At 74.4% G+C, this 55,881-nt stretch carries 51 protein-coding genes (2 of these 51 cut by a window edge); 19 read left to right on the forward strand and 32 right to left on the reverse strand.

Features of this window, described 5'->3' with window-relative positions:
* The 3 genes from ABD361_RS14200 to ABD361_RS14210 all read right to left on the reverse strand — a co-directional run.
* Positions 1-633 carry the 5' portion of a hypothetical protein gene (locus ABD361_RS14200; protein ID WP_344435506.1) on the reverse strand. 66 nt of this gene lie to the left of the window's left edge, so 633 of the gene's 699 nt are visible here — the first part of the coding sequence; the start codon lies at positions 631-633; its stop codon lies off the left edge, out of view.
* 294 nt (positions 634-927) lie between these two features.
* A complete protein-coding gene (locus ABD361_RS14205) occupies positions 928-2,139 on the reverse strand; it encodes a cytochrome P450 (RefSeq protein ID WP_344435508.1) in 1,212 nt (403 codons plus the stop codon).
* 209 nt (positions 2,140-2,348) lie between these two features.
* Entirely contained in the window at positions 2,349-3,233 is an 885-nt protein-coding gene (locus ABD361_RS14210) for an NAD(P)-dependent oxidoreductase (RefSeq protein WP_344435509.1), read from the reverse strand.
* Between the two features lie 274 nt (positions 3,234-3,507).
* Between ABD361_RS14210 and ABD361_RS14215 the strand changes: the two genes are divergently transcribed.
* Positions 3,508-4,422 carry a CPBP family glutamic-type intramembrane protease gene (locus tag ABD361_RS14215; protein ID WP_344435510.1) on the forward strand — a complete coding sequence of 305 codons (915 nt, stop codon included), beginning with the start codon at positions 3,508-3,510 and terminating at the stop codon, positions 4,420-4,422.
* Positions 4,423-4,424: 2 nt separating this feature from the next.
* On the opposite strand, the gene ABD361_RS14220 is transcribed toward ABD361_RS14215, so the two are convergent.
* Positions 4,425-5,282, reverse strand: a complete 858-nt coding sequence (locus ABD361_RS14220; RefSeq protein ID WP_344435513.1) for a class I SAM-dependent methyltransferase — start codon at positions 5,280-5,282, stop codon at positions 4,425-4,427.
* A 162-nt stretch (positions 5,283-5,444) separates the two neighbouring features.
* Between ABD361_RS14220 and ABD361_RS14225 the strand changes: the two genes are divergently transcribed.
* Positions 5,445-6,314 (forward strand): MerR family transcriptional regulator, encoded by an 870-nt coding sequence (locus ABD361_RS14225; protein WP_344435514.1) that lies wholly within the window; start codon positions 5,445-5,447, stop codon positions 6,312-6,314.
* A 49-nt stretch (positions 6,315-6,363) separates the two neighbouring features.
* A complete protein-coding gene (locus tag ABD361_RS14230; protein ID WP_344435515.1) occupies positions 6,364-7,626 on the forward strand; it encodes a glycosyltransferase in 1,263 nt (420 codons plus the stop codon).
* On the opposite strand, the gene ABD361_RS14235 is transcribed toward ABD361_RS14230, so the two are convergent.
* Positions 7,592-8,134 carry a hypothetical protein gene (locus tag ABD361_RS14235; protein ID WP_344435516.1) on the reverse strand — a complete coding sequence of 181 codons (543 nt, stop codon included), beginning with the start codon at positions 8,132-8,134 and terminating at the stop codon, positions 7,592-7,594. The two genes, ABD361_RS14230 and ABD361_RS14235, sit on opposite strands and share 35 nt — an antisense overlap.
* Before the next feature lie 286 nt (positions 8,135-8,420).
* On the opposite strand from ABD361_RS14235, the gene ABD361_RS14240 reads away from it, so the two are divergent.
* Positions 8,421-9,263 (forward strand): arylamine N-acetyltransferase family protein, encoded by an 843-nt coding sequence (locus ABD361_RS14240; RefSeq protein ID WP_344435518.1) that lies wholly within the window; start codon positions 8,421-8,423, stop codon positions 9,261-9,263.
* A 6-nt stretch (positions 9,264-9,269) separates the two neighbouring features.
* Here the strand turns inward: ABD361_RS14240 and ABD361_RS14245 are convergent, their stop codons facing one another.
* From ABD361_RS14245 to ABD361_RS14255, 3 genes are read right to left on the reverse strand one after another with little or no spacing between them, the layout of a single operon-like run.
* Complete coding sequence (locus tag ABD361_RS14245; protein ID WP_344435519.1) at positions 9,270-9,848, reverse strand: hypothetical protein; 579 nt, start codon at positions 9,846-9,848, stop codon at positions 9,270-9,272.
* A 47-nt stretch (positions 9,849-9,895) separates the two neighbouring features.
* Positions 9,896-12,823, reverse strand: coding sequence for a hypothetical protein (locus ABD361_RS14250; RefSeq protein ID WP_344435520.1), 2,928 nt, complete (start codon positions 12,821-12,823; stop codon positions 9,896-9,898).
* Positions 12,824-12,827: 4 nt separating this feature from the next.
* Positions 12,828-13,139: a trypco2 family protein gene (locus ABD361_RS14255; protein ID WP_344435521.1), complete on the reverse strand. Its 312-nt coding sequence runs from the start codon at positions 13,137-13,139 to the stop codon at positions 12,828-12,830.
* A 148-nt stretch (positions 13,140-13,287) separates the two neighbouring features.
* Here ABD361_RS14255 and ABD361_RS14260 point away from each other — a divergent pair, with 148 nt between their 5' ends.
* From ABD361_RS14260 to ABD361_RS14270, 3 genes are all read left to right on the forward strand, one after another.
* Positions 13,288-13,866 carry a PadR family transcriptional regulator gene (locus ABD361_RS14260; RefSeq protein ID WP_344435523.1) on the forward strand — a complete coding sequence of 193 codons (579 nt, stop codon included), beginning with the start codon at positions 13,288-13,290 and terminating at the stop codon, positions 13,864-13,866.
* Positions 13,867-13,952: 86 nt separating this feature from the next.
* Positions 13,953-15,674, forward strand: a complete 1,722-nt coding sequence (locus tag ABD361_RS14265; RefSeq protein ID WP_344435524.1) for an acyl-CoA dehydrogenase family protein — start codon at positions 13,953-13,955, stop codon at positions 15,672-15,674.
* Positions 15,675-15,929: 255 nt separating this feature from the next.
* Positions 15,930-16,925: a PP2C family protein-serine/threonine phosphatase gene (locus ABD361_RS14270; RefSeq protein WP_344435680.1), complete on the forward strand. Its 996-nt coding sequence runs from the start codon at positions 15,930-15,932 to the stop codon at positions 16,923-16,925.
* Between the two features lie 13 nt (positions 16,926-16,938).
* Here the strand turns inward: ABD361_RS14270 and ABD361_RS14275 are convergent, their stop codons facing one another.
* Complete coding sequence (locus ABD361_RS14275) at positions 16,939-18,498, reverse strand: serine/threonine-protein kinase (protein ID WP_344435526.1); 1,560 nt, start codon at positions 18,496-18,498, stop codon at positions 16,939-16,941.
* The gene (locus tag ABD361_RS14280) at positions 18,495-20,087 is read right to left on the reverse strand and encodes a serine/threonine-protein kinase (RefSeq protein WP_344435527.1); all 1,593 of its coding nucleotides are present in this window, start codon (positions 20,085-20,087) and stop codon (positions 18,495-18,497) included. The genes ABD361_RS14275 and ABD361_RS14280 overlap by 4 nt, the downstream gene beginning before the upstream one ends.
* Before the next feature lie 218 nt (positions 20,088-20,305).
* Between ABD361_RS14280 and ABD361_RS14285 the strand changes: the two genes are divergently transcribed.
* Both ABD361_RS14285 and ABD361_RS14290 read left to right on the forward strand, forming a co-directional pair.
* The gene (locus ABD361_RS14285) at positions 20,306-21,613 is read left to right on the forward strand and encodes a phosphatase PAP2 family protein (protein ID WP_344435528.1); all 1,308 of its coding nucleotides are present in this window, start codon (positions 20,306-20,308) and stop codon (positions 21,611-21,613) included.
* A gap of 13 nt (positions 21,614-21,626) precedes the next feature.
* Positions 21,627-21,848, forward strand: a complete 222-nt coding sequence (locus ABD361_RS14290; RefSeq protein WP_344435529.1) for a hypothetical protein — start codon at positions 21,627-21,629, stop codon at positions 21,846-21,848.
* Between the two features lie 197 nt (positions 21,849-22,045).
* Here the strand turns inward: ABD361_RS14290 and ABD361_RS14295 are convergent, their stop codons facing one another.
* The 11 genes from ABD361_RS14295 to ABD361_RS14345 form a co-directional block, all read right to left on the reverse strand.
* Complete coding sequence (locus ABD361_RS14295; RefSeq protein ID WP_344435530.1) at positions 22,046-23,677, reverse strand: carboxylesterase/lipase family protein; 1,632 nt, start codon at positions 23,675-23,677, stop codon at positions 22,046-22,048.
* 83 nt (positions 23,678-23,760) lie between these two features.
* The gene (locus ABD361_RS14300; RefSeq protein WP_344435531.1) at positions 23,761-25,797 is read right to left on the reverse strand and encodes a GAF domain-containing sensor histidine kinase; all 2,037 of its coding nucleotides are present in this window, start codon (positions 25,795-25,797) and stop codon (positions 23,761-23,763) included.
* Between the two features lie 12 nt (positions 25,798-25,809).
* Complete coding sequence (locus ABD361_RS14305; protein WP_344435681.1) at positions 25,810-26,457, reverse strand: response regulator; 648 nt, start codon at positions 26,455-26,457, stop codon at positions 25,810-25,812.
* A 95-nt stretch (positions 26,458-26,552) separates the two neighbouring features.
* Positions 26,553-27,479: a VOC family protein gene (locus ABD361_RS14310; protein ID WP_344435532.1), complete on the reverse strand. Its 927-nt coding sequence runs from the start codon at positions 27,477-27,479 to the stop codon at positions 26,553-26,555.
* 49 nt (positions 27,480-27,528) lie between these two features.
* Positions 27,529-29,085, reverse strand: a complete 1,557-nt coding sequence (locus ABD361_RS14315; protein ID WP_344435534.1) for an FAD-dependent oxidoreductase — start codon at positions 29,083-29,085, stop codon at positions 27,529-27,531.
* On the reverse strand, positions 29,082-29,678 hold the full coding sequence (locus ABD361_RS14320) for a VOC family protein (protein ID WP_344435535.1): 597 nt from the start codon (positions 29,676-29,678) through the stop codon (positions 29,082-29,084). Before ABD361_RS14320 ends, ABD361_RS14315 begins: the two co-directional genes overlap by 4 nt.
* Positions 29,675-30,079 carry a hypothetical protein gene (locus ABD361_RS14325; RefSeq protein ID WP_344435536.1) on the reverse strand — a complete coding sequence of 135 codons (405 nt, stop codon included), beginning with the start codon at positions 30,077-30,079 and terminating at the stop codon, positions 29,675-29,677. The genes ABD361_RS14320 and ABD361_RS14325 overlap by 4 nt, the downstream gene beginning before the upstream one ends.
* Positions 30,076-30,792: a cupin domain-containing protein gene (locus ABD361_RS14330; protein WP_344435537.1), complete on the reverse strand. Its 717-nt coding sequence runs from the start codon at positions 30,790-30,792 to the stop codon at positions 30,076-30,078. Before ABD361_RS14330 ends, ABD361_RS14325 begins: the two co-directional genes overlap by 4 nt.
* The gene (locus tag ABD361_RS14335; protein ID WP_344435538.1) at positions 30,785-31,987 is read right to left on the reverse strand and encodes a sedoheptulose 7-phosphate cyclase; all 1,203 of its coding nucleotides are present in this window, start codon (positions 31,985-31,987) and stop codon (positions 30,785-30,787) included. Before ABD361_RS14335 ends, ABD361_RS14330 begins: the two co-directional genes overlap by 8 nt.
* A 40-nt stretch (positions 31,988-32,027) precedes the next feature.
* Positions 32,028-33,137, reverse strand: coding sequence for a 3-dehydroquinate synthase family protein (locus ABD361_RS14340; RefSeq protein WP_344435539.1), 1,110 nt, complete (start codon positions 33,135-33,137; stop codon positions 32,028-32,030).
* Between the two features lie 290 nt (positions 33,138-33,427).
* Positions 33,428-33,700 (reverse strand): hypothetical protein, encoded by a 273-nt coding sequence (locus ABD361_RS14345; protein WP_344435540.1) that lies wholly within the window; start codon positions 33,698-33,700, stop codon positions 33,428-33,430.
* A gap of 310 nt (positions 33,701-34,010) precedes the next feature.
* Between ABD361_RS14345 and ABD361_RS14350 the strand changes: the two genes are divergently transcribed.
* Positions 34,011-35,879: a lectin-like domain-containing protein gene (locus ABD361_RS14350; RefSeq protein WP_344435542.1), complete on the forward strand. Its 1,869-nt coding sequence runs from the start codon at positions 34,011-34,013 to the stop codon at positions 35,877-35,879.
* A gap of 58 nt (positions 35,880-35,937) precedes the next feature.
* Here the strand turns inward: ABD361_RS14350 and ABD361_RS14355 are convergent, their stop codons facing one another.
* Both ABD361_RS14355 and ABD361_RS14360 read right to left on the reverse strand, forming a co-directional pair.
* A complete protein-coding gene (locus ABD361_RS14355) occupies positions 35,938-37,077 on the reverse strand; it encodes an alpha/beta hydrolase (protein WP_344435543.1) in 1,140 nt (379 codons plus the stop codon).
* A 111-nt stretch (positions 37,078-37,188) separates the two neighbouring features.
* Positions 37,189-37,881 (reverse strand): HD domain-containing protein, encoded by a 693-nt coding sequence (locus ABD361_RS14360; RefSeq protein ID WP_344435544.1) that lies wholly within the window; start codon positions 37,879-37,881, stop codon positions 37,189-37,191.
* A gap of 101 nt (positions 37,882-37,982) precedes the next feature.
* On the opposite strand from ABD361_RS14360, the gene ABD361_RS14365 reads away from it, so the two are divergent.
* Positions 37,983-38,930, forward strand: a complete 948-nt coding sequence (locus tag ABD361_RS14365) for a GlxA family transcriptional regulator (protein WP_344435545.1) — start codon at positions 37,983-37,985, stop codon at positions 38,928-38,930.
* Positions 38,931-38,949: 19 nt separating this feature from the next.
* Here the strand turns inward: ABD361_RS14365 and ABD361_RS14370 are convergent, their stop codons facing one another.
* The 5 genes from ABD361_RS14370 to ABD361_RS14390 all read right to left on the reverse strand — a co-directional run bounded on the left by ABD361_RS14370 (position 38,950) and on the right by ABD361_RS14390 (position 44,376).
* Complete coding sequence (locus ABD361_RS14370; protein WP_344435546.1) at positions 38,950-39,357, reverse strand: DUF7144 family membrane protein; 408 nt, start codon at positions 39,355-39,357, stop codon at positions 38,950-38,952.
* Positions 39,358-39,407: 50 nt separating this feature from the next.
* Positions 39,408-39,824: an SHOCT domain-containing protein gene (locus tag ABD361_RS14375; RefSeq protein WP_344435547.1), complete on the reverse strand. Its 417-nt coding sequence runs from the start codon at positions 39,822-39,824 to the stop codon at positions 39,408-39,410.
* 84 nt (positions 39,825-39,908) lie between these two features.
* Positions 39,909-41,270, reverse strand: a complete 1,362-nt coding sequence (locus tag ABD361_RS14380; protein ID WP_344435548.1) for a hypothetical protein — start codon at positions 41,268-41,270, stop codon at positions 39,909-39,911.
* A gap of 94 nt (positions 41,271-41,364) precedes the next feature.
* A complete protein-coding gene (locus ABD361_RS14385) occupies positions 41,365-41,565 on the reverse strand; it encodes a hypothetical protein (RefSeq protein ID WP_344435549.1) in 201 nt (66 codons plus the stop codon).
* A gap of 111 nt (positions 41,566-41,676) precedes the next feature.
* Entirely contained in the window at positions 41,677-44,376 is a 2,700-nt protein-coding gene (locus ABD361_RS14390) for a winged helix-turn-helix domain-containing protein (RefSeq protein WP_344435550.1), read from the reverse strand.
* Between the two features lie 249 nt (positions 44,377-44,625).
* Between ABD361_RS14390 and ABD361_RS14395 the strand changes: the two genes are divergently transcribed.
* The 3 genes from ABD361_RS14395 to ABD361_RS14405 all read left to right on the forward strand — a co-directional run bounded on the left by ABD361_RS14395 (position 44,626) and on the right by ABD361_RS14405 (position 47,721).
* On the forward strand, positions 44,626-46,233 hold the full coding sequence (locus tag ABD361_RS14395) for an MFS transporter (protein ID WP_344435551.1): 1,608 nt from the start codon (positions 44,626-44,628) through the stop codon (positions 46,231-46,233).
* On the forward strand, positions 46,230-46,721 hold the full coding sequence (locus tag ABD361_RS14400) for a potassium channel family protein (protein ID WP_344435552.1): 492 nt from the start codon (positions 46,230-46,232) through the stop codon (positions 46,719-46,721). The genes ABD361_RS14395 and ABD361_RS14400 overlap by 4 nt, the downstream gene beginning before the upstream one ends.
* A 73-nt stretch (positions 46,722-46,794) precedes the next feature.
* Positions 46,795-47,721, forward strand: coding sequence for a hypothetical protein (locus ABD361_RS14405; protein ID WP_344435554.1), 927 nt, complete (start codon positions 46,795-46,797; stop codon positions 47,719-47,721).
* A gap of 63 nt (positions 47,722-47,784) precedes the next feature.
* Here ABD361_RS14405 and ABD361_RS14410 read toward each other — a convergent pair whose 3' ends face one another.
* The gene (locus ABD361_RS14410; protein ID WP_344435556.1) at positions 47,785-48,339 is read right to left on the reverse strand and encodes a GlcG/HbpS family heme-binding protein; all 555 of its coding nucleotides are present in this window, start codon (positions 48,337-48,339) and stop codon (positions 47,785-47,787) included.
* Positions 48,340-48,496: 157 nt separating this feature from the next.
* Between ABD361_RS14410 and ABD361_RS14415 the strand changes: the two genes are divergently transcribed.
* From ABD361_RS14415 to ABD361_RS14435, 5 genes are all read left to right on the forward strand, one after another.
* The gene (locus ABD361_RS14415) at positions 48,497-49,771 is read left to right on the forward strand and encodes a sensor histidine kinase (protein WP_344435557.1); all 1,275 of its coding nucleotides are present in this window, start codon (positions 48,497-48,499) and stop codon (positions 49,769-49,771) included.
* Positions 49,768-50,397 (forward strand): response regulator, encoded by a 630-nt coding sequence (locus tag ABD361_RS14420; protein WP_344435558.1) that lies wholly within the window; start codon positions 49,768-49,770, stop codon positions 50,395-50,397. The genes ABD361_RS14415 and ABD361_RS14420 overlap by 4 nt, the downstream gene beginning before the upstream one ends.
* A gap of 75 nt (positions 50,398-50,472) precedes the next feature.
* Positions 50,473-50,997 (forward strand): DUF2231 domain-containing protein, encoded by a 525-nt coding sequence (locus tag ABD361_RS14425; RefSeq protein WP_344435559.1) that lies wholly within the window; start codon positions 50,473-50,475, stop codon positions 50,995-50,997.
* Between the two features lie 8 nt (positions 50,998-51,005).
* Complete coding sequence (locus ABD361_RS14430; RefSeq protein ID WP_344435560.1) at positions 51,006-52,100, forward strand: baeRF2 domain-containing protein; 1,095 nt, start codon at positions 51,006-51,008, stop codon at positions 52,098-52,100.
* Between the two features lie 124 nt (positions 52,101-52,224).
* Complete coding sequence (locus ABD361_RS14435) at positions 52,225-53,298, forward strand: NAD-dependent epimerase/dehydratase family protein (RefSeq protein ID WP_344435561.1); 1,074 nt, start codon at positions 52,225-52,227, stop codon at positions 53,296-53,298.
* Positions 53,299-53,346: 48 nt separating this feature from the next.
* Here ABD361_RS14435 and ABD361_RS14440 read toward each other — a convergent pair whose 3' ends face one another.
* The 3 genes in view from ABD361_RS14440 to ABD361_RS14450 are tightly spaced (at most 43 nt apart) and all read right to left on the reverse strand, a layout consistent with a single transcriptional unit that may run on beyond the window.
* On the reverse strand, positions 53,347-54,678 hold the full coding sequence (locus ABD361_RS14440; protein WP_344435562.1) for a cytochrome P450: 1,332 nt from the start codon (positions 54,676-54,678) through the stop codon (positions 53,347-53,349).
* A gap of 26 nt (positions 54,679-54,704) precedes the next feature.
* Positions 54,705-55,517, reverse strand: coding sequence for an alpha/beta fold hydrolase (locus tag ABD361_RS14445; RefSeq protein ID WP_344435563.1), 813 nt, complete (start codon positions 55,515-55,517; stop codon positions 54,705-54,707).
* Positions 55,518-55,560: 43 nt separating this feature from the next.
* Positions 55,561-55,881, reverse strand: partial view of an FAD-binding oxidoreductase gene (locus ABD361_RS14450; protein WP_344435564.1) — the 3' end only. The gene runs 1,230 nt beyond the window's last position; 321 of the gene's 1,551 nt are visible here — the last part of the coding sequence; the start codon falls outside the window, past its right edge — the gene reads right to left on this strand; the stop codon is at positions 55,561-55,563.

Genomic DNA, 55,881 nt, shown 5'->3' on the forward strand with positions numbered 1-55,881 from the left:
GATGACGCCCTTGGGGAGCTGCGGGATCTTGACGCTGAAGTCTACTCCCGCACGGACGGCCTGGACCTTGTCGACGCGGCAGGTCCTGAAGATCCACCAGCCGCTGCACTTCACGTGCAGCACGTCGGTGAAGTAGTTCCAGGTGTCCGGGTACCCGGCGAACCTCTGCTTCCCCGCGGCTCCCGGGCGCGGGTACTTCGTGGTGGCCTCGACGGCCTTCATGGTGAGGTTGTGTTTCTGTTCTATCTTGGCCAGTCCGAAGCCCCTGTCCCTGGCGGGGTCGTAGTACCCCCGCCGCATGTAGACGGTCCAGCCGTCACGGTCCTTCCACTGCCCCACCAGATCGTCGGGGCCGCTCAGCGTCGTGCTCTCCTTCCCGGCGGCAGCGGGGGCCTTCCCGGCGCCGAGCTGCTTCACCGCGGAATCCGCTATCCCGTGCCGGCCGAGGTCGGCCAGCCGGAACGAGGAGTTTCTCGGGATTCCGGATCCGTTGTCGAAGACGGAGAACTCCACGTCCCCGGACGTGCCCTGCGCGGAGGGCGCCGCTGCCGTCGCGGACGCCGGCACCGCTGCGAACAGCCCGGCCGCGAGGCCGAGGGCCGCCGAGGCGACGGCGTACCGGCGTGCATTCACCTTACGCATGGTCCCCCTTGAGGTGGCTGCCGTGCGTTTCCGTTGCCGGACCCTCACGATGCGATCCGGCCACCAGCACGCTAGGGAGACCACGCGTGACGCGTCGACCTCGGTGGGGTCGAATCGGCCAGCCTTGATTGCCGCCGACAGCAATCACCATTTGCATCAAGGGGTTTGTGCGTCGCACAGCTCACGCGCGCGGGGCCGCGGGACGGGGAAGGGTTCCGTTTTCAGTAGGCCGGCGCCCGCAATGTGACCGAAAGGTTTCGGACACGGTCAGGTGGTGGCAGCGATTCACCAGGTGACGGGCAGCCGGTGCACGCCATGGATGTTCGAGGTGGTGCGCAGCGGGACGTCCTCGGGTGCGACGGCCAGTCGCAGGTGCGGGAAGCGGGCCAGCAGGGCGGGGAAGGCCACGCGCATCTCGACGCGGGCGAGTTGCTGGCCGAGGCACTGGTGGGGGCCGTGGCCGAAGCCGAGGTGGCCGGTGGCGCGGCGGTGGATGTCGAGGGTGTCGGGGTCGGGGAAGCGGGCCGGGTCGCGGTTGGCGGCCTGGAGGGAGAGGGTCACGCACTCGCCCGCCCTGACGAGGTGGCCGTCGACCTCCACGTCCTCCAGGGCCGCGCGGACCCCGGTGTCCGTGATGGTCAGGTAGCGCATCAGCTCCTCGACCGCCCGGTCGGCGAGGCCGGGGTCGTCGCGGAGGGCGGCGAGCTGCTCCGGGTTGCTCAGCAGGGCGAAGGTGCCCAGGGCCAGCATGTTGGCCGTGGTGTCCAGGCCGGCGCTCAGCAGGAACGTACCGACGCCGGCCAGCTCCTCGTCGGTCAGGTCGCTGCCGTGCGCGAGGTCGCCGAGCAGATCGTCGGTGGGCGCCGCCCGCTTGGCCAGGACGAGCGCGTGGAGGGTGTCCTGCAGGGCGGTGTAGGCGGCGTCCCGTTCCTCCGGTGAGCTGCTCATGTCGGTCAGTGTGGTCGTGTGGTGCTGGAAGACGTCGCGGCCGTCGGCGGGCACGCCGAGGAGCTCGCAGATCACCAGGGCGGGGACGGGCTGGGCGAACGCCGTCACCAGGTCCGCCGGAGGGCCCTGACGCTCCATGGCGTCCAGGCAGGCCGTGGTGAACTGCTCCACGCGCTCGGTGAGCGCGCGCATCCGCCGGACCGTGAACTTGCCCATGAGCAGTCGCCGGTAGCGAGTGTGGCCGGGTGCGTCGATGCCGCTCATGTCGCCGGGCGGGGCCGGCGGCAGCGGGCCCTCGAAGCCGCCGGCGACCGGCAGGTGCAGCAGCTCGTAGCGGGAGCTGAACCGGGGATCGGCCAGGATCGCGCGGACCGCGGCGTGCCCGGTGGCCAGCCAGCCCAGGTGACCGTCGGGGTAGCGCATCCGGCGCAGGGGCTGCTCCTCGCGCAGGCGCGCCAGCTCGGCGGGCGGGTCGAAGGGACAGCCCGAGGGGCGGGTCACCGGCAGGGCGGCAACGACGTCGGGCTGTAAGGACGAGTGCGGGGTCATGCGGTCCTCCGCGTGGTGTGTCGTACGGGACGAGGGCGGTCGGCCGCGGCAGCCGGCCCTGTGGGCGAGGGCACGGGTGAACTCCCGGTGCAGGGAGCCGACATGGGGCGCTGCGACCGTGATGCTATCACGGCGCCATTATGGTGCCATGCGCAAGCCTGTGTGGCGCATCGGTGGTGTCATTGACGGGTGTTCGCGAACGCAGCCGGTCAGGGGTCGCGCAGGTAGCCGATCAGTCGCGCGAAGCTGTCGCTCCCATGGCCCTCCATGACGGCCCGGTGCACCAGCGCCCGGTGAGCCCGGGGGAGTTGCGGGTCGATGCCGCGGAGCTCGCAGGCGTGCACGAGGACGTCCATCGTCATCAGATGCAGGTCGAGCGGGAACTGCCCGCCCGGCGTGTGCCCGGCATCGACCTGCCGGGCGCCGTCGCGCATGAACGTCTCCACGGTCTTCATCCAGCGCGCCGCGACGTCCGTGAAGGCGGTCGCCGGCACGCCGCCGCCCGGCCCGTCGGCGCCGATGAGCGCGCTGCCGAGGAGCCAGCCGGTCAGGGTGGACCACATCAGCCCCAGCAGCGCCGTGTCGTACACGGACGGGAGCCCGTGGTCCTCGCCGACGTGCAGCGCGTCGCCCAGCGCCGCGAGCGTCGGCTCGTGCGCGCGGAAGAGGGCCGCGGGGCCGGCGTAGAGCTGGAGGGCGCCGGGGGTGCCGACGCGGTCCGGTGTCGTCATCAGCACCCCGTCGAGGTACCCGGCGCCGCACCGCTCGGCCCACTGCGCCATCCGCTGCCCGTCCACGGGCGGCCCCGAGGTCAGGTTGACGACGGTACGGCCGGCGACGGCGCCCGGCAGCGGCTCCAGGACCTCGCGGACCGCGTCGTACGTGGACAGGCACACCACGGTCAGCGGGCTCGCCGTCAGGGCCTGCGCGGCCGAACCCGCCACCACGGCGCCGCGCAGGGCCGGGGCCGCCGCCCTGCCCGGGGTGCGGTTCCACACCGTCGTACGGTGGCCGGCGGCCAGGAAGCCGGCCGCCAGGGCGGAGCCCATGGCTCCCAGCCCGAGCACGCTCACCCCGTCCGGGCTGGTATCCATTGACGCTCCTCGTTCACCAGGGTGTCCGTGCCTGCACCCAGGCGTACCGCCAGGGGCGCCGGGCGCGGTAGTGCTCATCGGGCGCGCGGCAGCCGTGCGCCGGTGCGCCGGCAGGGCGCACGGCGGCCGGGGTGCGTGCGCGTCGCCGAGCCGGTGGCCGCGGCACGGTTGCGCAGCCGTCGCACCGGTCGCCCCGGTGGTGGGGCAGTCCCCCGTGTCCCCGGTCGGGTTGGCCGCATTCCTCGGTGGCACGGCGTCGCCGTAGCGTCCCGGCATGACCATTGCAAAGGGCTCCGCGGCGTCACCGCCGTCCCTCGCCGGGTGGCGTCGGCGCGGTCCCCTTCTCTACTTCGCCCTGGCCTGCGCCGGCATGTGGCTGGCCATGACACCGCTGCTGGCCGGTGGTTTCCAGCGCGCCGACGCGCGGGACCAGCCGGGCTTGCTGGAGAACGCCTGCATCTCCGCCGCCATGTTCGCCCCCGCGCTCGCCGCGCTCGTCGTCCTGCGCCATGTCGAGCGCATCGGCCGGCTGCGTGACGCCCTCGCCCTGCGGTGGCCGCGGCCCCGGGGGCGTGCCGTGCGCTCGTGCCTGCTGGCCGTGGCCGTTCCCGCAGGTCTGACGGGCGCCGCCCTCGCGCTGGGGACGCTCGCGGGCCGCTACCCCTTCGACGGGATGCACGGCAGCGGGCTCGGCACCTGGGCCGCCGAGGGCCTGGCCGGCATGCTCCTCTCGCTTCCGCTGTTCTTCGGCGAGGAACTGGGCTGGCAGGGCTACCTCTTCCCGCGCCTGCTGCGGGACGGCAGCCGCGCCGCCCTGGTACGGGCGTATCTGCTCACCGGCACGGCCTTCGCCCTGTGGCACCTGCCGACGCTGCTGATGGGCGGCCAGTACCCGGGCCGGCCCTGGTACGTCTCCGTCCCCGCCATGGTGATCAGCTGCCTCCTCGTGCTGCCGGTTTTCAGCTGGCTGCGGCTGCGCTCCGGCTCGGTCGTGCCGGCGGTCCTCGGGCACGCCTTCGTGAGCACCATGAGCGTGGGCATGGTCCGGCACTTCGCCGATCCCGACGCCCCTCTCGACCCCCTGCACATGGGCATCGCCGGCTGGCCCGGCTGGCTCGTCCTGGGTGCGTTCGTCGCCTTCCTGGCCCTGACGGGCCGCCTGCGGCCGGGCACCACCCGGCAGGCATGAGGTCAGGGCTTGACGGCGACGCTGATGGTGTAGCGCCAGGTCTCCTGGTGCCGGTACATCTCCACCCCGCTCATCGCGTTGACCAGGCTGTCCCCGCGTCCCACCGCGCGGGCGAGCGCGTAGGGCAGGCGGCCGAGCACCGAGAACGCGTACAGCATGGGCAGGATGTGCGCCGTCACGTCGTCGACCGACTCGACCGTGAACCCCGTCCGCCGCAGCAGCCGCTCCAGCTCGCCGTGCGTCATCGCGAGCATCCCCGCCATGCCGGACAGCTCGCACACCCGCACCAGCGCCGATCTGGCCTTGGGCGTGAGCCGGTCCTGCGGGGTGCTCGCGTACTCGAACATCACCAGCCTGCCGCCGGGCCGCAGGACGCGGAAGAACTCGGCGAGCCCCTGCGCCGGCTCGGGCGAGTGGACGAAGGACTCCATGGTGTAGACGCCGTCGAACGAGGCGTCGGCGAACGGGAGCGCGTGGTAGTCGGCCCGCAGGAAGCGCGTGCGCCCGCCCGGCCCGCCCGCCCTGGCCGAGCGCTGCCGGGCGAGGGCAAGGTCCGGCTCGATCCCGTCGATCCCCGTGACGTACGCCCCGCTCGCCCGGGCCACCGTACGGGCCGTGTCACCCACCCCGCACCCCGCGTCGAGCACCGACGACGTCGCCGGCAGGGCCAGCTTGCGGGCGGTCACCAGCTCCATGCGGCGCATGGCGGCGGTGAACCGCCAGGGCGAGTCACCGGGCTCGTACCAGCCGAAGTGCCGCGTCCTGCCGAGCAGGGCCGCATAGCCGAAGCGCGAGCCGAACGCCCGGTAGTACGGCAGCACGTTCTGACGGTAGTGGGCCTCCGTCGAGCAGGTCGCCACGCCGATCCCCTTCGCCGGTGGTCGCCCGCATCCTTCCCCCGGATCCTCCGCCGATGCGCCCCGCGCCCCGCTTCAGCCCTGCGGGTGACCGCGGCGGGACGGGCCGGTTGACCCTTCCCCTACGTCAGGCTGCACGCTGTACGCCGACGAAAGGGCAGGTGCATGAGCTATTCCGTGGGACAGGTGTCGGCCTTCGCCGGGGTGACGGTGCGGACGCTGCACCACTACGACCGGGCGGGGCTGCTCACGCCGCGCGGCCGCAGCCACGCCGGCTACCGCCTCTACAGCGACGCCGACCTGGCCCGCCTGCAGCAGATCCTCTTCTACCGGGAACTCGGCTTCTGCCTGGAGGAGATCGCCACCATCCTGCAGGACCCGCAGGCCAACGCCCTGGACCACCTCAGGGCCCGGCAGCGGCAACTGCGCGAGGAGGCCGCCCGGCTGCAACGGCTCGCCGAGGTCGCCGAGCGGGCCATCGAGGTCCAGCAGACCGGGGTGTCCCTGAGCCCGCAGGAGCGCTTCGAGGTCTTCGGCGAGATCGCCTTCGACCTCAGCTACGCCACCGAGGCCCAGCTGAAATGGGCCGGCTCCGAAGGCCACCGCGAGTCGATGGCACGGGCCGCGGCCCACAGCAAGGAGGACTGGCGGCAGCTGATGAGCGAGGCCACCGCCTGGCGCGCCGAACTGCTCGCCGCCTTCGACGAGCGCGAGCCCGCCGACGGCGAGCGGGTCATGGACCTCGCCGAGGAGCACCGCCTGCACATCTCGCGCTGGTTCACCTCGTGCCCGCCCGCCATGCACCGGCGCATCGCCGACGACTTCGCCGCCGACCCGCGCGCCTTCGCCCTCGTCGTCCCGCCCTCGCAGCAGCGGCCGGGCCTCGCCGCCTACCTGCGCAAGGCCGTGCACGCCAACGCCGCCCGCCGCGAGGCACACCGCACCGGCCGGCCCGAAGGGCCGGGAGATCAACAGCCGGGGCGCCCGGGGGAGCCGGACGGGCACTCCTTCGAGGCCGCTCAGGGCCAGCACTGACACGCCGCACCCGGCCCTTGCGGGCCGCCCGAGAACGTACGGAGCACCCATGAACATCCTGATCGCCGCGGCCGGCTCGCGCGGTGACATCGCCCCCTATACCGGCCTGGGCGCCGCCCTGCGCCGGGCCGGCCACGACGTCGCCCTCGCCGCCCCGGAGCCCTTCGCGGACCTGGTGGCACGGGCCGGACTGGACTTCCGCCCCCTGCCCGGCCGCCCCGAGGCCCACGGCGACGTCGGCGACCGGCGCGCCCTGATGCGCAGCGCCGCCGCGTTCGTCACCGAGCTCGGGCAGGGCTTCGCCGACGCCGTCACCGACGACACCGATCTGCTGTTGCTGTCGGCCACCACGGCCCCGCTCGGCTGGCACCTCACCGAGGCCACGGGCACCGCGAGCCTCGGCGTCTACCTCCAGCCCACCGCACCGACCGGCGACTTCCCGCCCGTCGTCACCGGCGCCCGCTCCCTGGGCCGCCTCGGCAACCGCGCGGCCGGGCGCTTCGCGCTGCGCATGGCCGACCGCGTCTTCGCACCGGCCACCGCCGCCCTGCGCCGCCGTCTCGGCCTTCCCCCGCTCACCCCCTCGGCGGCCCGGCGCCGGCAGGAAGCGGCGAACTGGCCCGTCCTGCACGGCTTCAGCACGGCCGTCGTGCCGCGCCCGTCCGACTGGCGCGACGGCCTCCAGGTCGTGGGCACCTGGTGGCCGCACGTCGACGAGAGCGAACAGCTGCCCGCGGACCTGGAGGACTTCCTCGCCGCCGGCCCACCGCCCGTGGTCGTCGGCTTCGGCTCCATGGCCGGCAGCGAGGGGGAGCGGCTGAGCGAGCTCGCCGTGGCCGCCCTGCGCCGGGCCGGGCTGCGCGGCATCCTGCAGAACGGCAGCGCGGGGCTCGCGGCCACGGGCGACGATCTGCTGACGGTCGGCGACCTGCCGCACGCGCTGCTGTTCCCGCGCGTCGCCGCGGTGGTGCACCACGCCGGCGCGGGCACCTCGGCGGCCGCACTGCGCGCCGGCGTCCCGGCGGTGCCCGTCCCGGTGGCCGCGGACCAGCCCTTCTGGGCCGGCCGGCTCGCCGCCCTCGGCGCGGCCACCGCACCCATCCCCTTCAAGGAACTGACCGCGCAACGCCTCGGCGACGCCCTCCGCGACGCCGTACGGGACGGGACGTACGCCCGCGCCGCCGCCACCGCGGCCCGTCACATGGCGGGCGAGGACGCCGCGGCCCGCACGCTGCAGGCCGTCGAGCGGCTGGCGCAGCGGCCCTCCGGAGCGTCCGTCACCGGCAACGGCGCCGCCAGTAACCGTAGGTGAGCGCCAGCACCAGCGGACCCCACGTCACGAACAGGCCGCTGACCGTCATGGCCAGAACGCGCCACCACACATTGCCGTACGGGCCGTCCGCCCAGCCCCCGATGCGGAGGGTGGCCAGCCACCAGTCGACGAGCAGGTACACAAGGCCCAGGCCGGCGACCGTGGCGGGGACGATCACGGCCATCGGCGGGATGCGCCGTCCGCCCAGCCGCGGCACCCACGCAGGCACGGTCTCGCCCCACCAGCTCACCAGTGCGCGGCACGCCAGGGCGAACGCCTCGGAGAGCAGACTGAGCGTGCCGACGTAGAGGACGCCCACCCACACCGGCCCCGGCATGGGGCCGAGGTCGAGCCCCATCGTGTACCCGAAGCCGATGGGCAGCCGCCACAGGCACACGGGCAGCGCGAGCCATGGCAGGAGGCGGGCGATCCGCGTCGCCCACGCAGGCACGGGCCGCTCGGTGGTCCTGGCCGGGACCGTCGTGGTCGGTGGGGGCGCTGCATGCATCGAGGTCGTCCTTGGGCCGGGCGCCGGGGCGGTCCCGGGCGCTGACTCGAAGATCGCAAAAGGTCCTCGCCGGCGGCGTCGGCCGGGCGAAGGAGGCCGCTCCGCCGCACGGCGGAACGGCGGAACAGCGGAACGGCCCTCCTTGCGACCGTGCGGCCTACGACCAAGGTCCCGGGCGGGACGGGACCGCACGCAGAGGCAGCGGGCGGCCCCGGGCCCGTAGGGTCGGCAGGGCGGCGTTCGGGAACGGGAAGAACGCGGCGCACAGAACGTGAGAGAGCACACGATGACTTCGCACCTCCCCACCGGCGCGGGCACCTGGCACGGCGACGAGCTCGACGTGGACGCCTATCTCGGCCGCATCGGCTTCACCGGCGAGCGCACCGCGACGCTCGCCACGCTGCGCCGCCTGGTGCGCGCCCACACCACGTCGATCCCCTTCGAGAACGTCCACGCGGTCCTGGGCCGGCCGCTGCCCCTGGACCTCGCCTCCCTGCAGGACAGGATTGTCCGCAGGCGCCGGGGCGGGTACTGCTTCGAGCACGTGCTGCTCCTCGCGGCCGCGCTGGAGCGCCTCGGGTTCGAGGTCACCGGGATCTCGGGGCGCGTGACGCTCGGCAGCAGCCGGCTGACCCCGGCGACCCACGCCATGCTGGTCGTGCGCAGCACCGACGACGAGCGGCACTGGCTGTGCGACGTGGGCTTCGGCGGCGGCCCCACCGAGCCGGTCGAGCTCGCCGACGGAGCGGAAGTGGACGCCGACGGCTGGCGGTTCCGGCTCGAACGGCGGCCCGGCACCTTCGTCGACGCCTGGTGGCTCCACCAGCACGGCCCGGACGGCTGGACGGACCGGCACACCTTCTCCCTCGCGCCGCGTTATCCCGTCGACTACGTGATGGGCAGCCACTACGTGGGCACGCACCCGCGTTCGCCGTTCGTCAAGCGGATCTTCGCCCAGCGCTTCACCGGGCCCGAGCACCACCAGCTGGACGCCACCACGTGGACGACGATCCGCCCGGACGGCTCCCGCACCTCCCGGGAGATCGCCCCCTCCGAGCTCGGACAGGTGCTGCGGGAGACGTTCGACATCGCGCTGGAGCCGGACGAGCTCGCACACCTCACCGCCTGAAGACGGTCAGTGGCCGCCGCGGGGCGGCTCGCAGCCGGTGCCGTCGGGGTAGCCGCCGAAGGCCTCCGCCCGGATCGAGACGGAGCTCATCGTGCCTTCCAGGCACAGGGAGGCGGCGTCGACGAGGAAGCCGACACCGGTGGTGCCGTTCTGGTACGAGCGCACCTTCTCGGCGGGATAGCCGAGGGCGACGAGCGCGCGGCGGGTGTCCTCCGGGGCGAAGTCGCCGCGCCCGCGCAGGGGTTCCAGGGCGCCCTTGACGTGCCCGGCGGCCGCCAGCCCCTCGCACCGCTTCTGCCCGTGCAGGGGGAGGGGCACCTTGAAGCCGTGGTTCTCGGCGTAGTGGTCGGGGGGCGCCCCCTGCGGGGCGGAGGAGCCCGACGTCGACCGTGGGGCCGGCAGGGGACTCTCGCCGGGGCAGGGGAAGTCCGCCGCTGCGCCCGGCACCGCCGCCGCGCTCGGCGAGGCCCCGGCACCGGCGGCGTCGCTGCCCGCCCGTTCCGTCCCGCACCCGGCCGCCAGCACGGCCAGCACTGCCACCGGCAGCACCCCGGGCCGCGCCCTCGTCGCCTTGGTCTTCGTCATGTCCCGACCCTCCCCGGGGTCACGGTGGTTGTCATGAGTACGCGCACTCATGCGCGCTCGCGCTCGCGCAGCCACGCCAGCAGGTCCTCGTGCCGGAACTGGTAGACCGTACCGGCCGAGCGCAGCAGGCCCGCGCGGTGGCACCAGCGCAGGAAGCCCACGACGTTCCAGGGGAGCCGGCCGCGGGTGGCCAGGACCACTCCGGCGTACTGGCGGGTGACGTCGGCGACGAAGCCGGGGCCGGCCGCCAGGCCGCAGGCGAGGGAGGTGGGCACGGCCAGCGGCCAGCCGACGCGGAGCCAGGGCACGGTCAGCGTGGCGTACAGCGCGATGCCGGTGACGAGGGTGCCGGCGACCAGGCCGGCCGCCGCGTCGCCCCGCAAGGGGGCGAGCGGGGTGGGGGCGCCGGGCGGGTCCGGGTCGGGGGCGCCGCCGTCGGCGCGGCGGGCGGCCCACAGGCCCAGGGGGACGCCCACGGCGAGGGCCAGCGCCCCGCCGCCGCAGCCCGCGATCACCCCGATGAAGTCCCCGAGGGGGCCTGCGAGGCGGCCGGCGGCGACCGTCAGGCCGAGGGCGACGGGCAGAGCGCCGGCCACCAGGAACCGGCGGTCGATGTCCGCCCGGACCGACAGGGCCAGCCCGAAGCCGAAGACGAGCGCGAAGGCGGTGGCCGCCGCGCCCGCGTACCCCGCGCCGAACAGCGGGACGAGCGGCGGCATCAGCACACAACCGAGCAGGGCCCCGAGACCGATCCGCTGCCAGCCCAGGGCGCTGCGCAGGCGCTGGTGGAGGACGCGCCGGGGCTGGATGGCACGGGCCCGCGCGCCCCACGCGGCCACGAGCGGGGCGGGGACGAGCAGGAGCAGCAGCAGAGTACCGGGGAAGGGGAAGCCCCCGCGCTGCCGCAGGCACAGCGCGAGCAGGACGAACGCCGGCAGCCAGCAGGCCAGGGTGATCGCGGCGGCGGCGTACCGGGCCGCCCGCGGGCCCGCCACCGGCCACAGGCGGTGGACGGCCAGGTCCCGGCCGGCCGGACCGCCGTGCAGGTGGGCGGCGAGCAGGCGCAACCAGCGCGTGACAGCCTCCGCGTCGGGGTAGGGCTGGGGGCCGTGCCCGGGGTCCGGCCGGCACAGGGTCGGCACGAGCCGGCCGAGCAGCACGTCGCGCAGCCGGCGCACGTGCGCCGCGGAGGCCGGTACGCCGATGAAGGACCGCAGGACGCGGGCCCCCTCGTCGGACTGGGAGGTGATCGACGCCAGGGTGAGCATCCAGGGCGAGCCGAGCAGGGCGCCGAGCGCGGTGTCCGGTTCGGACAGCTCGGCCTCCAGACCGGCGAGCCGGGACCGGTCGTGGGCCCGCCGGTCGAGGTAGAGCCGGCGGTCCGGCGCGCCGACCGCGTCGATGCGCACCGTGGCGCAGTCGAGCAGCCGCGCGCCGTCCCGGCCGAGGGTGGCGTAGTCCTCCTCCCGGCAGGTGAGGACGAGCGGCCCCGTGAACTCGTTGAGCTGCGCGAGCGCGGCCGCGGCGTGGCGCCGGCCGGTGCCGGCCTCGTCCATCTCGTCCAGCCCGTCGAGCACGGGCAGGATCCGACCGAAGGCGAGCAGGTCACGGGCCGCCGTCTCGGAGCCGCCCAGGTACTCGCGGGCCAGGAGGGCACCGAACCAGTCGGCGAACGGCGTGGCGGTGTCCCACCCGGCCAGGCCGGCCGGTACGGGCACGGGGCCCTCGGAGCGCTCCTGCGCCAGCAGCCGGTGGACGAGCTCGTTGGCGAGCAGCGTCTTGCCCGCACCGGGCCCACCGGTGACGACGAGCCGCTGCGGCCGCAGGGCGGCGAAGTAGCGCGCGATGCCCTCGAAGTCGCCCGCGGGCGGGGCGGAGCGGGGCCCGCGGCCGGCGTCCGGCAGCGTGGTGAAGGTGACGTTGATGGCCACCGTGTCCCGGCCCAGCAGGTGCCGGCGCCGCTCGCCCGCCGCCTGCCGGACGGTCTCGGCGAGGGCCTGCCGGGCGGCCGCCCTGGCCGCGCCGGGCCACCGGGGCCGCCGCGCCCGTACGACGGCCCACGCCGCCAGGGCGCCGGCGGCCGCCGCGGCGGGCAGCCGGACGGCGTCCGGCTGGCGGGCGAGGAGGACGAGGAGGACGACGAGTGCCGCGAGGACGGCCGCGGCACCGGCCCCCGCGGCCGTCCGCGTCCGGTGGGCCCGCGAGACGGGGGCCATCGCGAGGGGCGAGTACGCGGGCTCGGCATCCTCTTCGCCGCTCAGCGGCATGGGCACGGGCGCGGGGACGTCCTCGGCGAAGCAGTGGACGCCCTCCTCCTCCAGGACCCGGCGGAAGCCCGGTGAGGCGAGGAGCGTGGTGACGGGGACGGCGTCCAGGACGTTCGCGGTGTCCGCGATCTTCCTGTCCGTGGCCAGGACGGCCACCAGCAGCGGACCGCAGAAGACGGCGGTGCCCGAGGCGCCGCTCCAGTGGGAGCCGCCACCGGCCGCGCGCCGCGGGACGATGCCCGTGTCCACGTGCACGGTGACCATGCCGGACTTGAGCGCGTGCAACGGATCCACGTGGCCGCGCACCGCCAGGGTGTCGCGCCGCCTCGGCCTCGCGCGGTCCGTGGCGGCGTCGGGGAAGCCCAGCCCCAGGCACGGCACGCGGGCCTCGCCGGCGATCCGGCCGAACCGTACGGGCTCCACGCGCGGGGGCCGCCACGCGGGATCGACGATCCGCAGCAGCGCGCCGTCCTGCTCGGGGTGCGCGACGAGGTCGACGGGGCCGGCGGGCCAGACCCGCTCGGCCGCCATCCAGGTCGTACCGCCTGCGGGGTCCAGGAGCCGGACCCCGACCTGCTCCGGGGCCGGGGTGTCCGCCACCGCGTGGTGGGCGGTGAGCACCAGGCGGGAGGAGATCAGGTAACCGGTGCCGACGCGGTGGCGGTCCCCGGACGGCGCCCAGACCTCCACGACCCGTGCCCGGTCCACCGGTCTACTCCGGCAGCCCGTCCACGGTGCCGGATATCCTCGCGTCCTCGTCGTCGGCGTCGACGGGCTGGAGCGTGAAGGTGATCCGGTGGGTGCGCTCCGCGGTCCGTCTGCCGTCGGCCTCGCCGGTCCAGGGCAGGACGAACACCTTCGTCCGCGCCCCGGCCTCCTTCTTCACGGCCACGGTCATCTCCAGCTCCACCGGGCCCACCTTGAACTTCAGCGGCTCGTCCCGGCCCTCCTGCATGGCCTGCTGCAACTGGGCGCGGATCGCGCCCACGGTTTCCCCCAACTCCGCCCAAGGTTCCTGCGACATGCCCCGCCCCACCCCGCTCGGTCCGGTCCGCTGATCCGATCGGCGTCGAAGATAGCCGATGCCGGCGCATTCGGTCCGTGCGTGAGCCGCGTCTCACCGCGCCGGGGCCCTCTTGCCTATGAAACGAGTTGCATAGAGGATCCGGCGTATGGCGCTCGAGCACGCGATCCTCGTCTCCCTGCTGGAGAAGCCGGGTTCCGGATATGAGCTGGCCCGGCGGTTCGACCGCTCCATCGGCTACTTCTGGACCGCGACCCACCAGCAGATCTACCGCGTCCTCAAGCGGATGGAGGGCGACGGCTGGGTCGAGGCGCGCGAGGTGGCGCAGCAGGGCAGGCCGGACAAGAAGCACTACGCGGTGGCCGGCCCCGGGCGGGACGCGCTCGCCGCATGGCTGCACGAGCCGATCGAGCCCGAGAGCGTCCGGCACGACCTCGCCGTGAAGATCCGCGGCGCCGCCTTCGACGACCCGTCCGCCCTGATGCGCCAGGTCGAGCGCTACCACCAGCTGCACTCCGAACGCCTGGCGCACTACCTCGCAGGGGAGTCGCGCGACTTCACCGGGCCCGACGCCCCCGCGCACCTGGACGACATGCAGGAGCTGCAGCACGTCGTGCTGCGCGGCGGCATCGCCTACGAGCGGATGACGCTCGCCTGGCTGGAGGACGTGCTCGCCACCCTCCGCCGCATCCAGGCGGCACGGGCCGCCGAGCGCCCGGGCCCCTGAGGCACGGGCCCCGCCGACGCCCCCACCGACAGCGCCACCCGACCACCGTCCACCACCCCCGACCCCAGCCGGAAAGGCGACCAGTCATGGCCGACCAGCTCCTGTTCAACCCGCGCACCTACGACCCGGCGCACTTCGACCCCGAGACCCGCCGCCTGCTGCGCGCCACCGTCGACTGGTTCGAGACGCGCGGCAAGCGCAAGCTGATCGAGGACTACCGCTCCCGCGCCTGGCTGTCCGACTTCCTCGCCTTCTCCGCCAAGGAGGGCCTGTTCGCGACCTTCCTCACCCCCGCCGCGGCCGCCGGCGACCACGCGGACAAGCGCTGGGACACCGCCCGCATCGCCGCCCTCAACGAGATATTCGGCTTCTACGGGCTCGACTACTGGTACGCCTGGCAGGTCACCATCCTCGGCCTGGGCCCGGTCTGGCAGAGCGACAACGCCGCCGCCCGCACCCGCGCCGCCGAACTGCTCGATCAGGGCGAGGTGTTCGCCTTCGGCCTGTCGGAGAAGACCCACGGCGCCGACATCTACTCCACCGACATGCTGCTGGAGCCCGACGGCAAGGGCGGCTTCCGCGCCACCGGCTCCAAGTACTACATCGGCAACGGCAACGCCGCAGGTCTGGTCTCCGTCTTCGGCCGCCGCACCGACGTCGAGGGCCCCGACGGCTACGTCTTCTTCGCCGCCGACAGCCGCCACGCGGCGTACCACCTGGTCAAGAACGTCGTCGACTCCTCGAAGTACGTCAGCGAGTTCCGCCTGGAGGACTACCCCGTCGCCGCCGAGGACGTCCTGCACACCGGTCAGGCCGCCTTCGACGCCGCCCTGAACACCGTCAACGTCGGCAAGTTCAACCTGTGCACCGCCTCCATCGGCATCTGCGAGCACGCGATGTACGAGGCCGTCACCCACGCCCACAACCGCATCCTCTACGGCCGCCCCGTCACCGCCTTCCCGCACGTGCGCCGCGAGCTGACCGACGCGTACGTCCGCCTCGTCGGCATGAAGCTCTTCAGCGACCGCGCCGTCGACTACTTCCGCACCGCCGGCCCCGACGACCGCCGCTACCTGCTCTTCAACCCCATGACGAAGATGAAGGTGACGACCGAGGGCGAGAAGGTCATCGACCTGATGTGGGACGTGATCGCCGCCAAGGGCTTCGAGAAGGACACCTACTTCGCCCAGGCCGCGAGCGAGATCCGCGGCCTGCCGAAGCTGGAGGGCACGGTCCACGTCAACCTCGCCCTGATCCTCAAGTTCATGGGCAACCACCTGCTGAACCCGGCGCAGTACGCGCCCGTCCCCACCCGCCTCGACGCGGCCGACGACGCCTTCCTCTTCCGCCAGGGACCGGCCCGCGGCCTGGGCGCGGTGCGCTTCCACGACTGGCGCACCGCCTACGACGGCTACGCGCACCTGCCGAACGTCGCCCGCTTCCGCGAGCAGGCCGACGCCCTGTGCGCCTTCGTCACCACCGCCGCCCCCGACAAGGAGCAGAGCCGCGACCTGGACCTGCTGCTCGCCGTCGGCCAGCTCTTCGCCCTGGTCGTGCACGGCCAGCTGATCCTGGAGCAGGCCGCCCTGACGGGCGCCGAGGAGGACGTGCTCGACGAGCTGTTCGCCGTCCTCGTCCGTGACTTCTCCGCCTACGCCGTCGAGCTGCACGGCAAGGACTCCGCCACCGAGCAGCAGCAGACCTGGGCCCTGGGCGCGGTGCGCCGCCCCGTGGTCGACGCGGCCCGCTCGGCACGGGTCTGGGAGCGCGTCGAGGCGCTGGCGGGCGCCTACGAGATGGCGCCGTAAGCACGCCGGAACGGACGCATGCCGGGGGAAGCACGGCTTCCCCCGGCATTCGTTCGGTCACCCGTTCGCACTGCATGTCCACCGACCGCTGGCATCAGGGCGCTATGTTCACTGTGTGTAGATATGCTATGAATCGTGATCAAGTCAGGAGGGTCGCGGTCCCGTCGACGCCCCGGCCGCAGGCGGCTCACGCTGCTGTCTCCCATCGTCCTGACCGTCGTCATCGCCGGCCTGGCCTACGCCACCCCGCCGAGCATGGCCTTCAGCCGCCTGCTCCCCGCCGCCCCCGCCTTCGCCGCCGCCATGTGGCCCGTGCTCCCCACCGTCCTGCTGGGCACGGTCTGCCTCTTCCTCATGATCGGCCTCGGCTTCGTCTTCCCGGGCCTGAACACGTGGTGGACCTCCGCCGGAATCGTCGCCGTCACCGTGGCGGCCGCCTACGGAAGCCACGTGCGGCTCCGGCGGGAACGCACCCTCTTCCAGGTCCGGCTCGTCGCCGACGCGGCCCAGCAGGTCGTCCTCAGCCCCATGCCGCGCCGCTGCGCCGGCATCGACATCGAATCCCTCTACCTCGCGGCCGCCGCCGAGGCCCGCATCGGAGGCGACTTCTACGAGGTCGTCGAGTCCCGGCACGGCGTCCGGCTGCTCATCGGCGACGTGCGGGGCAAGGGACTGCCGGCGGTGGGCTCGGCCGCGGCGATCGTCAACTCCTTCCGGGAGGCCGCCTACGACGAGGCCGACCTGGCCGCCATCGCGCGCCGCCTGGAGGCCAGCAGCACCCGCTACAGCGCCGCATTCCCGCCCGACGACATGATGGAGCGCTTCGCCACCGTCCTCCTCGTCGAGATCCCCCACGAGGGCACCAGCGTCCGCGTCCTCAACTGCGGGCACCCCCCGCCCCTGCTGCTGAAGCGCAAGGAACTGCTCGTCCTCGAACCCAGCGCACCCTCGCCGCTGGTCGACCTCGCCGACCTCATCGGCGACCACTACAGCGTCGACACCTTCGACGTCACCCCCGGCGACCTGCTGCTGCTGTACACCGACGGCGTCACCGAGGCCCGCAACGGCACCGGCGACTTCTTCCCCCTGGCCGCCTGGATGAGCCGGCAGTCCCCCGACCACCCCCGGCAGCTGCTCGACGCCCTGCACCGCGACCTCCTGCGCTACAGCGGCGGAGCCCTCGACGACGACATCGCCGCGCTCGGCGTGCGCCTGCCGGGACCGCTGGAGGAGCCGGACGGCGCGCGGTGACGACGTCCTGCGCTCAGCCCGCCCGCGGCGGCATGGCCGCCAGGGCGGCCTGCGCGACGCCCCGGGCGTCGGCCTCGCAGGAGGGGTGCCGGGTGTCGTCCAGGAAGACCCGCACCACGAGGTTGCCGTCGCGCACGTTGAGCTGGCAGCCCTTCTCGTAGCTCTTCTCGTGGACCGTCCAGTACGCCGCGTCACCGAAGCCGAGGCCGGTCGCCGGGCGACCGCTCCTCGCGCTGTCGTCGAAGTCCTGCCGCTGCTTTTGCGTGCCGTTCCTCCGTTGGTCCGAGCGCTGCAGTTCCCACGTGACGGCGGCGCTGGGGGAGTAGTTCCAGCCGTCCGCCTGGGGCTGGTCCTTGTCGAACCAGTAACACTGGGTCGTCGAGCTTTCCGTGTTCTCGCGCTCCTGGTCCTTGTCCTTCCGCCGCTCCCCCCGCAGCGGAAGCCTGGTCACCGCCTGCGAGCACACCGGCATCGTCACGTACTTGTCCGGCGGGCCGGTGCTCCCGTCGTCGTCGCGCTGCAGCAGGTACGCCCCCACGCCGAGGCCCGCCGCGAGCACCGCCCCCGCCGCCGTCCACGTCACGGCGCGCCGGTGGCGTGCCGGCGGCGCGGGGGAGTGGTGCGCGGTGAGCACCGCGGTCGGCGGGGCGCCGGTGCCGTGCAGGAGGGCCGTGCGCTCGGGGTCGCCCACCAGCAGGCCCTCGGCGCGGGCCCGCTGCTCGTCGACCATGCGGTGCACGGCCGGCGGCCACGGCCGGGCCGCCGGCGCCACCGGGCCCAGCAGGGCCAGCAGTTCGGCCGGGGTGGGCCGGGCGGCCGGGTCCTTGGCCAGGCAGCGGGCGACGATCCCGTGCAGGGGGTGCGGTACACCGCTCAGGTCGGGTTCGGTGTGGACGACGTTGTAGAGCGTCTGGAGGGCGGACGGGCCGGCGAACGGGCTGCGCCCGGTCGCCGCCAGCACGAGCACCGCCCCCAGGGAGAACACGTCGCTCGCCCCGGTCAGTTCCCGGCTCTGCGCCTGCTCGGGCGACATGTACGGGGGCGAGCCGACCACCCAGCCGGTGCCGGTGAGCTCGGTGCCGCCGCCCGCCTCGGCCGCACGCGCGATGCCGAAGTCGATGACCCGGGCGCCGTCCTCGGCGAGCAGGACGTTCTCGGGCTTGAGGTCGCGGTGGACCAGACCGGCCCGGTGGATCTCGCCCAAGGCCGTCGCCAGCCCCACCGCCAGGCGGTGCAGGGCGTCGGGCGGCAGCGCGCCCGCGCGCTCGACGGCCGCACCCAGCGAGGGTCCGGCCACGAACACCGAGGCCAGCCACGGCTGCTCGGCGTCCGCGTCGGCGTCGAGGACGGCGGCCGTGTAGGCGCCGGACACCTTCCGCGAGGCCTCCACCTCGCGCCGGAAGCGGGAGCGGAAGCCGTCGTCGGCCGCGTGCCGGGCGTGCACCAGCTTCACCGCCGCCGGCCGGCCGTCCGGTGCGAGGCCGAGCAGGACACGGCCCATGCCGCCCCGGCCGAGCTCGGTCAGCAGGAGGTACGGTCCGGCCTTCTCCGGCAGCGGCTGCGAGGCGCTCACAGGGCCGCCACCGCCGCCACGCCCTGGCGGGCCATGTCCTTGGTGAGGTCCTCGCACGCGCCCTTCGGGTAGTGGATGCCCTTGACCGCGACGAAGAGGGTCAGGTTGCCGTCCCGGGCGTAGAGCACGCAGTTGTTCTCGTCGGAGCTCTTCAGCCACATGCCTTCCTCCACGACACCGATGCCCGGGTCGCGCGGCGTCGAGGTCCGCATGTACCAGCCCTCGTAGTGCTTCTTCGCCTGCTCGGCGCCGGTGGGGCCGCCCGGGCGGGAGAGGTAGAGGTTCCAGGAGAGGTAGATCTGGTCACCCGAGTGGGTGGTCCACACGCAGGCCGTCGAGGGGTGCGTGTGTCCGTCGCCGTCGGACTGCTGCCACACCTTGTCGGGGGAGTTGCCCGAGGGCTCGCCGAAACCTGCCGGGGCCTTGATGCTGCGGCGGTTCTGCACACAGGTCGGGACCGTCTTCGTGTACTTGTCCGGCACCTGGGCGAGCGGCGTCGAACCCGGGGTCGGCACGGGTTCGGGGAAGGCCTGGTAGTACAGGTCGGCCGGGCCGAGCGCCAGCACGATGCCCGCCACCGTCGCGAGCACCGCACCCGCCGCGATCGCGGGAGTCCGCCACCGGGGGCGGCGGCGCGGCGCCGGCGTGGCGGGTGCGGTCGCGGTGGGCACGGTCGTCGTGGGCGTGGCCGGGGGACCGGCCGTGGCCGCGAGCCGGTCCGCCCAGGCCCGGCGGTCGGCGATCCGCTCGTACACCGCCGCAGGCCACGGGCGCGCGGCGGGGACGAGCGGGCCGATCAGGTCCAGAAGCTGTGCGGGGGTCGGCCGGGCGGCGGGGTCCTTGGCCAGGCACGGCTCGACGATCCGGCGCAGCCGCGGTGATACGGAGCCCAGGTCGGGCACGTCGTGGGCGACGGCGTGCATGAGGGCGAGCGGCGAGTCGCCGGCGAAGGGGCTGCCACCGGTGGCGGCCGAAACCAGCGTGACGCCGAGGGAGAAGACGTCGCTCGCCGGGCCGGGGTGCTCGCCCCCGACCTGCTCGGGCGACATGAACGCGGGCGAGCCGATCAGCGCGCCCGTGCGGGTCAGCTTCGTGTCGTGGTCGGCCGCACGCGCGATGCCGAAGTCGACGACCCGGACGCCGTCCTCCGTCAGGAGCACGTTCGAAGGCTTGAGGTCGCGGTGCACGAGCCCCGCCCGGTGGATGTCGTCCAGGGCCAGGGCGAGCCCGGCGGCGATCAGCAGGACCGTTTCCTCCGGCAGTGCCCCGCCGGCGTCCAGCACCGCCTCGCCCAGCGTGGGTCCCGCAAGGAAGCGGGAAGCGAGCCAGGGGGTCGGCGCGTCCGGGTCGGCGTCGACGACCGGCGCCGTGTAGGCGCCGGACACGCGCCGGGAGGCGTCCACCTCCCGCCGGAACCGGGAACGAAACCCCGGATCCTCCGCCAGGTCGGCGTGCACCCGCTTGACGGCCACGAGCCGCCCGTCCGGTGCGACCCCCAGCAGGACCTGCCCCATGCCGCCCTGTCCGAGCACCCCGACCGTCCGGTACGGCCCCACGTGCTCCGGCCCGTACGCTCCCCGCATCGCCATGCCGAATCCACCCTCCCCCGTAGCTCGATGGATCTTAACGAAGAGCCCGCGAACCCCGTCGCCCCCCACCCCGATAGCATGTTCGGACTCGCGGTGATCACCCTCATCGCCCGTGCTCAGCCGGAAACGTGCTGTCCAGCATGATGAACAACCATTTGTCCAACGTCTAGCAAACGGCCGAATAATTGACATCCATATCATCGCGAATAAATAACAGAATGACGGCCGCCGCCTGGCGCCAGCCGCGCGTAATTCTGTGGGCCGCTGTGAGTGTGGTGGCCCTCGGATTCGTCATCGCGCTGGAAATAGCCGCACGTCATTACGGCATGCGGGGGCCGATCACCAATCAGGCGCGTGAGGTGATATTCGCTCCGAAATCGGGGCCGCTGCTGTACGGAAGTATGGCGTTGATGATGGTGGTGCTGCCGTGGCGGCAGCGGTTCGTCGCGGCCGGTGTCGCGGTGGGTATCGACGTCGTCTTCTTTCTGGTGCGGTGGGTCTTCGACGCCAGGATGATGTTCGGCAATGGTGCGTTGTGGGTGGTGCTGGGGTGTGCGGTCATCGCCGTCACGCGCCGCACCGGCAGGGAGCGCGCGCTGCTGCTGAAGGGTGTCGGGCTGGGTCTGCTGCTGGTGACCGGTCGTAAGACCGGTGACACGTGGCTGCTGATCACCTCGAAGACGCGTCCGATGGTGCTCGACCAGTATGTGGCGGTTGCCGATCATGCGTTGGGCAATCCGTCGTGGTTCGTGGGCCGGTTCGTCAGGGCCACCGGTCCGATCGGCGAGCATCTCCTGGACTACGTCTACATCCAGCTCGCGGTGGCCGCGGTCCTCGTCTCGTTCTACCAGTTGCGCAACGTGGCGGCCGAGCGCCGCTTCCCGAGCCATCACCTGGTGCGGACCTTCCTGGTGATCGGCCTGCTGGGCCCGGCTATTTACATGATCTACCCCGTGGTCGGGCCGATCTTCGCCTACGGCGCCGACGGCGGGCACTGGGCCGTGGCCAATCTGTGGCCGGACACGGCGACGCCGGTCAGCACGCCGCACCTCATGCCGTTCAACGACTTCACGCCGCGCAACTGCATGCCCAGCCTGCACACGGCATGGGCCACCGCGATCTTCATTCATTCCCGCAAGGGCCCGCGGCTGCTGCGCTTCTTCGGCGCGTTCTGGTTGATCACCACGCTGGGCGCCACGCTGGGATTCGGCTACCACTACGGCACGGACATCGTCACCGGCGTGGTGTTCACGCTCACGATCGAGGTGGCACTGCGTTCGCAGGCACGCGGCTGGGACCGGTCGGGAATACGGCTCGCCGTTTACGGCGCGACGGTCTTCACCGCGCTCCTGCTGGCCTTCCGTTTCCTGCCGATGGAAATGGCCGGGAATCCGTGGGTGTTCGGTCCCCTCGTCCTTCTCGCGATGGCCTCGGTGATCTACGGCTACGTACGGACCACCAGGCAGTGGGAACCGCAGACCGCCATACCGGTACGGCACCCCGAACCGCAACCCGAACTGGTGTGAACCACGGCCCGGTGTGACGCTGGAAGGAGAGGAGATCTCCGCAGGAGAGGCGGGAGCGGTCATGGCCGGGCTGTGGAAGAAAAGGCACCGGGACGTCCACGAGCCGACCGCGGAGGAACGCGAGCGGCAGGAGAGGGCGGCGAAGGCCGAGAACGACCGGGAAATGGCGCGGGGGGAAATCTACAAGCCCCCGCCCGAGCGGAACGTCCTCGGCTGGGACCACCGCCGCGACTAGGGCCTGTCCGGCGGTTCTTCGTCGCGGGGCACCACGGCGCCCCCTGGGGGCGCGGGGCGGTGTCGATCTGCGGCTCCGCCGCGTGGGCGCGATCGGCCACCGACGGCCCGCAGTCGACGCGCCACCCCCAGGCCCGGGCGAAGGGCGGCACCCTGTCTGCGGGCGCGTGGTGGCTCGTCGCGCAGTTCCCCGCGCCCCTACGGGGCGCTGCGCACAGGGCCCGGCAGGCGGACCTCCGTCGCCGTCGGCCCCTGGGACGTCGGGCCCGGCACGGTCGCCCAGAAGTCGCACTGGTGGCCCGCCTCGAAGTCGGTGCGCGGCCTGATCGCGTCCGGGGCCAGGGACATCGGCCGGTACGGCCCCGCCCCGACCGGCGGCCAGGCGTCGCCCGCCGGGGGCCGGCCGGCGACGAACCGGGCCCAGGAGGCCGTCATGGCCTGCGCCAGCCGGGTCTGCGCCGGGTCCAGGCGGACGGGGTCCGCCGCCAGGTAGTCGAACAGGTACGGGATCTCCGCCCCGTGGTAGGCGCCGAGCGGGAAGCCGGGGTCGCCGTGGTAGAGGTCGGGCGCAAAGCGGTCGGCGAACTCGTAGCCGAAGACACCGCCGGGGGCCCCGGCGGCGAGCGCCCGGGCGGCCTGGCGGGTGGGGCAGGCGACCAGGTAGTCGCCGAAGGCCGCGCCGAACGCCAGACGGTAGTCGCCGCCGTAGCGCGAGCCCGGATAGCGCGCCGCGACCCGCGGGCCGTCCAGCTTGAACAGCGTGGTGAGCACGACCGGGTAGGTGACGGCGTTCAGACGCACGCCCGTGGACTCCAGCAGGACCGACCCGATGGTGCCCTCGTCGAGCGTGTTGCCGGTGAGCACCGGCACCCGGGCCTGGCGGCCCGCCGCGACGGCCTCGCCCGGCGACTCGGGCAGCACGGGCGTGCCGGAGACCGGCCACCAGGGCGCGGCGCCGGTGGTCGGCACCTTCAGCAGCTGGGCCGCGGTCTTCGACCGCAGGCACGCCACGACGGCCGGACCGGTGCCCAGGCAGCCCGCCCCCGTCGCGAAACCGGTGCCCGCGCTCTGCGCCTCGGCCAGCGGCCGGGAGGCCACCCCGCACGGCGCGCTCTGCACGAGGGCGCGGGTGAACAGGCCGCGGGCCGGCGGCGAGACGAGGTGGCCGCACACGCTCAGGCCGCCCGACGACTGGCCGCCGGCGGTGACGCGGCCCGCGTCGCCGCCGAAGGCGGCCGCGTTGGCCCGCACCCACCGCAGCGCGGCCTGCTGGTCCAGCAGGCCGTAGTTGCCGGAGCCAGCGTCCGCGTCCTCGGCGGTGAGCCCCGGGTGGGCCAGGAAGCCGAAGGCGCCCAGCCGGTAGTTGGCGGTGACGACGACCATGTCGCCGGTCACGGCCAGGCGCCGGGCGTCGTAGTGGGCCGCCGACCCGGAGATGAACGACCCGCCGTGGAACCACACGAGCACGGGCCGCCCGGCACCGCCCGCGGGCGGGGTGAAGACGTTCAGGTAGAGGCAGTCCTCGTTGACCGACTCCTCGGTGCCCAGCACCGGGCGGGCCGGCTGGGCACACGCCCCGGCGAAGCGGGTGGCGTCCCGCACGCCGCTCCAGGCGGCGGCCGGCTGCGGCGGCCGCCACCGCCGCTCGCCCACCGGCGGCGCGGCGAACGGGATCCCCAGGAAGGCCCGGCCGTGGTCGCCGACCGTGCCGCGCACCTGCCCCCGGTCCGTGGTGACGACCGCGTCCTCGGCGGGCGCCGGGACGGCCCCGGCGAGGAGGGCGAGCACGGCGAGGAGCACGGGCAGCAGGAGCCGGCGCGGGGTGGCCATGGCGGATGCCTACCCGCGCGCGGCGGGGGAACCCGCCTGCCGGGTGGGGTACAGGTGAACGGTCGTGCACCCGGTGTGCGCGGTCAGCCCGGGAACGGCCCGGCCACCGGCGGGAACGTCGCGCGGGCCACCGCACCCCCCGCCTCGCCCGGCTCCAGCGTGAACCGTCCGCCCAGCTCGGCGGCCCGCTCCTGCAGGGAGCCGATGCCGACGCCCGTGCGCGGCGGGTTTTGCGGCGGCCCCCGCCCGTCGTCGCGCACCTCGATCGTGACCTCGTCGGGCACCACGCGCACGGCCAGCACGACCGCCCGCGCCCCCGCGTGCCGGACGACGTTGTTGAGCGCCTCGCCGCCGATGAGGTACACGGCGACCTCGACGGCCGCCGGCAGGGCCGGCAGCGGGTCGGGCGCGAAGCGCACGTCCACCTCCAGCCGGTGCCGGAAGCGGTCCGCCAGCTGCCGCAGCGCCCCGCCCAGCCCGCCGCGGTCCAGGGCGGCGGGGGCCAGGCCGGCGGAGATCCGGCGCAGTTCGGCGATGGCCGCGCCGATGCCCTCCGAGGCGCTCTCCAGGGGGCGTACGGCCGCCGAGCCCTCCGGCACCGCGTACCGCGCGCTGTCCACCTGCAGCCGTGCCCCCGACAGGGCCGGCCCCAGGCTGTCGTGCAGGTCGCGGCGCAGGGCACGGCGCGCCTCCTCGCGGGCGAGGACCATGCGCTCGCGGGCGGCCCGCAGGTCCTCGTACAGCCGCAAGGAAGCCAGGGCGGGCGAGGCCTGGTCGGCGAGCGAGCGGAGCACCTCCCGGTCCTGCGGGTCCAGGGCCCGCTCCCCGGCGCGCGGCGCGACGTGCAGGCGGCCGATGACACTGCCCTCGAACGTCAGCGGGAAGCCGTCCGACCCGGGCACCGGCGCACCGGCCGTGGCCAGGGTGCGCGGCCCGCCACGGGTGTCGACCACCACCGCGGCGCCCGGCAGGTGCAGGGTCGTCACCACCGTGTCGCACAGCAGCCGCGGCGCCTGCGCGGGCGCGGCCGCACCGCTCAGCCGCAGGGACAGCTCCCGCACCACCTGGTACGGACGGGCGCGGTCGCCGTAGTAGATGCGGTCCACCGCCCGCAGGGCCAGGCGGGCGCACGGGTACAGCAGCACCCCCAGGCCCAGCCCGACGGCCTCCGCCGCCAGGGTGCCCGTGCCCGCCCTGCCCGGCACCGCGTGCAGCGCCAGCAGGGAGACGCCGGTGAACACCGTGACCAGGCCGGCGGTCAGCAGCAACGAGGCGAGCGCCTTGCGGGTGGCGCGGTCCAGCGGCCGCGAACGGTCGCGGCGGATGGCGTACACCGCGCAGAACGGCCACAGGGCCGCCACCGTGTACGCCAGGGACCACAGCGCCCCCTTCAGCGGCACGATGTGGTTGACGTAGACGATCACCAGCCACAGCAGGTACGGCACGATGGGCACGATCTGGCGCGGGTCCGGTTCCCGCCACCACCGCACGGCCATCACGGTCAGGCTCGTCAGCAGAATGCCCGTCATGGGCAGCACGACGGGCACGTGGTCGGTCAGGAACGACCGCAGGCGCCCCCAGCCGTCGTCCAGCGTGGGGTCGGGCAGCGTGTAGGTGCGCGCGGCGATCCGGTCGGCGAAGGCGTGCACCACGCTCCAGGCGGCCAGCAGCGCCACGTACGGGCGCCAGATCCGCGGGCGGGGCAGCTCGCCGCTCGGCAGGTACAGCGGCAGCACGTAGAAGGTGAAGGCCGCCATGGCGTAGGAGGTCACCGAGAAGGCGGCCAGCGCGTCGCCGCCGGCCCGGGGGACGGAGGCGACCGAGGCGGCCAGCGTCGCGGCGTCCGAGACGACGTTCGCGGTCCCGGGCACGATCAGCAGCGGGCCCAGCACGCTGCGCGGGCGGTGGGCCGCCATGAACGACCCCAGCAGGACCACGCCCGTCGCGGCCACCACCGACGGCCCCCGCTGCACGATGTACGGGGCCAGCCGCGCGTCGTGGAGGTGGGCAAGGGCCAGGGCGGCCCAGAGGACCGCGGCGGCGACGGTCAGCCCGTACGCCCCGAAGGTCAGTGCGCGCCCGGTGCGCCCGGCCCCGTACCCGGCTGTGCTCCCGGCCATGGCGCGGCCCCGTCAGTCCTCGTCCCCCAGGCCCGCGTCCCGTGCCCGGGCCACGGCCTCGGCCCGGGTGGTCACCTGGAGCTTGTCGAAGACGTGCGTGACGTGGTTGCGGACCGTCTTCTCCGACAGCACCAGCTCCCGGGCGATGTGCCGGTTGTCCAGCCCGCGGGCGATCAGCTGCAGCACCTCGGTCTCCCGCGCCGTCAGCGCCGGGAAGAGCCGCTCGGCGTCGTGCCGCCGGCCCTCCTGCAGCAGCGCGGTCAGCCGGGCCGCGGTCCGCGGGCCGAACACCGCGCCGCCGGCGGCGACCGTGCGCACCGCGTGCAGCACCTCGCCGGCGCCCGCGCCCTTGACGAGGTAGCCCCGGGCACCGGCCTGCAGGGCCGCCAGCAGGCTGCCGTCGTCGTCGGACATGGTCAGCATCAGCACCGGCAGCCCGGGGTGGCGCTGCGCCAGCCGCCGGGTGACGTCGATGCCCGAGCCGTCGGGCAGGGCCAGGTCCATGACGACGACGTCGGGACGCTCGCGGGCCACGGCGTCGAGCACCTCGCCGGCGGTGGCGGCCTCGGCGACGACGGTGGCGCCGCCCGCGGCCTCCAGGGCCGTGCGCAGGCCGTCGCGGAAGAGCGGATGGTCGTCGACGATCAGGACACGGGGCATGGCGGCGTCCTCGTCTTGCGGTCTCACAGACCGACGCTAGCGGCCGCCCGGGGCGATCTCTCGTTTTGTTGCTCGCCCCGGGCGGCCGCGCGCGGTCAGCGGGCGGTGTGCGTGCCCGTCATCAGCGCCGCGAGGTCCTCGGGCGCGATCCACGAGGGCGGGGGCGGCTGCCCCCAGCTGAAGAAGCTCTCGTTGACGTCGAAGACCTCCGGATCCCACAGCTGGTCGTCGACGATGCAGTCCATGTCGGAGTAGTACTCGGTGAAGTTGCCCGCCGGGTCCTTGAGGTACCAGAAGAAGTTGGACCCGATGTGGTGGCGGCCGAACCCCCAGACGTGCCGCTCCGGGTGGCCCTCCAGCATGGCCATCGCGCCGCGCCCGATGTCGTCGACGTCGTCGACCTGCCAGGAGGTGTGGTGCAGGAAGGGCACCGGCGCCGCCAGCACCAGGATGTTGTGGTGGTCGGTCGAGCAGCGCAGGAACGCCCCGGCGTCGCCGAGGGAGTCGCTGACCTTGAAGCCGAGGCCGTCGCCGAAGAACGCCGCGGTCACCGGCGGCTCGGGGGTGCCGAGCACGGCGTGGCCCAGCTTGCTGGGCCGGACCGGGTGCGCGCGCAGGACGCCCGGGGCCCGGCCGGCGGTGCGCTCCTCGCGCCCGGGACCGTTGTACGGGGTGGGCGGCGCGGCCGGCACCGCCGGGCGCGGCTCGCCCTGCAGCACGGCGCGGGCCCGGGTGGCCGGGTCGGCGCCGGTCAGCCGCTCGCCGGGCACGCGCACGGCGGCCACGCCCATGCGGCCCAGCCGGGCGGCGGCCGCGTCCAGGTCGCCGGGGTCGTCGACGCCGACGCGCATCTCGACCAGGCGGCGGGTGGGGGCGGGCACGATCCGCAGCTGGCGGCCGCCGTCGCGGGTGGCGAACCAGCCGTCGGCCTCCCGGCGCAGGCCGAGTTCGGCGTAGTAGGGGGCCGTTGCGGCGGGGTCGGGGACCCCGATGGTGACGGAGGACAGGCGGTGCAGTGACATGACGGGCTCCTCTTGAGCGGGGTTCTCACAACGGGCTCCCGGGCCGCGCTCACGCCCGCAGCACGGCCAGGCGGGCCGTGCGCAGGGCCTGCGCGACGATGGTCAGGGTGGGGTTGACCGCGGCCGACGAGGGGAAGAACCCGCCGTCCACGACGAACAGGTTGCGCACCTCGTGGCTGCGGCAGAAGGGGTCCAGCACCGAAGCGGCCGGATCGTCCCCGGCCACCGTCGTGCCGCACTGGTGGCCGGTGTGCTCGACGCCCATGCGGTGGCCGAGCACCAGCGGGTAGCCGGCGTGCCGCATCATCCGCACCCCCGCCCGCACCAGCTGCCGGTGGGCGCGGGCGCCCGCCGGACGCACATCGAGGACGATGCCCCCGCCGGGGCCGAGCAGCACGCGGTTGTCCGGGCGCGGCAGGTCCTCGGAGATCAGCCACCAGTCGACGCTGCGGTCGGCCACTTCGGCGAGGACCCGGCGGGGCACGTGCGGATGGGCAGTGGCCATCGCGGCCGGGTGGACCTTGCCCATCAGCTGGAGGTTGCCCAGCGGATGGGGCGTGCGGTCCCCGGCGCGGTAGAAGTCGTTGACGGCGAGGGTCTTCTGGAAGACGACGGGGTTGCGGCTGCGCGGATCGACGGCCATCAGCATGCTGTTGTGGTGCAGCATCAGGTTGCGGCCCACCAGGCCGCTGCCGTTGGCCAGGCCGGCCGGGTGGGCACCGCTCGCCGAACGCAGCAGGAGCGCCGCGGAATTGACGGCGCCGCAGGAGACGACGACCGTGCCGGCCGTGAGGAGGACCGGGTGGCCGTTGCGACGGGCCTCGACGGCGGTGACCGTGCGCCCGGTGGGGTCGGTGCGCAGCCGCGAGACGTACGTGTGCGTGAGCAGCCGTACGGTGGGGGAGCGCAGCGCAGGGCGCAGGGCGCGGGTCTCCGCGTCGCTCTTGGCGCCGACGCGACAGGGGAAGCCGTCGCAGGTGCCGCAGCGCACGCACGTGCCGCCGTCGGCCAGGTCGATGCCCAGTTCGAGCGGGTAGGGGTGCAGTCCCTGGTCGCGCAGGCGGCGCTCCAGCTCGGCGATCACCGGGGCGTGGGGGACCGGCGGGTGCGGGTAGGGGCCGGAGCGGGCCGGCCCGGTCGGGTCGTGGCCACCCTCGCCGTGCACCCGGTACAGGCGCTCGGCCTCGGCGTAGAACGGCTCCAGCTCGGCGTAGCCGAAGGGCCAGGCCGGGGAGGTGCCCTCCAGGTGCTCGACCGCCGCGAAGTCGCTCTCGCGCATGCGCGGCAGGCTCGCCCCGTAGACCTTGGTCGTGCCGCCGACGTAGTAGTGCGCGGCGGAGGTGAAGGCCCGGCCGCGGGTCGTGTGCCAGGGCTCGGCGTTGCGGTAGCGGCCGTCGCCGAAGACCGCCTGCGGCGACCAGTTGGCCGCCTCGCGGGGCAGGAACCCGCCGCGCTCGACCACCAGGACGCGGGCACCGCTCCGGGCCAGGGCCCAGGCCGTGGTCGCCCCTCCGGCACCGGAGCCGACGACCACGACGTCGGCCTCGTAGGCCGCGGCGTCGTCCCGGACCACGGGCGGGGTGCCGGGCCCCCAGATGCCGGTCACGGCCCTCTCCCGTCGTCCGGGGCGTACGGCTCGTCCGGGGCCGGCGGCTCGAAGAGCCGTACGCCGGTCCGCCGCCGGTAGGGCAGGTCGTCCGGGGCGTGGACGAGTTCGAGGTGCAGGCCCCAGGGAGTGGTGAGGTAGACCCACCGGGTGCCGCGGATGGGACCGTCGTCCACGCGCTGCGGCTCGCCGAGCATCCGTACGCCCGGGGCCGCGGTCAGATGGCGGACGGAGGCGTCGAAGTCGTCGGTCCACAGGGCCAGATGGTGTCCGCCGACGTCGCTGTTGCCGGGCATCCGCCGGCGCCTGCCGGGGCCGCTGTACGCGAACAGCTCGATGTTGAGGGTGGGGCCCAGGCGCAGCATCGCGATGTGCACGGTGCAGCGCGGGTGGACGCCGAGCTGCCGGCGCATCCAGTCGCCGCCGGGGTCGCCGATCGGCCCGGTGCGGTACGCCGTCTCGGCGCCCAGGACGCCGGTGAAGAACGCGACCGCCTCGTCGAGGTCGGGCACCGTGAAGGCGACGTGGTGGACACCGCGCACGCCGGGAACACCGGGGCGGCGGGTGCGGGGGGTGGTGGCGGTGGAGGTCATGTCGGCTCCTTCGGGGCTTCGTTGGTCAGGTCGGGGCTGCGCGGCGGCAGGTGGCGGGTGACGGCCGGCGGGGTCAGGGTCAGGCACAGCAGCTCGGCGCCCTCCGGCCCGGCCCGCAGGGCGACGTCCTCGCCCCGGGGCGCCAGGAGCAGGTCACCGTCGGTCAGCGGCGGGCGGTGCGGGAGCCCTTCGGCGGTGACCGGGCCGCGCAGCACGTACCAGGCCGCCTCGGTGCCGGCGCGGCCGGCGAGGTCGTAGCGCGCGTGGGGCGCCAGGCCCACCCGGTCGACGGCCTCGCACTCGCTGTGCAGCATGCCGCGCCGGGCCAGGCAGCGGATGCGGACGCCCGCCCGTCCGCCGGCGAGGAGGACCGTCGTCCGCCGGCTCGCGCTGGCAATCATTGCTGCTCCTCGGTGGGGACGGCCAGGACGGCGTGGAAGTACTCCAGTCCGCGGGCGCCGGCCCGCAGGCGGGCCCCGGTGCCCAGCGGCAGGGTCAGGGCGACCCCGGCGGCCAGGGGCACGCTCGCCCCGCCGGCCCGTGCCGTGCCGGTGCCGCCGGTGACGTACACGGTGTGCTCCGTGCCCGTGCAGTCGAAGTCGCCGGTGGCGCCCGGCGGCAGCCGCGTGACGCGCACGGTGCGCAGCGGGCCGGTGAGCACGCCGGAGGCGTCCAGCGGGCCGTTGCGGGGCAGGTCGGGGACGACGGTGCTGCGGGGGTTGCCGGTGTCGTGCATGGTGGTCTCCTCGGAAGGGCGGGGCGCGGGGACCTCGACGACGAGCCAGGACAGCGGCGTGCGGCCGGCGTTGCGCAGACCGTGCCGGCTGCCGGTCGCCGTCAGGACGGCCGTGCCGGGCGCGACGGGCCGGGACCGGCCGTCGAGGGTGAGCTCGCCCGCGCCGGTCAGGACGAAGTACAGCTCCTCGGTGCGCGTGTGCCGGTGCTCGCCGCTGACGCCGCCCGGGGGCAGCCACGCCCACTCGACGGCCTCCCAGCCGCCGTGCAGCCCGGTGCGCCGGGCCAGGCACGTCCAGCGGGAGTGGCCCTCCGCGGCGTGCACGCCGTACACGTCGGCCGGGTCGCCGGTGGCGGCGACGACGACTGCCTCACGCATCGCGGGCCTCCCCGGCGTGCTCGTGATGGTGTCTCAGGACGCGGGCGGCCGCGGCCGTCTCGTCCGGGGTGACGTCGTCGACGAACACGGCCCGGCCGATCCCGAGCGGCAGCGGCAGGCGCTGGCTGCCGTCGCGGTGGCGGACCGTGTCGGCCAGCGCCTCGCCCAGCACCTCCGGCGTGCACAGCCGGTGCCACACGGGCAGCCCCAGCTCGCGCATCGTCGCGAGGACCCGGCGCCGCTCGAGCGGCCGCACCAGGCCGCGCCGTTCGGCGATGACCGTGGTCAGGGCCATGTCCAGGCAGACGGCCTCGCCGTGCAGCAGCTCCGGCAGGGCCCGCATCTCCAGGGTGGGGCTGAAGGAGTGGCCGTAGTCGACGATCCGCTCCAGGTCGTGCTCCCACAGGTTGCCCTGCAGCTCCTGCAGCATGCCGTGGACGGCCCGGGACAGGACCTCACGGGCCGCGCCGCCCTGGAAGCGCCCGGCTATCAGCACGGCGCCGTACCGCTCCAGCAGGCGGAACAGGGCCCCGTCCTTGATCAGGGCCATCTTCAGGATCTCGGCGGCGCCGTTGCTGACGTGCCGCCGGTCGAGGGTGCGCAGGAAGGCGGGGTCCAGCAGGGTCTGCGCGGCGGGGTGGTAGCTGCCGAGCCGGTTCTTGTACGACCCGAAGTTCACCCCCGTCTTGGCGCCCACGCCCGCGTCGACCAGCCCGATCAGCGTGGTGGGCACCCGGACGTAGGGGGTGCTGCGCCGGTACAGGCTGCAGGCCAGGCCGACCACGTCCATCAGCACGCCCCCGCCGACGGCGGCGACGGGCTCGCTGCGGCGGGAGACGCCGAAGCGGTCCATCGCCTCCACCACGGAGAAGACCGCGTCCATGGTCTTCAGCCGCTCGTGGGCGGGCAGCACGTGGACGGCGTGGTCCAGGCCGCGGGCCGCGCAGTAGGCGCGGATGCGCTCGCCGTACAGCGCGTCGACCGTGCTCTCGACGACGAGCAGCCGGCGGGCGGGCGCCGGGCCGCCGGCCGGCGCCCCGGCCCGGGCGAGCGCGGGATTGGCGGGGTCCAGCACGCCCGGCGCGAAGCCCACCTCGTAGCGGACGGGCTTGGCGGTGCTCACGGTCCAGGACCGGACGGGCTCGCCGGAGGTGAACAGGCCGTGGCGGGCGGGGGAGGTCGGGGCGGAGGTCACGGTGGTCTCCTTCGGGGGAGGGAGCGGGCGGGGATGTCCCTCACCACGCTGGCCGTCCCGGCGTCCCGGGCACATGAGCCGGCGGTCCCGGCTGTGTCCTGGCCGGCGGCCCGGCCGCCGGTGCGGGCACCGCGGCCGCGGCCGGGGCAGTCGCCGCCAGGCCCGAGCGCAGCACGTCCCGGCCGACCTCCGTGACCGTGCGGCCCGCGCGGACGTGCGGCCGGCCCAGGCCCTCCAGCAGGACCATGCCGACCGTGTCCGTGCCCGGCTGCTGCCACAGGGCCCGCAGGACGTCGTCCGCGGTCACGGGCGAGGGCAGGACGGCGGGGGCGCCCCAGCGGGCGAGCAGCTCGCGGTGGGCGCGCTCGTCCCCCGCGCCCAGCAGCCCCAGCTCCCGGGCGCACCGGGCGGCCACCAGCATGCCGAGCGCGACGGCGTCGCCGTACCGCAGCGCGCCCACCCCGAGCAGGCGCAGGGCGCCGGCCACCGCGTGCCCGTACCGCAGCACCCCCGCCGGCCCCTCTTCGAGCGGGTCGTAGCAGGTCAGGGCGGTACGGGCGTCGGCGCACAGGGCGAGGAAGCAGGCCAGGGCCCGCCGGTCGTACCGGCCGTCGGGGCGCAGGCGGGCGCACACCTGGTCGTAGGAGGCGGGGCACACGGACAGGACGTTGCGCACCACGGCGTACAGCCCCGGCCGGACGGCGCCGGGCGCCAGCGTGCCGAGGAACTCCAGCTGCGCGCGGACCAGTGCGGGAACCGGCCGCGGCCCGGCCGGGCCGGACAGCGACAGCGCGGTGTCCGCCATGGCGGGCAGCGTGGTGGGCAGCAGCACGGGCCGCCGGCCGGAGCGGGCCGCCGGCGCGGCGGCGGCGTCGAGAACGCCGGTGCCGCCCAGGGCGACGACCACCGAGCCGGACGGGACGGCCGAGGGGCCCGCCGTCGTCACGAGGCGGGTGGGAGCGGCGGTTTGCAGGAGGCGGCCGACGCGCTCGACGTGGGCCACGGGGACGCCGGGGTCGGTCAGCAGCAGGAAGCGTTCGGCCCCCAGGCGCGCGAGGACGCCGGACAGATCGTCCCACGAGGCGGGCCCGGCCCGCACCTGCAACGGGAAGGACGCGAGGCCGGAGCCGATGCTCCGGTCGAGGGTCACGGACGGAAGCGGGGAGGTCATCACGGGGCTCGCAGACGGGCCGTGGCCCGGGGAGGTCGTCGCCCAAGGGGCATTGCCCTCCTACCGTCGGCCGCCCCGCGCCCCGGGCACATGAGCCTCCGGCCCCGTCCTTGTCCCGGTGCCCCGTAGGGGCGCGGGGAACTGCGCGACAAGCCACGACGCGCCCGCAGACGAAGGCCGTGCGTCGGCTGCGGGCCGTCGGTGGCCGATCGCGCCCACGCGGCGGCAGCCGCAGATCGACACCGCCCCGCGCCCCTGACGGGGCGCTGCTAGAACTCGTCCTCCATGGCCGTGTCGCAGGCGGCGCACACCCGGTCGGCGTACTGCGGGGGGTACCAGGAGTCGGCCGAGGGCTGCCACGGCGTGCTCTTCATGTCGAACGTGTCCCTGCCGCAGAACGTCCGCGGCCCCGCGGAGGAGGATCCCGGGGCGGTGGGCGCCGCGTGCACCAGGTGGGGAGCGGCGGCGTCCTCGCCGGCCGCGTCCGCGTCCGCCGCGGTCACCGGCCGGTCGAACTCGTAGACGATGACGATTCCCTTCATGCGTCCACCGTAGGGCGGCTGCCGGGAACGGCCGGGACGCGCGCCGGGGCGCGTTTCCGGACAGGGGGTGGGAAAAGCGCCCCGCGCCGAAACGGTTGGCCGGGGCGTTCCGGCCATGGGCCGGAGCTGTGCGGTCCGTGCACGGCGCAGGGGAGCGTCCTTCGTACCGCCCGTGCCACCGGTCTTTGCCGGATAACCGGTTACGGGTCATTGGCGGGTTCACGGCGCTGTGTGCGGCCGCAAGGCCGACGTACCGTCACGCCGACGGTCGCGCCACAGCGCGACGCGCGCATCGAGCGGAGGTCCCGGAATGTCGGTATTCCCGTACAGGCAGTCGTTCGACGGCACCGCAACGCCCGCGAACTGGAAGCTGCTGGGCTCGGCACGGATGACGGGGCAGGGCTGGCTCAGCCTCACGCAGAACCGGACCTTCCAGGCGGGGACGGCGCTGTACGACCGCGCCTTCCCCAGCGACAACGGGATCTCCGTGCAGTTCGACCTCGCCGCCTACGGCGGCAGCGGTGAGGTCGCCGACGGCATGTCGTTCTTCCTGATCGACGGCAGCACGGAGACCGGCGCGGGCGGCCCCGGCGGTGCGCTGGGATACGCCAGCTACCACAAGGGCCAGGCGGACAAGAAGCCCGGCGTCACCAAGGGGTACGTGGGCATCGGCATCGACCAGTACGGGTCGTTCTCCAATCCGACCCAGGCCGGCGACACCGGGCCGGGGCAGCGGCCGAACAACGCCGTCATCCGCGGTTCGGGCAACGGCTACGACGGCTACCGGTACCTCGCCGGAGCCGCTCTGCCCACCCTCAGCCTCTCGCGGCAGTCCCCGACCCGCGTGCTGCTGTCGATCATCTCCAAGAAGGTGACGGTCGCGGTGCGCGAGGGCAACAACTGGCGGGCGCTGATCGAGAACTACGACCTCGGCGCCGCCACGGGACAGGTGCCGCTACCGGCCACGCTGAAACTCGGGCTGTCGGCCGCCACCGGCGCGGTCACCAACAACTACGAGGTGCGCAACCTGGAGGTCACCCTCCCGGCGGACGTCCCGCTGCACATGGAGGGCCCGCAGACGCTGCAGGCCGGCTCGCCCATCGGCTACACCATCAAGGTTCGCAACAACGGCCCCAACGCCGTGCCCGACGCGCGCGTCCACGGCAAGATCCCCAGCGAGGTGACCGGCGCGGCCTTCGGGACGTTCGTGTTCACCGGCGGGGCGAGCGCCGGGCAGGGGAGCATCCAGGACGGCACGTACACCCAGCTGCTCACCCTTCCCGTCGGCGGTGCGGTCACCATGCCGCTGAACGGCACGGTCAAGGAGGGCGTCGCCGGCGGCATCACCTGCGACGGCACGGTCACCTCGGAGACCGTCGCCAACACCTCGACGCACTACTCCGACTCCGTGACGACCACGGTGACCGCGCCGCCGGCCCAGGCCGACGTGCCGCTGACGATGACGGGCCCGGCGAGCGCCGACGCGGGCAAACCGGTCACGTACCGCATGACGCTGGTGAACAACGGCCCGGCCGCCGTGCCCACGGCGAAGATCACGGGGACGATCCAGCAGCTCGGCGACGTCCACCTGGACGCCACCCGGGTTTCCGGCGGCGTGGTCGCCGAGCAGGGCACGGTGTCGGGCAACACCTTCACGCAGCCGTTCTCCGCCTTCCCCAAGGGCGGCCAGGCGGTCGTGCTGCTGACCGGAACCATCAACCGCAGCCACACCGGCGACATCACCGCGACCTCCGAGAGCGACACCGGCAAGGTCACCAACACCTCGCCCCACAAGAAGGGCTCGGTCACCACCACGGTCGGTCCCCCGCAGACCGACGTCACCTACACGCAGAGCGGCCCCTCCCAGCAGAGCTGGCCCGCGGGGTGGGAGGGCTTCGTGTGGACGTACAACTTCAAGCTCAAGGCGACCGCGCAGCGGATCTGTGAGTGGACGCTCCGCTTCGACGTCACCTCGCCGGGGAGCATCTTCAACCAGGGAGGCAACCCCGACCACTGGTACACGGTCACCAAGGACGGCGCCGACGGCACCATCGCCATCCAGTCACCGCGGACGGGGCACTGCATCGAGCCCCATACGGAACTGACCGTGACAGTGTGGGTGTTCAACAAGAACAGGACCGACGGCGTGATCACCAACGTCCGGGCGTACGCGACCTGACCCTGAGACCCCTAGGTGCCCGCCGCCTCCCCGGCGGCGGGCACGTACGGCCGCGTCGCTACCGCCGTACCGGCGCCGTCGGCGCGGGCGGCTGGTGACCGTCGACGGAGAGCCGGCCGCTGAGCCACCTCAGGGCCGGCGGGATCTCCCGGCGCCAGGTGTTGAAGTTGTGACCCCCGCGGTCGAGGGTGATCGACGAGACACGGGCCGGGTGCTTGACCTTCTTGATGAACTGCTGGGTCGGCCGGTAGTTCGACTCGCCCTGGCGCGAGGTCGTCACCAGGAACGAGGTCTTCCCCTGCGGCAGGTGGTCCAGGGACCACAGCAGATCGGATCGTTTCTCCTCTTTCTTGTTCCCGTGGAACAGGTCGCCGGAGTCCGCGTCGATCTCCGGCTTGTAGTCCGCCGAAAGGCCCACCCCGGCGGCGTACGTCTCCGGGTGCTGCAGCGCCATCTTCAGGGCGCAGTAGCCGCCGGTCGAGTCCCCGACGATGGCCCAGCCGTGCGGCGAGGCGCCGGTGCGGTACGTGCTCGCGACCGCCTTGACGACGTCCGTGCCGAAGAAGGTCTCGCTCTGCGGGCCGCCGGGCACGTCGATGCACTGGGTGTTGGCCGCCGAGATCGTCGGCCGCATCATCACCAGGATCATCGGCTGCATCCGCTTCTGCTTGGCCTGCGTCCACGCCGTCTTGGGGTAGCGCAGGCCCTTGACCAGGTTCTCCGCCGCGCCCGGATAGCCCGTCAGGACGACGGCGGCGGGGAACCTGCGCTGCTCGTTGCCCTTCTGGAAGTACTCCGGCGGCAGGTAGACGTACGCCTGGGCGGCGCTGCGCGAGCGCTCCCCGTGGACGACGACCTTCTCGACCACACCGCCCACCCGCGGCTTGCTGCCGCCGGGCACCTCGGGCGCCTGCCGCCCGAGGACCTGCACGGCCGTGCCGCCCGCCGGCGCCGCCTTCACCGGGGGCTTGGTGCCGGCGAGGTCCGCCCACGAGTCGTAGATCAGGAAGTTGCGGTTGGCCGCGAGGGCGACCGAGGAGAACAGCAGGGCCTGGCCGAGGACGAGCACTGCCACGCGCCCCAGCACATGTCTCCAGGTGCGGCCGCCCAGCCGTGGCCACAGCCACACGGTGAACGCGAACATCAGTACTGTGCACACCACCGTGCACAGCAAAAGCGTGCTACTCGTCAGGCCCATGGATGAGCTGTTCCCTCTGTGCTTGCCGTTCCGGCCTGGACGCATCCGTCCAGAGCACTGCCATTCGGTGTGCACCAGGCTAGACAGCCGTTCGCGGCCAAACGTTCCACCTCATGCTTGTGGCCTGTGCGACGCCGGCCGGCCGGCGTCGGGCCGGTCGCCCCAGCCGGCCCGCGCGATCAGGTCGTACCAGTCCGGCAGCGCCCCCTGCGGCAGGTGACGGCGCAGCAGCTGCCCGGCGAAGCCCAGCGGGCCGGCCTTGGCGGGGTCGGCCAGGGCCTGCCCGACGATCAGGTCGGTCAGCGCGTAGGCCAGGTCCTCGCGCGGGAAGGCGGCGTGCACCCGCTCCGCGAACCCCTCGGGCAGCAGCTCCCGGCCGTGGCCCAGCACGTCGGTGCCGATCCCCAGATGGGCCAGTTCGACCTCCGGGCCCTTGCGGGTGGCGATGCCCTCCGAGGTGTGCAGGGCCACGGCGTCCCACACCACGGCCGCCCGCTCCTCGGACGCACCGTGCTCGCGCAGGAAGCGGACGGCCAGGTCGGCGCCGTCCACCTCGAACCGCTGACGGCCGTTGCCCTGCTCGGACAGGCCCAGGTCGTGCAGGACACAGCCCAGGAAGACCAGCTCGTCGTCGAAGTCCGTCCCGGCCGTCCAGCCACGGTGGTCGGCCACCGCCCGGGCGAAGAGGTAACTGCGCACGCTGTGCCGGAAGACGACCGCCGGCTCGACCTCCTGGGCGTAGCGCAGGGCGTGGCCGGCGAGGTCCGTGCGCGGCAGGTCGAAGTCGTCGTGGACGGGGGCCATGCGGAGGCCTCCTTACGTGATCGGGGCGTTCTCCCCGATCCTGCGGCCTTGCCGGGCCCCCGCCCAGTGGCACGAATGCCGATCTGCGCTAAGTTCTGGCCATGACTGTGGTGGCCGTTCTCGCGCTCGACGGCGTCGTCCCCTTCGAGCTGTCCGTCCCCGGCCAGGTCTTCGGCACCGCCAACCAGGCAGCGGGCCGGGTGCACTACGACATCCGCGTCTGCGCCCCGGACCGGAGCGCGGGGACCTCGCCCGGGCACGGTGCCTTCCGCCTGCACACCCCGTACGGCCTCGATGCCCTGGAGGAGGCCGACACCGTTGTCGTCCCCGCCCACGCCGGCTTCCTGGACCCGCCCCCGGGCGCGGCCGTCGAGGCGCTGCGGCGTGCGGCGGAGCGCGGGGCCCGCATGGCGTCGGTGTGCGTCGGCGCCTTCACCCTGGCCGCCACCGGACTCCTGGACGGCCACCGCGCCACCACCCACTGGAAGTACGCCGGCGAACTCGCCCGCCGCCACCCGCGCATCGACGTCGACCCCGCCGTCCTCTTCGTCGACCACGGCGCTCTGATCACCTCGGCCGGGGTGGCCGCCGGCCTCGACCTGTGCCTGCACCTGGTGCGCCGCGACCTCGGCGCGGACCTCGCGGCGGCCACCGCCCGGCGTACCGTCATGCCGTTGCAGCGCGACGGCGGGCAGGCCCAGTACATCGAACACCCCCTGCCGCCCGCCGACCCCTCCGCCCTCCAGCCGGTCCTGCGCTGGATGGAGGACAACCTCCACCGCCCCCTCACCCTCGCCGACATCGCGGCCCGCGCGAACGCCAGCGTCCGCACTCTCAACCGCCACTTCCGGTCCCAGACCGGGACCACCCCGCTGCAGTGGCTCCTGCGCGCCCGCATCCACCGGGCCCGGCAACTGCTGGAAACCACCACGCTGTCCGTGGCGCACATCGCGGACCGCACCGGCTTCGGCTCCCCGACCACGCTGCGCCACCACTTCACCCGCCACACGGGCACGTCCCCGCAGGCCTACCGCGCGGCTTTCCGGTAGGGCGAGGACGTCCCGTCGATCAGGCTTTGTGGCGCACGACGCACAGGCCCCAGATCACGAAGGCGGACAGGGCGATGACGACGAGCGACCACAGCGGGTAGTAGGGCAGGGAGAGGAAGTTGGCGAGCAGGACGAGTGCCGCGACGGCTATGCCCAGCACTCTGGCCCAGGTGGAGACCTTGAAGAGGCCGACGCCCACCATGACCGCCGCGATGCCGAGGAAGAGGTGCACCCAGCCCCAGCCCGCCACGCTGAATTTGTAGACGTAGCTCGGTGTGCTGACGTACACCGCGTCGTGGACGATCGCCGAGATGCCCCGGAAGATGTCCAGGAATCCCACGATCAGCATCATCACGGCTGCGAACACCGTCAGTCCTGCCGCTGCCGCCGCGGACCTCTCGGTGTGGGGATCGAGCGAGGACGACATGGCCCGTCTCCTTTTCTTGGCTCGGTTCTTCTGTGCTCGGTTGCGGGAAATCAGTGCAGGATCTTCTCCTTGGCCCGGCGGAACTCCTCGTCGGTGATGTCTCCCCGGGCGCGGATCTCCGAGAGTTTCGCGAGTTCGTCCGCCTGGCTCCGGGTGCCCGGGGTGCCGGCGGTCTCACGGATGTACTGGTCGATCGCCTCCTGCTGGGCACGGGCGTGGCTGCGCTCGCGTGCGCCCATGCCGCGGCCCCGGGCGAGGACGTAGAGGAGAACGCCCAGGAACGGCAGGAGGATGGTCAGGACCAGCCAGCCCGCCTTGGCCCAGCCGCCGAGCCTGTCGTCACGGAAGATGTCGGCGATCACCCGGAACAGCAGGATGAACCACCAGACCCACAGGACGATCCACAGAATCGTCCAGAAGGCACCCAGAAGCGGGTAGTCGTAGGCCAAGTACACGGATGCGCTCATGGTCCCTCCGCACCTTTCCCCTGCGGTCGATGCGCGTGGTCTGTGCGTATGCCTCCAGCGTCGCGGCGGCCGGCTGCCGGCGCCTCACTCGTTGCGGGTGACCGTGCCCCGCGTGCCGTCCGCCGGGCCGTCCCCCGGGCCGTTCGTCGTGCCGTTCACCGGGCCGTTCGTCGTGCCGTCGGCCGTGGCGGCCGCCGCGAGGACGGCCAGGACCGCCAGCACGGCGACGGTGATGAGCAGGACCAGGGCCACGCAGGCCGCGGTCGGGTAGTTCCACAGCACCAGGGCCAGGACGGCCCCGGCGATGACGATGCCCGTGGTCCAGGGCCGGTGCCCCTGCAGCCAGCGGCCCGTCGCGCCGGTGCGCAGGCCGCTGCGGGCCATCGCCCGGCCCGTGGCGCCCGTGCCCCGGGCGCTGACCGAGCGGACGAAGCGGGCGCCGCGCCCGGGCCCGTACAGGTACCCGGCCACCGCCGTGATCACCGCGGTCACCAGGACCGTGCGGGTGCTGCTGCGCAGGAAGCGTACGAACGTGTCGTAGATCGAGGCGGCCGCATCGGGCGGCAGGGCCGTGGGCGGGACGGAGTCGAGGTAGACGCGCCGTGCGATCGCCAGCCCTGCCAGAAGCAGCAGCATCATCACGCCGATGCCGATGGCCGCGCTCATCATCGCCACCCGGTGCGCGGGAGCGCTCCACACGGCGACGGCTGCCAGGACGATCGTGACGACGGGCAGCCAGGTGCCCAGGGTGTCGAGCAACTGCATCGCGTTCTGCGCGTCGTCGAGCTTGTCGGTCTGGAACAAGGTGACCGACTTGTCGACATCGGGGATGGCCGAGGCCTTCTGGTAGCCCTCGTCGACCAGCTTCTGCTTGACCTTGTCCACGACGGTGCCCAGGTCCAGGACGACCGCGTCGCCCTTCGCCTGCACGGCGCTGTTGCCCTCGCCGGTCAGCGTCTTGACGACGGCGGCGTGGGCCCTGCGGTTGGCACCGTTCCACGCTTGCGCGAACTGGTCGCTCGTGACGACCTTGTCGACCACCCCGTGGACCGCGCTGGTCATGGCGTTCTTCAGCGGACCGGCGAGCAGGTGCGACTTGTCGACGACCGGAGGCGGGGCGTTCGTCCTGGCCAGGGCGTTGCTGAGGGCGTCCGTGATGGCGTTCACGTCCACGTTGTCCATCACCCGTGCGGTGAGCCGGTCCGTCACGGTCTTCTGCACGGAGGGGTCCCTGGCCAGCGGCGCGACGGTCTGCACATAGCGGTCGGTGTCCGAGACCTGGGTATGGGCCCAGGTCGCCACCACCGCGAGCGGGGAGAGCACGAAGGCCACGACGAGCAGCACGGACGTCACGGCATAACGCAATCGCCGGTGACGCAGCTGTTCGCGGTCCCGCAGGCGCCGGTACTCCTGGACCTCGGCCGGGCTGAGCGGAGGTTCGGTCATGGCCCGTTCCTTTCGCCGTTCGCCGTGACTCCACAGGGTGCTCCCGTGCCCTGCGCCAGGGATCACCCGCCGGGGGTGAGAGGGCCGGGCGCCGCTATTCCTCCGGCAGGCGCCGCATCTCCTCCACCCGCAGGCCGAGGTCCTGGAAGCGCAGGAGGAGCCCGTACAGGTGCGCCTCGTCCATGACCCTGCCGATGCACAGCGTCTGCCGGGGCGCAGGGCTCAGGTCCAGCTCCGGGAACGTCTCCGCCAGGAGCCGGGAGACGATGCCGTTGACGCGGAATTCGTAGCGCATGTCCTTGCCGCTCCCACTGCCGGTCCGGTCGCCTTCCCCCTCACCGTGCGCGCCGGTAACGCGCCCCCGCACCACCCGCAACAGGTGGCACGCCACCCGTATGCAGGGCCGTCACAACAGCCGCAGTTCCCTGCCGCGTTCCACCGCGTCGCGGCGCCGGGACACGCACAGCTTGCGGTAGACGCTGCGCAGGTGGGTCTTCACGGTGTTGACGGACAGACCGAGCTCGGCCGCGATCTCGTCGGCCGACATCATCCGTTGCACGCAGGCCAGCACGTCGCGTTCGCGGGCGCTCAGCGGTTGCAAGGAGCCGGGGAAGGGGCAGCCGTTGCCCGGTGCCCGCTCGGTGAGCCAGCCGCTGCGGGCCCGGAGCGCTGCGGCCCCGCCGGACCGCTCCAGCAGGTACGGCAGCCAGGGGCCCGCTTCGGCGAAGGGACGGCGCAGCCGCTGCGGCCGGGCGGCGTCCAGCGCGTCGCCCACCAGGCGCTCCGCCGTCGCCTTCTCGCCCTGTGCCACTGCTGCCTGGGCCCGCAGCAGCCGGGCGGCCACACGGTCCGCCATACCGGCGTGCGGCGTGTTCTCCGCGCGCCCCAGCAGGGCCAGGGCGCGACCGGTGCTCCCCATGGCGAGGCGGGAACGGGCCAGGGCGACCAGGGCAGCCGCTCCCGCGCCGCCGCCGCGCAGGGCGGCCACGGCCGCCCGGTGGTCCCCGCGGGCCTGGGCCACGCCGGCCCGGGCGAGGGCCAGCTGCTGGGCGGGCCAGGGCTCCGCTGCGGACACCCGGCCGGCCAGGACCCGCGCGGCGGCCTCCCAGCGGCCGTGCGCCAGCTCCACCTGGCAGCGCAGGGTGGCTTCCCGCGTGCTCAGCAGGGGATCCGACCGGGTGTCGGGGCAGCGGGCAGCCTCCTCCGCGCGGCGGCGGGCTGCCTCGGCGTCGCCCTGGTCCAGGGCCACGGCGGCCAGGGCGAGGTGCCCCGCCCCCGACCGCAGGTCCGGCGGCAGGCCGTGCCGGTCGGCGACCGCCAGCGCACCCAGCGCATGGTCCTCGGCCGCCGTCAGGGCGCCGTCGGCGCTCTCGGCCAGCGCGAGCAGGCCGAGGCACGTGTGCCGCAGGCGGACGGCCGTTGCGGGCGGGCAGGCGCCGACGGCCTCGGCGAGCGTCCGGCGAGCGGCGTCGAGCGGGCCGCAGCCCAGGAGGGTGCGCGCCAGCCCCTGCAGGCGCAGGGCCTCCAGACCGGGGTGCGCGCCGATGTGCTCGGCCGTCGGCCGGAGCGTCGGGTCGGCGGCCACGGCGGCCGCTTCCTCGCCCACCTCTTCGCCCACCTCCTCGCCCGCCCCCGGTCCCTCGCACGGCCCGTACGGCAGGCTCAGCAGGCGCAACAGTGCGAGGGTGAGGCGGAATTCCGGCGTCACGGCCTCCGGCCGCCCCTGCCGTGCGGCGTCCTCGGCCGGGCGCAGACGCGCCCGGCACCCCGGCCCGTCGTGCCGGACCAGCCGGCACGCCGCCGCCACCAGGGCCGGCTCGGCCCCGGACACGGATGCGGGCATACGGGAGAATGTCTGTTCGATGCGGCTGGTCTCCGGTCCGACGAGGAGGTCCGTCACCAGCAGCCCCCGTACGGCCTCCGAGGCGGCGAACCGCCACTGCCCGGCCTGCACCGCGTGCTGAAGCGCCTCGGCCGGCCGTCCGGCCGAGGCCAGCCGGCGCGCGGCACGCCCGTGCAGGCGCGGCACGAGCGCGGGATGCCGCAGGTGCAGACGCCTGCGGAGCACCCCGGCGAACAACGGGTGGAGGCGGTAGCAGTCGGTGCCCGGCACGGGCTCCAGGAAGACGCTGTCCCGCCCCAGCCGCTCCAGCACTGCCTCGGCGCCCGGGCGCCCGGTCAGGGCGTCCACCACGGCGGGATCGACCCGGTCGAGGATGCTGCTGCGCAGCAGCAGCTCCCGGACGCCCGCGGGCTGGGCGTCGAGCACCTCCGTGAGCAGGTAGTCGCTCACCGCCCGCTCCGAGGCGGCGAAGGACCGGACGAATCCGGCCGGATCACCGCAGCCCTGCAGGGCCAGGACGCACAGCCGCAACCCGGCGGCCCACCCCTCCGTGCGCCGCGTCAGCCCCTGGACGACCTCGTCCCGCACGGCCTCGTCCCGCACGACCAGGTCGTGGGCGCGCAGCAGCAGTGCCGTCTCGTCCGGGGTGAAGGCCAGCGCACCGCCGCGGATCTCGGTGAGCCGGCCCTCGGCCCGGTAGCGGTGCAGCGGCAGCAGGGGATCCACCCGGCTGCTCACGACGAGGTGGAACCCCGCTCCGGCGTGCGCGAGAAGGAAGTCCAGCCCGGCCGGCACCTGGCGGCCCGTCACCTTCTCGAAGCCGTCGAGCACCAGCACCACCGGCTCGGCCGGGCCTTCCAGCGCCGCGGCGAGCCGTACGAGCAGCGACGAGGCGACACGGCCGGGGCAGGCGGGCACCGGCAGATCGGACAGGCGCCCCGGCACGGCCCGCCGCAGGGCCTCGACCACGTAGCTCCAGAAGACGCCCGGCGCCCCGTCACCGGGATCGAGCGTCAGCCAGGCCACCGGCCCGGGCGCCGCGCCGGCGCGCACCCACGCGGCGCACGCTGCGCTCTTCCCCGCCCCGGCGGGCCCGGCGACCAGGGTCAACGGCCCCCGCACACCCGCGCTCAGAGCGTCGAGCAGCCGTGTCCGCGCCACGAGCGCCGGCGGCACCGCAGGCGGCGCAAACTTCGTCGCGAGCAGCGGATCGCCGGACCAGGACAGCACCGGCCCCTGCGCCGGCCGTTCCGTTGCGGGCATTGCCTCACCACCGTGGGGAGACGACCCGGCGCCGGGCCCATCCGCCGTCGTCCCGGCCCGGGCCGCCTCGGTGTGACCGCTCCGCCTCCATGGTCACCGCGCCGGGCGTTGATCGCACCCTGCCACCCGGGTCCCGCGCTGCGGTCCGGCCGGGTGACACCCGCACTTCCAAGGCACGGGCTCGCCCCCGCGCCGTCCTAAGGTGCGAACGAGCGGCCGCCCGGGCCCGGACGGCGGAGAGGCGCAGGCGTGAAGAGATGGCGGCCCCTGGCAGTGCTCGGGACGGCACAGTTCCTGATGGTCCTGGACACCTCGGTGATGAACGTCTCGATCAGCAAACTGGTCGAGGACTTCGACACCGAAGTCACGGCGATCCAGGGCGTCATCACCCTGTACACCCTGGTCATGGCCGCCTTCATGATCACGGGCGGCAAGCTCGGGGACGCGTTCGGGCGCCGCCGCACCTTCGCCGCCGGCCTGGTCGTCTACGGAGCCGGATCCGCCGTGACCGCCCTGGCACCGGCCCTGTGGGTACTGGCCCTGGGCTGGTCGGTCGTCGAGGGCCTGGGCGCCACCCTGGTCCTGCCGGCCCTGGCCGCCCTCGTCGCCGGGGCCTACCGGGGCCGGGAGCGCTCGGTCGCCTACGGCGTCATCGGCGGCCTCGCCGGCGCCGGCATCGCCGTCGGACCGCTCCTGGGCGGATGGGTGACGACGTACCTGACCTGGCGGCTGGTCTTCGCCGGGGAAGTCGTGGTGGTCCTCGCCATGCTCTGCGTGCTGTCCTGGGTCCCCGACGTCCCGCCGGGCCCCAGGACCGCACTCGACCACCTGGGCGTCGTGCTCTCCGCGGCCGGCCTCGCCCTCGTCGTCGTGGGCGTCCTGCAGTCGAGCTCCTGGGGCTGGCTCGAACCCCGCAATCCGCCCTTCACCGTCCTCGGGTTCTCCCCGACGCTGTTCGCCGTCGCCGCCGGGGCCGTCCTGCTGTGGCTGTTCTGCTCCTGGGAACGCCGGCGGCAGGCCCGGGGCGGTGAACCCCTGGTGCGCCTGGCGCTGTTCGAGAACCCCCCGCTGCGCTCCGGACTTTCCATGCTGCTCTGCCAGAACCTGGTGCTGCTGGGCCTGTTCTTCGTCATTCCGCTCTACCTCCAGGTCGTGCAGGGCCTGAACGCCTTCCAGACCGGTCTGCGCCTGCTCCCGGTGTCCGTGACCATGCTGCTGTCCGCCATGACCGGCCCGCTGCTCGGCCGGATCGCCGCCCCGCGGACAGTGGTGCGCTGCGGCCTGCTGGTGCTCATCGCGGCGGCCGTGTGGCTCCTGGCGACCATCGAGCCCGAGATCGACAACCTCTCCTTCGGCCTCGCCATGGCCGTCCTCGGCATCGGCATGGGGCTGCTCGCCTCACAGCTGGGCAACATCGTGCAGTCCGCCGTGGGGGAGCAGGAGCGCAGCGAGGTCGGCGGCCTGCAGTACACCGCGCAGAACCTCGGATCGTCCGTGGGCACCGCGCTCATCGGCTCCCTGCTGATCGGCGCCCTGGTCCACGCCTTCACCACGCAGATCGAGAACAATCCGAAGATCTCGGAAGCCGTGCGGCACCAGGCCGGTGTCGCCATGGAGGCGGGCGTGAGCTTCGTGAGCACCGACCAGGTGCGCGCCACCGCACAGCGCGCCGCCCTGCCGCCGGCCGAGGCGGACGCAGTCGTCGTCTCCTACGCCACCGCACAGCTCCGCAGCCTCAAGGCCGCCGTCCTGGCGGCCGCCGTCATCCCCCTGCTGGCCCTCCCGTTCACCCGCCGGCTGCCCGCCGAACGACCCGCAGCAGGCACCGACGCAGGCACCGGGGGGAGGGGCCGGTGAGCGCGGTCCTGCGCCCCCTGGGCACCGTGACGGGCCTGCTCCTCGCCTACTACCTGCTGCCCTTGAACCAGCGGTTCGAAGGAGGCGCCGCCGTGGGCCTGGTGCTGGGCCTGACCGGCGTGACGGCCCTGTTCACCTGGCAGATCCGCAGCATCCTGCGCTCCCCGCGGCCCCGGCTGCGGGCCGTCGAGGCCCTGGCCGCCACCGTTCCGCTGTTCCTGCTGCTCTTCGCGGCCACCTACTACCTCATGGAACAGGCCCGGGCGGGCAGCTTCACCGAACCCCTCACGCGCACCGACGCGCTCTACTTCGCCCTCACCGTCTTCAGCACCGTCGGGTTCGGCGACATCACCCCGCACACCGAAGACGCACGGATCGTGACCATGGTGCAGATGACCGGTGACATCCTGCTCCTGGGCGTCGCCGCCCACGTCGTCGTCGGCGCCGTGCAGTCGGCACTCGCCCGGGGGCCCGCCGGGCGCACCTGAGGGCGCACAGGCGGCCGCGCTCACCCGTGGCGGGTGAGGCGGTGCCCGGGCGCCGGCGCCGACGGTGGGGTGCGTGGCGGACGAGTCGGTGACGGTGGAGGCCCAGGCCCTGCTGCCGATGATCTGGGCCGACCCGCAGCACATGCCCGAACAGCTGGCCCTCTTCGCGGTCCGCAGGTTCGGCCCGCGGGCCCGTGCGGCCACGGACCGCCGCCGGCGGCGCAAGCCGCACGCCGGTCACGACGAGCTCGCCGGGGACGCCGTTGCCCACGGCACCCGGATGACGATCGCCGACGGCGCTGCGCTGGGCGGCCCGTTCGTCGTCCTGGTGCCCCTCGCCTTCGTGGCCGCCCTGCTGTCCCAGGCCCGGATGGTGCTGGAGCTGGCCGACCTCGCCGGCCACGACCCGCGCAGCGAGCAGCGGGCTGCCGACCTGCTGGTCCTGCAGGACGTCCACCCCTCGACCGAGGCGGCCGGGAAGGCGCTCGCCCAGGTGCCGCGGCATCCGCCGGGAGGCAGGGGCCGGATCCCCCGGCGGACCCGCTGGTCCCTCGTCGTACGGATGGCGGCGATCCTCGGTATCACCGGCGGCGGCGAGAAGCACAGCAGGACGCGGCGGATCGTGTCGACCGCCGTCATCGCGGCGCTGTTCCTCCTGGGCATGGTGCTGCCACTGATCTGGGTGCCGGCGCTCGCAGTGATCTACCGGCAGAACACCCTGCGCCTCGGGGCGAAGGCCCTGCAGTACTACACCCCGGGCGCCGCCGGAGACGCGCTCCGGCACCGGCGGTCCTTCCCCCACGTGCCCCGGATCGCGGGCGTCGCGGTCATCCTGCGCTTCCTGGCCCTGACACTGGTGCCCGTCGCAGCCGCCGCCGCGGTCGCCCTGGCGGGCGAACGACTGGCCGGCGGCTTCTGGGGCACCGCCGCGATCGTCCTCGTCGCGCTGTCCCTGCTCGTGGCAGGGCTGTGGTGCGTACGCCGCCGGGTGCGGGGATGACCCGCTGCGCAAGGCGGCGCGGCCCGCCGGCGGACTCCCGCCGGCGGGCCGCGCCGTGCAGCCCTACCGACCGAGCGCGGCGGCGCCGGCCCGGGCGAACTTCTCGTCGAGGTCGCCGCTGGGGGCGCCCGCCACGCCGATGCCCGCCACCGGGGCGCCCTTCGCCTGGACGGGGACGCCACCGGGCAGGAACAGGGTGCCGGGAATGTCCTTCAGGTTCGGGGTCTGCGAGAGGCGGCCGACCAGGACGGAGGTCGGGGCGTTCCAGGAGACGGCGGTGAACGCCTTCTTCTCGGCCGAGGCGTACGACTGCGGTCCGGCCCCGTCACCGCGCAGCGTGACGATCGTGTTGCCATTGCGGTCGACGACGGCGACGGAGACCTTCTGGCCCTCCTTGGCGGCGGCCTCCAGGCCCGCCTGCGCGGCCTTGGTGGCGGCGGCGACGGACAGGTGGGCGGACTGCACGAGGTTCCCGTCGGCCGCATCGGCCTTCACCGTGGTCTTCGTACCGGCCTCGGGGGCGGCGGCGCTGGCGGCGACCGCGCCGACGGTCGCGGCGGTTCCGGCGGCGACGAGGGCGGCCGTGGTGGCGAGGAGCTTCTTCTTGGTGCTGTTCATGGCTCGATCCTCCGGCCGCCACCGGGGCCCGGGCCTCGACCCGGCGGCTGCTCCTCGCGAGCGCAAAGGCCGACCTCCGTGTCGTCCGATCGGTTGATGCGAGGATGGGCCCCGCAGGTGACCATGGGCGCAACCGCGCAGGTCGAGGAGGGTTCGGATGACGAGGACAGGGACGCCGGCACGGGCCGGCGCCGCTCCCGTGCCCGCACCCGCCGGCGCCCCGGGCCCCGGCCCCGCCCCGCAGGAGGCCGCCGCCTCCGGGGAGCGCCGGCTGCGCCTCGTCATGCACGCCGCGTTCTTCCTCCTCCTCGGCGCCTCGCTGGCGCGGTTCCTGATCCGGCACCCCGGCGAGCCCCGCACCCCGTGGATCATCGGGCTGTGCGCCGGGCTGGCCCTGCTGTACGTGCTCGGCCCGGCACCGTTCGCCCGCACCGCCCCGCGCCGGCTGGTGTGGCTCGGTGCGGTCGTGGCCGTCTGGATGGTGCTGGTGGTCCTCGCGCCGAGCTTCGCCTGGTGCGCGGTGCCGCTGTTCTTCACCGGCCTGCACACCCTGCCGCCGCGCACGGCCCTCGCCCTGGTCACCGTGCTCACCGCCTTCGTCGTGGGCGCCCAGCTCAAGCTCTCGCCCGGCGGCTTCGACCCCAACCTGGTGCTCGCGCCGCCCGCCGTCGCCGCCATCGCCACCGCCGTCTTCGTCCACATGCGCCGGCAGTCCGACCACCAGCGGCAGCTGATCGACGACCTGATCAGCACCCGGCGCGAGCTGGCCGCCACCGAGCGCCGCGAGGGCACCCTCGCCGAGCGCCAGCGCCTGTCCATGGAGATCCACGACACCCTCGCCCAGGGCCTGTCCAGCCAGCAGATGCTGCTGCAGGCGGCCGACCGGGTCTGGACGGCGGACCCCGGGGCCGCCCACCGGCACGTCCGTACCGCCGCCTCCATCGCCGGCCGCAACCTTGCAGAGGCCCGCCGCTTCGTCCGCGACCTCGCCCCCGCCGACCTCGCCGGCGGGGGCACCCTCCAGCAGGCGCTGCGCGCCCTGGCCGCACGCGAGGCGCAGGAGAGCAAGGGCCTCGCCGTCCGCTGCCACATCGAGGGCACGCCGGCCCGGCCGCTGCCCGAGCGCGTCTCCTCCGCGCTGCTGCGCATCGCCCAGGGCGCCCTGGCCAACGTCCGCGAACACGCCGGCGCCACCACGGCGACCCTCACCCTGACCTTCCTCGGCGACCAGGTGGTCCTGGACGTCGCCGACGACGGCCGCGGCTTCGACGCCCGGGCCGCCGGCGCGCCCGGCGCGCGGGGGCACGGCCTGCCCGCGATGCGCGCGAGGGCCCGGCAGCTGGGCGGCGTCCTGACGCTCGAGACGGCGCCCGGCGAGGGCACCGTCCTGTCCGCCGCCGTCCCCCTGCACCTCACGGAAAGCGCGCCATGACCCCGGCCCCCGTCCGCGTCCTGCTCTGCGACGACCACGCCGTCGTCCGCGCCGGCCTGCTCGCGCTGCTCGGCAGCGAACCCGGCTTCGAAGTGGTCGGCGAGGCCGGCAGCGGCGAGGAGGCGGTGGCCGCGGCCGCCCGGCTGCGGCCCGACGTCGTCCTGATGGACCTCCAGCTCGGCCCCGGCATCGACGGGGTCGAGGCCACCCGCCGCATCGCGGCCACCGGCACCCACGTCCTGGTGCTGACCACATACGACACGGACGCCGACATCACCCGCGCCATCGCCGCGGGCGCCATCGGCTACCTGCTCAAGGCCGAACGCCCCGAGGAGCTCTTCGCCGCCCTCCACGACGCGGCCCAGGGCCGCACCACGCTCTCGCCGCCGGTCGCCAGCCGCGTCATGAGCCGGCTGCGCGGCGCCGCCCGCCCCGCCCTGACCGCCCGCGAGCTCGACATCCTCGCCCAGCTCGCCCAGGGCCTGGGCAACCGCGACATCGCCCGGGCCCTGTTCATCAGCCAGGCCACCGTCAAGACCCATCTGGGCCGCATCTACGACAAGCTGGGCGTCGACACGCGGGCGGGCGCGGTGGCGGTGGCCAAGGAGCAGCGCCTGCTGCCCTGAGCGGTCCGGGGGAACGGCCGCGACAATGGCGGCAGAGGACCACCCGCGCACGGCGCGCACAGTCAGGAGGCCGCCATGCTCACTGACGCACAGCGCAGGGCGAAACAGCCGGTCAGCGCCCTGCTGGCCGGTCCGTACGGACACCCGCTCCACCCGATCCTGATCACCGTGCCGATCGGCGCGTGGGTGGCGAGCCTGGTCTTCGACATCGCCTCCCACCTCACCGGCGACCCCGGCTTCCTCACCCGCGGCTCCCCATGGCTGATCGCCCTGGGCGTGATCGGCGCCCTCGCCGCGGCCCTGGTGGGCCTCCTCGACCTGCGGGCCATCCCCTCCGGCACCCCGGCGTTCCGCGTGGGCGTCACCCACATGGCCCTGAACCTGCTCGTGACCCTGGCCTACGCCGGCGACTTCGCGTGGCGCCGCGCCGCCCAGCCGCCCGAGCAGGCCGTACGGCCCGCGATGCTCGCCCTGTCCGCCGTCGCCGTGGCCCTGCTCGGCATCTCCGGCTACCTGGGCGGCAAGCTCGCCTACCGCTACGGGGTCCGCGTGGCCGACGAGGACACCCAGGCGGAGGGCTACACCGGCCACGGGCCGTAGGGGGCGCGGTGAAGCTGTCGTTCCTCGACCGGCTCTACGAGCAGCCGGGCCCCTGGGCGAGCGTCTACCTGGACACCTCCCAGGACATCGACGACCCCGAGCGCGCCATCGCCCTGCGCTGGCGCCACCTGCGCGAGGACCTCGTCGCCGGGGGCGCGGACAGCGAGACGGCCGACGCCCTCGCGGACGTCCTGGGCGCCGACCGCGAGGTGGCCGGGCGCCACGGGCAGGCCCTGTTCGCAGCACGCGGCCGGCTCGTCCTCGTCGAGGAACTGCCCGAGCCCCCGCAGCGCGACGTCGCGCGCTTCGGCCCGCTGCCGCACGCCCTGCCCCTGGCCGTCCACCACGCCCCGGAGATCCCCTACGCCGCCGTCGCGCTGGAGCACCTGACGCCGGAGCCCGAGGAGGTGCTCGTCGAGGTGGAGAGCGGGCGCTGGCCCATGAGCAGGGTCGTCCCGGGCCCCGCGGCCACCTACCGGGTCCCGGCCGGAGACTGGCCGCAGCAGGCGCCCGACATCGCCCGGCACCTGCAGGAACTGGCCGGCAGCGGCGACGCCGAGGTGATCGTCGTACGGGCCGGCGCCACGGCCGAGTGGGCGCGCGGGGTGCTGGTGGGCCACCTGCCCCGGCGCGTACGCGACCACCTGATCACCGTACCGGGCGTGGCCACGGCACAGCAGACGCCGCCCCGGCCGGGCCCAGGCCGGGCCCTGCTGGAGGACGAGCTGGGCGACCTGCTCGCCGACCGCCCGAGCACCGCCGACCACCGGCTCCTCGACAGCTACCGGGCCCAGCACGCACGGCGGCCCGAGGCCTCCGACGGCCTGACCGCCGTCACCGCCGCCCTCCAGCAGGGCCGGGCCGAGGCCCTGCTCGTCAACACCCCCGTGAGCATCCCCGCCCCCGTCTGGACCGGCACCGAGCCCCACCGGATCTCCCTGTCCCCCGAGGAACTGCGGGCCTTCGGCGAACCCACCGTCCGCCAGGAGACGGCGGAGGACGCCCTGCTGTGGGCCGCCGTCGGCACGGGCGCCGAACTCGTCGTCGTCCCCCGCGACACCCTGCCCCTGCACGACGGCGTCGGCGTGCTGCTGCGCCACTGACGGGACGGGCACCCCGGGGACGCGGCGGCCGGGACATCCGCCGGGACATCTGCTTAGGCAGGGGCGCAACGGATACCCGGGTACCGGGACGCCGGGACGTACGGCCACGACCCACGGGAGGGCCATGAGCACCGCATCAGCGGGAACCCGCGTGATCGTCACCGGGGCCACCGGCAACCTGGGCACGGGCATCGTTCGCGCCCTGGCCGCCGACCCCGCGATCGCATCGGTGACAGGGCTGGCCCGGCGCGTGCCGACCTGGCTGCCGGAGCGGACCACCTGGGTCGGCGTCGACCTCGGCGACGAGCGCACCGACCTCACCGGAGTCTTCCGCGGCGCCGACGCGGTCATCCATCTGGCCTGGCTGTTCCAGCCCACGCACACCCCGCACGTGACCTGGCGCACGAACGTCCTGGGCAGCCTGCGCGTCTTCGACGCGGTCGCCGCCGCCGGCGTCCCCCTGCTCGTCCACACCTCCTCCGTCGGCGCCTACTCGCCGGGCCCCAAGGACCGCCCGGTCGGCGAGGACTGGCCGACGCACGGCTGGCCGGGAGCCGCCTACACCCGCGAGAAGTCCTACCTGGAGCGGGTCCTGGACGCCTTCGAGCAGCGCCACCCCGGCGTCCGCGTGGTCAGGATGCGCCCGGCCTTCGTCTTCCAGCGCACCGCCGCCGTCGAGCAGCGCCGGCTGTTCGCCGGGCCCCTGCTGCCCCGGGCGCTCGTCCACCCCGAGCTCCTGCCGTTCGTCCCCGACGTCCCGGGCCTGCGGTTCCAGGCCGTGCACACCGCGGACGTCGCCGACGCCTACCGGCTCGTACTGGACCGGGACGTGCGCGGGGCGTTCAACCTGGCCGCAGGGCCACCGATCGACGCCGAGATCCTCGCCGGCATGTGGAAGGCCCGCGTGCGACGCGTACCGCTGCGGCTGGTGCGGCCCGCGCTGGCCGCGGCGTGGCGGCTGCACGCGGTGCCCGCCTCCCCGGACCTCTTCGACGCCGTGCTGCGCCTGCCGTTGATGGACTGCACGCGCGCCGGACGGGAGCTGGGCTGGCGCCCGCGGTTCACCGCCGTCGAGGCGGTGGCGGAGTGCGTCGAGGGACTGCGGGACGGCAGCGGCGGCCCCACGCCGCCGCTGGCGGCGAGGACCCCGGGAGGCCGGGCCCGCGAGGTCGGCACCGGCGTCGGCACCCGGCCCTGAGGAGGCGTGGGGCCGCCTGGAATGCGGCGACGGGACGCCGGTCGAGGATCAGGCGGGCATCCGCGGGCTCACGGTCATGCGGATGTCGTCGGCCGCCCACAGCACGAACCGTTCGACCGGCGTCACCTCGTGGCCCGGCACGGGCCGGAAGCGCAAGCGCTTGAGCAGGACGGCCAGGACGAGTTCGGCCTCCACCATGGCCAGGGCGGCGCCCTCGCAGCTGCGCGGTCCCAGGCCGAAGGGGACGTACGCCAGCCGGGGCCGCCGGGCCACCTCGTGCGGCGCGAACCGCTCCGGCAGGAAGCGCTCCGGGTCCGGCCAGTGGGCCGGGTTCATGTGCACGGCCCAGAACGGGTAGAAGACCGTCGTCCCCGCCGGGATCTCGTGGTCGCCCAGCGTCAGGGGCCCGGTCGTCTGGCGTGCGCCGTACGGGCCGGGCGGGAACAGCCGCATCGCCTCCTTGAGGACCATCTCCAGGTACGGCAGCCGCCGCAGGTCGGCGTACGCGGGCGCCGGCCGGTCGCCCAGGACGCGGTCCAGCTCGCCGGCGACGCGTCCGGCCACCTCCGGATGACGCCCCAGCAGGTGCAGGGTCCAGGAGACGGCCACGCCCGTCGTGTGGTGCGCGGCCAGCATCGTCATCATGACCGTGTCGCGGATGCGCGCCGGCCGCTCACCGGCCTCGACGAGCGCCCCGATCAGATCGCTGCGGTCCGTGCGGCCGCCGCAGCGGTGTGCCGCGACCACCTGGTCGACCATCGCCCGCAGGCGGGCGAGCGCCTCCCGGGCCCGCTCGGCACGCTCCTGCTCGCCCTGCCCTTCGGGCGCCGGCACCCGGTAGAGCCGGCCCAGGTACTCGGTGAGCACCTCCTCGAACGCGGCGACGGCCGCCTCGGGATCCACGGCCTCGCCCCCGAGCGCGTACACGCCGATCATCCGCAGCGACAGCGTGGTGAGGTCCTTCTGCAGGGCGACGGGCCCGGCGGCGCCCCGCCGCTCCCAGCGGTCGGCCAGCTCGGTCACGAGCTCGGTGAACCGGGCGAAGTGCCGCTCGTGGGACGGGCGCCCGGCCAGCACCGACAGCAGCACGCGCCGCCACGGCGCGTGCTCCGCGGCCGGCATCACCTGCAGGTTGCCCGCCTCGAAGAACGGCTCCAGGAACGCGAAGAGGCGCTCCGGCCGCTCGTCGAGGTGCGCCGTCGCCTCCAGCAGCACCGGATCGGCCACCGAGACGGCCCGCTCCGCGCCCGGTAACTGGAACCGTACGAGCGGCCCGTACGCGGCGTGCAGCTGCAACTGGTAGGCGTGCAGCCCGCCCGCCGCCGCGACGGCTGCGGCGCCGCCGTCGGCACGGGGCGCGGGCCCGGGAATGCCCTCCATCGTCACCCTCCTTCTGCCCTACTGCCTCATAGGCCGAACACCCCCCGCAGCGCCGCGGCGAAGTCCGCCGGGTGCGTCAGGTACCCCACGTGCCCGCCCGGGAAGTCGGTGATCCCGGCCCCGACGTGCAGGGCCAGGGCCTCGGTCGTCCGGTGCAGGAGCGTGCGCGGTCCCTCGCCGCCGACCACCAAGGTCAGCGGCGCCGCCCGCAGCGCCTCGACGTCCGGCCGGAACCGGACGAAGGAGCGCAGCTCGTACGCCAGGGCCGTCTCCGCATTGGCGTGGATGCGCGCCAGCATCTCCCGGACGGGCGCCGGGTGGTGCTCGGCGGGCTCCGGGGGACCCTCCACGCCGACCGCCGCGGCGAACCTGCGCAGCGCCGCTTCGGTGCCCTCGCGCCGGTACTGCTCGTACACCTCCTGGAAGAACCCGTGCCAGCGCTCGGCGTCGGGCAACAGGCCGACCACGAACGGCTCGTGCGCCACCAGCGCCCGCACCCGGTCCGGGTGCCGGGCCACCAGGTCCATGCCGACCATGGCGCCGTAGCTGGTGCCCAGCACGTACGCCGGTTCGCCGGCGGCGACCTCGTCGAGCAGCAGGCGGGCGTCCTGGGCGTGCTGCTCGATCCACTGCGCCTCGGACGGGCCCGTCAGGCGGCTGTGGGAGTTGCCGCGCGGATCGTAGGTGACGACGGTGCAGACCTCGCTGAGCAGGCGGGCCAGCGGCGCGTACATGGCCGCGTCACCGTCACCGCCGTTGACGAGCAGCAGGGGCGGACCGGATCCGCGCACCGTGTACGCGATCTCGGCGCCCGGCACGGGCAGCACAGCTGTCTTCATGACAGTCCAGGGTGTCGGGCGGGCGGGGGCGGGGGCAATGGACTCAGCGGGGCGGGCGGACGGACAGGGCGTGGCGGAACTCGTCGCGCGGATCCCAGTGCGCCTTGACGCGCTGCAGACGGGCGTAGTGGCCCTTGTAGTAGAGGGTCTGCCACGGCGTTCCGGAGGTGTTGAGTGCGGGGTCGGCGAGGTCGGTGTCGGGGTAGTTGATGAAGGACCCGTCGCTGCCCGAGCCGGGCACGGGCACGCCGCCGCTGTCGGCGTACACGTCCCGGTACAGCTCGCGCACCCATCTCAGGCAGGGCCCGCTGTCCTGCGGGGAGCTGTCCCAGCCGGTGAGGTAGACCGCCTTGAGGACGGAGTC

It is taken from the genome of Streptomyces luteosporeus, assembly GCF_039532865.1.
Lineage (GTDB): Bacteria > Actinomycetota > Actinomycetes > Streptomycetales > Streptomycetaceae > Streptomyces > Streptomyces luteosporeus.

What these genes read in the sequence shown, in the direction of transcription:
- ABD361_RS14205 (WP_344435508.1), bottom strand. Translation starts at nt 2,139, where the DNA reads ATGACCCCGCACTCGTCCTTACAGCCCGACGTCGTTGCCGCCCTGCCG.
- ABD361_RS14210 (WP_344435509.1), bottom strand. Translation starts at nt 3,233, where the DNA reads ATGGATACCAGCCCGGACGGGGTGAGCGTGCTCGGGCTGGGAGCCATG.
- ABD361_RS14215 (WP_344435510.1), top strand. Translation starts at nt 3,508, where the DNA reads ATGACCATTGCAAAGGGCTCCGCGGCGTCACCGCCGTCCCTCGCCGGG.
- ABD361_RS14225 (WP_344435514.1), top strand. Translation starts at nt 5,445, where the DNA reads ATGAGCTATTCCGTGGGACAGGTGTCGGCCTTCGCCGGGGTGACGGTG.
- ABD361_RS14230 (WP_344435515.1), top strand. Translation starts at nt 6,364, where the DNA reads ATGAACATCCTGATCGCCGCGGCCGGCTCGCGCGGTGACATCGCCCCC.
- ABD361_RS14235 (WP_344435516.1), bottom strand. Translation starts at nt 8,134, where the DNA reads ATGCATGCAGCGCCCCCACCGACCACGACGGTCCCGGCCAGGACCACC.
- ABD361_RS14240 (WP_344435518.1), top strand. Translation starts at nt 8,421, where the DNA reads ATGACTTCGCACCTCCCCACCGGCGCGGGCACCTGGCACGGCGACGAG.
- ABD361_RS14245 (WP_344435519.1), bottom strand. Translation starts at nt 9,848, where the DNA reads ATGACGAAGACCAAGGCGACGAGGGCGCGGCCCGGGGTGCTGCCGGTG.
- ABD361_RS14255 (WP_344435521.1), bottom strand. Translation starts at nt 13,139, where the DNA reads ATGTCGCAGGAACCTTGGGCGGAGTTGGGGGAAACCGTGGGCGCGATC.
- ABD361_RS14260 (WP_344435523.1), top strand. Translation starts at nt 13,288, where the DNA reads ATGGCGCTCGAGCACGCGATCCTCGTCTCCCTGCTGGAGAAGCCGGGT.
- ABD361_RS14265 (WP_344435524.1), top strand. Translation starts at nt 13,953, where the DNA reads ATGGCCGACCAGCTCCTGTTCAACCCGCGCACCTACGACCCGGCGCAC.
- ABD361_RS14270 (WP_344435680.1), top strand. Translation starts at nt 15,930, where the DNA reads ATGGCCTTCAGCCGCCTGCTCCCCGCCGCCCCCGCCTTCGCCGCCGCC.
- ABD361_RS14280 (WP_344435527.1), bottom strand. Translation starts at nt 20,087, where the DNA reads ATGGCGATGCGGGGAGCGTACGGGCCGGAGCACGTGGGGCCGTACCGG.
- ABD361_RS14285 (WP_344435528.1), top strand. Translation starts at nt 20,306, where the DNA reads ATGACGGCCGCCGCCTGGCGCCAGCCGCGCGTAATTCTGTGGGCCGCT.
- ABD361_RS14295 (WP_344435530.1), bottom strand. Translation starts at nt 23,677, where the DNA reads ATGGCCACCCCGCGCCGGCTCCTGCTGCCCGTGCTCCTCGCCGTGCTC.
- ABD361_RS14300 (WP_344435531.1), bottom strand. Translation starts at nt 25,797, where the DNA reads ATGGCCGGGAGCACAGCCGGGTACGGGGCCGGGCGCACCGGGCGCGCA.
- ABD361_RS14305 (WP_344435681.1), bottom strand. Translation starts at nt 26,457, where the DNA reads ATGCCCCGTGTCCTGATCGTCGACGACCATCCGCTCTTCCGCGACGGC.
- ABD361_RS14310 (WP_344435532.1), bottom strand. Translation starts at nt 27,479, where the DNA reads ATGTCACTGCACCGCCTGTCCTCCGTCACCATCGGGGTCCCCGACCCC.
- ABD361_RS14320 (WP_344435535.1), bottom strand. Translation starts at nt 29,678, where the DNA reads ATGACCTCCACCGCCACCACCCCCCGCACCCGCCGCCCCGGTGTTCCC.
- ABD361_RS14325 (WP_344435536.1), bottom strand. Translation starts at nt 30,079, where the DNA reads ATGATTGCCAGCGCGAGCCGGCGGACGACGGTCCTCCTCGCCGGCGGA.
- ABD361_RS14330 (WP_344435537.1), bottom strand. Translation starts at nt 30,792, where the DNA reads ATGCGTGAGGCAGTCGTCGTCGCCGCCACCGGCGACCCGGCCGACGTG.
- ABD361_RS14345 (WP_344435540.1), bottom strand. Translation starts at nt 33,700, where the DNA reads ATGAAGGGAATCGTCATCGTCTACGAGTTCGACCGGCCGGTGACCGCG.
- ABD361_RS14350 (WP_344435542.1), top strand. Translation starts at nt 34,011, where the DNA reads ATGTCGGTATTCCCGTACAGGCAGTCGTTCGACGGCACCGCAACGCCC.
- ABD361_RS14355 (WP_344435543.1), bottom strand. Translation starts at nt 37,077, where the DNA reads ATGGGCCTGACGAGTAGCACGCTTTTGCTGTGCACGGTGGTGTGCACA.
- ABD361_RS14360 (WP_344435544.1), bottom strand. Translation starts at nt 37,881, where the DNA reads ATGGCCCCCGTCCACGACGACTTCGACCTGCCGCGCACGGACCTCGCC.
- ABD361_RS14365 (WP_344435545.1), top strand. Translation starts at nt 37,983, where the DNA reads ATGACTGTGGTGGCCGTTCTCGCGCTCGACGGCGTCGTCCCCTTCGAG.
- ABD361_RS14370 (WP_344435546.1), bottom strand. Translation starts at nt 39,357, where the DNA reads ATGTCGTCCTCGCTCGATCCCCACACCGAGAGGTCCGCGGCGGCAGCG.
- ABD361_RS14375 (WP_344435547.1), bottom strand. Translation starts at nt 39,824, where the DNA reads ATGAGCGCATCCGTGTACTTGGCCTACGACTACCCGCTTCTGGGTGCC.
- ABD361_RS14380 (WP_344435548.1), bottom strand. Translation starts at nt 41,270, where the DNA reads ATGACCGAACCTCCGCTCAGCCCGGCCGAGGTCCAGGAGTACCGGCGC.
- ABD361_RS14385 (WP_344435549.1), bottom strand. Translation starts at nt 41,565, where the DNA reads ATGCGCTACGAATTCCGCGTCAACGGCATCGTCTCCCGGCTCCTGGCG.
- ABD361_RS14390 (WP_344435550.1), bottom strand. Translation starts at nt 44,376, where the DNA reads ATGCCCGCAACGGAACGGCCGGCGCAGGGGCCGGTGCTGTCCTGGTCC.
- ABD361_RS14410 (WP_344435556.1), bottom strand. Translation starts at nt 48,339, where the DNA reads ATGAACAGCACCAAGAAGAAGCTCCTCGCCACCACGGCCGCCCTCGTC.
- ABD361_RS14415 (WP_344435557.1), top strand. Translation starts at nt 48,497, where the DNA reads ATGACGAGGACAGGGACGCCGGCACGGGCCGGCGCCGCTCCCGTGCCC.
- ABD361_RS14420 (WP_344435558.1), top strand. Translation starts at nt 49,768, where the DNA reads ATGACCCCGGCCCCCGTCCGCGTCCTGCTCTGCGACGACCACGCCGTC.
- ABD361_RS14425 (WP_344435559.1), top strand. Translation starts at nt 50,473, where the DNA reads ATGCTCACTGACGCACAGCGCAGGGCGAAACAGCCGGTCAGCGCCCTG.
- ABD361_RS14435 (WP_344435561.1), top strand. Translation starts at nt 52,225, where the DNA reads ATGAGCACCGCATCAGCGGGAACCCGCGTGATCGTCACCGGGGCCACC.
- ABD361_RS14440 (WP_344435562.1), bottom strand. Translation starts at nt 54,678, where the DNA reads ATGGAGGGCATTCCCGGGCCCGCGCCCCGTGCCGACGGCGGCGCCGCA.
- ABD361_RS14445 (WP_344435563.1), bottom strand. Translation starts at nt 55,517, where the DNA reads ATGAAGACAGCTGTGCTGCCCGTGCCGGGCGCCGAGATCGCGTACACG.